At 70.0% G+C, this 57,671-nt stretch carries 47 protein-coding genes and 2 tRNA genes (1 of these 49 running past the window's edge); 6 read left to right on the forward strand and 43 right to left on the reverse strand.

What is annotated here, in order from left to right; genetic code table 11:
- Positions 1 to 103: 103 nt before the first annotated feature.
- Positions 104 to 176 (reverse strand) — tRNA-Ala (locus tag ABZ707_RS15710).
- 204 nt (positions 177 to 380) lie between these two features.
- On the opposite strand from ABZ707_RS15710, the gene ABZ707_RS15715 reads away from it, so the two are divergent.
- Positions 381 to 1,559, forward strand: coding sequence for a glycosyltransferase 87 family protein (locus tag ABZ707_RS15715; protein ID WP_360174893.1), 1,179 nt, complete (start codon positions 381 to 383; stop codon positions 1,557 to 1,559).
- On the opposite strand, the gene ABZ707_RS15720 is transcribed toward ABZ707_RS15715, so the two are convergent.
- Both ABZ707_RS15720 and ABZ707_RS15725 read right to left on the reverse strand, forming a co-directional pair.
- Positions 1,538 to 1,771 (reverse strand): hypothetical protein, encoded by a 234-nt coding sequence (locus ABZ707_RS15720; RefSeq protein ID WP_319678377.1) that lies wholly within the window; start codon positions 1,769 to 1,771, stop codon positions 1,538 to 1,540. The genes ABZ707_RS15715 and ABZ707_RS15720 overlap by 22 nt on opposite strands.
- 268 nt (positions 1,772 to 2,039) lie before the next feature.
- Positions 2,040 to 3,422, reverse strand: a complete 1,383-nt coding sequence (locus ABZ707_RS15725) for an MFS transporter (RefSeq protein ID WP_360174896.1) — start codon at positions 3,420 to 3,422, stop codon at positions 2,040 to 2,042.
- Positions 3,423 to 3,597: 175 nt separating this feature from the next.
- Between ABZ707_RS15725 and ABZ707_RS15730 the strand changes: the two genes are divergently transcribed.
- Entirely contained in the window at positions 3,598 to 4,470 is an 873-nt protein-coding gene (locus ABZ707_RS15730) for a helix-turn-helix transcriptional regulator (protein ID WP_360173926.1), read from the forward strand.
- Between the two features lie 158 nt (positions 4,471 to 4,628).
- Here the strand turns inward: ABZ707_RS15730 and ABZ707_RS15735 are convergent.
- From ABZ707_RS15735 to ABZ707_RS15765, 7 genes are all read right to left on the reverse strand, one after another.
- Positions 4,629 to 4,701 (reverse strand) — tRNA-Ala (locus ABZ707_RS15735).
- Positions 4,702 to 4,795: 94 nt separating this feature from the next.
- A complete protein-coding gene (locus ABZ707_RS15740; RefSeq protein ID WP_360174899.1) occupies positions 4,796 to 5,449 on the reverse strand; it encodes a histidine phosphatase family protein in 654 nt (217 codons plus the stop codon).
- The gene (gene rsfS, locus ABZ707_RS15745) at positions 5,446 to 5,877 is read right to left on the reverse strand and encodes a ribosome silencing factor (RefSeq protein ID WP_360174902.1); all 432 of its coding nucleotides are present in this window, start codon (positions 5,875 to 5,877) and stop codon (positions 5,446 to 5,448) included. The genes ABZ707_RS15740 and rsfS overlap by 4 nt, the downstream gene beginning before the upstream one ends.
- A 102-nt stretch (positions 5,878 to 5,979) precedes the next feature.
- The gene (locus ABZ707_RS15750; protein WP_360173929.1) at positions 5,980 to 7,848 is read right to left on the reverse strand and encodes an LCP family protein; all 1,869 of its coding nucleotides are present in this window, start codon (positions 7,846 to 7,848) and stop codon (positions 5,980 to 5,982) included.
- Positions 7,849 to 7,867: 19 nt separating this feature from the next.
- A complete protein-coding gene (gene nadD, locus ABZ707_RS15755; RefSeq protein WP_360173932.1) occupies positions 7,868 to 8,503 on the reverse strand; it encodes a nicotinate-nucleotide adenylyltransferase in 636 nt (211 codons plus the stop codon).
- A gap of 36 nt (positions 8,504 to 8,539) precedes the next feature.
- Entirely contained in the window at positions 8,540 to 8,698 is a 159-nt protein-coding gene (locus ABZ707_RS15760) for a hypothetical protein (protein WP_360173935.1), read from the reverse strand.
- Between the two features lie 84 nt (positions 8,699 to 8,782).
- Positions 8,783 to 8,935: a hypothetical protein gene (locus ABZ707_RS15765; RefSeq protein WP_360173938.1), complete on the reverse strand. Its 153-nt coding sequence runs from the start codon at positions 8,933 to 8,935 to the stop codon at positions 8,783 to 8,785.
- Positions 8,936 to 9,085: 150 nt separating this feature from the next.
- On the opposite strand from ABZ707_RS15765, the gene ABZ707_RS15770 reads away from it, so the two are divergent.
- On the forward strand, positions 9,086 to 10,177 hold the full coding sequence (locus tag ABZ707_RS15770) for a M48 family metallopeptidase (protein WP_360173941.1): 1,092 nt from the start codon (positions 9,086 to 9,088) through the stop codon (positions 10,175 to 10,177).
- A 55-nt stretch (positions 10,178 to 10,232) separates the two neighbouring features.
- On the opposite strand, the gene ABZ707_RS15775 is transcribed toward ABZ707_RS15770, so the two are convergent.
- The 5 genes from ABZ707_RS15775 to proB all read right to left on the reverse strand — a co-directional run bounded on the left by ABZ707_RS15775 (position 10,233) and on the right by proB (position 15,334).
- On the reverse strand, positions 10,233 to 11,336 hold the full coding sequence (locus ABZ707_RS15775) for a hypothetical protein (protein ID WP_360173944.1): 1,104 nt from the start codon (positions 11,334 to 11,336) through the stop codon (positions 10,233 to 10,235).
- A 109-nt stretch (positions 11,337 to 11,445) separates the two neighbouring features.
- The gene (locus ABZ707_RS15780) at positions 11,446 to 12,033 is read right to left on the reverse strand and encodes a hypothetical protein (protein ID WP_360173947.1); all 588 of its coding nucleotides are present in this window, start codon (positions 12,031 to 12,033) and stop codon (positions 11,446 to 11,448) included.
- Between the two features lie 110 nt (positions 12,034 to 12,143).
- Positions 12,144 to 13,427 (reverse strand): glutamate-5-semialdehyde dehydrogenase, encoded by a 1,284-nt coding sequence (locus ABZ707_RS15785; protein ID WP_360173950.1) that lies wholly within the window; start codon positions 13,425 to 13,427, stop codon positions 12,144 to 12,146.
- Positions 13,428 to 13,565: 138 nt separating this feature from the next.
- Positions 13,566 to 14,078: a hypothetical protein gene (locus tag ABZ707_RS15790; RefSeq protein WP_360173953.1), complete on the reverse strand. Its 513-nt coding sequence runs from the start codon at positions 14,076 to 14,078 to the stop codon at positions 13,566 to 13,568.
- Positions 14,079 to 14,221: 143 nt separating this feature from the next.
- A complete protein-coding gene (gene proB, locus ABZ707_RS15795; protein WP_360174905.1) occupies positions 14,222 to 15,334 on the reverse strand; it encodes a glutamate 5-kinase in 1,113 nt (370 codons plus the stop codon).
- A gap of 380 nt (positions 15,335 to 15,714) precedes the next feature.
- On the opposite strand from proB, the gene ABZ707_RS15800 reads away from it, so the two are divergent.
- Together ABZ707_RS15800 and rfbC are read left to right on the forward strand one after the other, a co-directional pair.
- Positions 15,715 to 17,730, forward strand: a complete 2,016-nt coding sequence (locus ABZ707_RS15800) for a glycosyltransferase family 2 protein (protein ID WP_360173956.1) — start codon at positions 15,715 to 15,717, stop codon at positions 17,728 to 17,730.
- Between the two features lie 104 nt (positions 17,731 to 17,834).
- Positions 17,835 to 18,434 (forward strand): dTDP-4-dehydrorhamnose 3,5-epimerase, encoded by a 600-nt coding sequence (gene rfbC, locus ABZ707_RS15805; protein ID WP_360173959.1) that lies wholly within the window; start codon positions 17,835 to 17,837, stop codon positions 18,432 to 18,434.
- A gap of 89 nt (positions 18,435 to 18,523) precedes the next feature.
- On the opposite strand, the gene ABZ707_RS15810 is transcribed toward rfbC, so the two are convergent.
- The 24 genes from ABZ707_RS15810 to ABZ707_RS15925 form a co-directional block, all read right to left on the reverse strand.
- A complete protein-coding gene (locus tag ABZ707_RS15810; RefSeq protein ID WP_360173962.1) occupies positions 18,524 to 19,318 on the reverse strand; it encodes a class I SAM-dependent methyltransferase in 795 nt (264 codons plus the stop codon).
- Between the two features lie 83 nt (positions 19,319 to 19,401).
- Positions 19,402 to 20,301, reverse strand: a complete 900-nt coding sequence (gene rfbD / locus ABZ707_RS15815) for a dTDP-4-dehydrorhamnose reductase (protein ID WP_360173965.1) — start codon at positions 20,299 to 20,301, stop codon at positions 19,402 to 19,404.
- The gene (rfbB, locus tag ABZ707_RS15820) at positions 20,298 to 21,308 is read right to left on the reverse strand and encodes a dTDP-glucose 4,6-dehydratase (RefSeq protein WP_360173968.1); all 1,011 of its coding nucleotides are present in this window, start codon (positions 21,306 to 21,308) and stop codon (positions 20,298 to 20,300) included. Before rfbB ends, rfbD begins: the two co-directional genes overlap by 4 nt.
- Positions 21,305 to 22,372, reverse strand: a complete 1,068-nt coding sequence (locus ABZ707_RS15825; RefSeq protein WP_360173971.1) for a glucose-1-phosphate thymidylyltransferase — start codon at positions 22,370 to 22,372, stop codon at positions 21,305 to 21,307. Before ABZ707_RS15825 ends, rfbB begins: the two co-directional genes overlap by 4 nt.
- Before the next feature lie 227 nt (positions 22,373 to 22,599).
- Positions 22,600 to 23,847: a glycosyltransferase family 2 protein gene (locus tag ABZ707_RS15830; RefSeq protein WP_360173974.1), complete on the reverse strand. Its 1,248-nt coding sequence runs from the start codon at positions 23,845 to 23,847 to the stop codon at positions 22,600 to 22,602.
- 164 nt (positions 23,848 to 24,011) lie between these two features.
- Positions 24,012 to 26,171 carry a hypothetical protein gene (locus ABZ707_RS15835; protein WP_360173977.1) on the reverse strand — a complete coding sequence of 720 codons (2,160 nt, stop codon included), beginning with the start codon at positions 26,169 to 26,171 and terminating at the stop codon, positions 24,012 to 24,014.
- A gap of 134 nt (positions 26,172 to 26,305) precedes the next feature.
- Positions 26,306 to 27,811 (reverse strand): bifunctional cytidylyltransferase/SDR family oxidoreductase, encoded by a 1,506-nt coding sequence (locus ABZ707_RS15840; RefSeq protein WP_360173980.1) that lies wholly within the window; start codon positions 27,809 to 27,811, stop codon positions 26,306 to 26,308.
- Positions 27,812 to 28,131: 320 nt separating this feature from the next.
- On the reverse strand, positions 28,132 to 29,568 hold the full coding sequence (gene obgE / locus ABZ707_RS15845) for a GTPase ObgE (protein WP_360173983.1): 1,437 nt from the start codon (positions 29,566 to 29,568) through the stop codon (positions 28,132 to 28,134).
- Between the two features lie 120 nt (positions 29,569 to 29,688).
- On the reverse strand, positions 29,689 to 29,943 hold the full coding sequence (rpmA, locus tag ABZ707_RS15850; protein ID WP_030352365.1) for a 50S ribosomal protein L27: 255 nt from the start codon (positions 29,941 to 29,943) through the stop codon (positions 29,689 to 29,691).
- Positions 29,944 to 29,957: 14 nt separating this feature from the next.
- A complete protein-coding gene (rplU, locus tag ABZ707_RS15855; protein ID WP_097869286.1) occupies positions 29,958 to 30,278 on the reverse strand; it encodes a 50S ribosomal protein L21 in 321 nt (106 codons plus the stop codon).
- A 269-nt stretch (positions 30,279 to 30,547) separates the two neighbouring features.
- The gene (locus tag ABZ707_RS15860) at positions 30,548 to 34,543 is read right to left on the reverse strand and encodes an Rne/Rng family ribonuclease (protein WP_360173988.1); all 3,996 of its coding nucleotides are present in this window, start codon (positions 34,541 to 34,543) and stop codon (positions 30,548 to 30,550) included.
- A 231-nt stretch (positions 34,544 to 34,774) separates the two neighbouring features.
- Positions 34,775 to 35,599, reverse strand: a complete 825-nt coding sequence (locus ABZ707_RS15865; protein WP_360173991.1) for a TIGR03936 family radical SAM-associated protein — start codon at positions 35,597 to 35,599, stop codon at positions 34,775 to 34,777.
- A gap of 399 nt (positions 35,600 to 35,998) precedes the next feature.
- On the reverse strand, positions 35,999 to 36,532 hold the full coding sequence (locus ABZ707_RS15870; protein WP_360173994.1) for a GNAT family N-acetyltransferase: 534 nt from the start codon (positions 36,530 to 36,532) through the stop codon (positions 35,999 to 36,001).
- A 71-nt stretch (positions 36,533 to 36,603) separates the two neighbouring features.
- The gene (locus tag ABZ707_RS15875) at positions 36,604 to 38,526 is read right to left on the reverse strand and encodes a TIGR03960 family B12-binding radical SAM protein (RefSeq protein WP_360173997.1); all 1,923 of its coding nucleotides are present in this window, start codon (positions 38,524 to 38,526) and stop codon (positions 36,604 to 36,606) included.
- A 52-nt stretch (positions 38,527 to 38,578) separates the two neighbouring features.
- A complete protein-coding gene (locus ABZ707_RS15880; protein ID WP_360174000.1) occupies positions 38,579 to 40,177 on the reverse strand; it encodes a CYTH and CHAD domain-containing protein in 1,599 nt (532 codons plus the stop codon).
- An 87-nt stretch (positions 40,178 to 40,264) separates the two neighbouring features.
- Complete coding sequence (rodA, locus tag ABZ707_RS15885; protein ID WP_360174003.1) at positions 40,265 to 41,464, reverse strand: rod shape-determining protein RodA; 1,200 nt, start codon at positions 41,462 to 41,464, stop codon at positions 40,265 to 40,267.
- 3 nt (positions 41,465 to 41,467) lie between these two features.
- A complete protein-coding gene (gene mrdA / locus ABZ707_RS15890) occupies positions 41,468 to 43,627 on the reverse strand; it encodes a penicillin-binding protein 2 (RefSeq protein ID WP_360174006.1) in 2,160 nt (719 codons plus the stop codon).
- 85 nt (positions 43,628 to 43,712) lie between these two features.
- A complete protein-coding gene (gene mreD / locus ABZ707_RS15895) occupies positions 43,713 to 44,381 on the reverse strand; it encodes a rod shape-determining protein MreD (RefSeq protein WP_360174009.1) in 669 nt (222 codons plus the stop codon).
- A gap of 11 nt (positions 44,382 to 44,392) precedes the next feature.
- Entirely contained in the window at positions 44,393 to 45,388 is a 996-nt protein-coding gene (mreC, locus tag ABZ707_RS15900; protein WP_360174012.1) for a rod shape-determining protein MreC, read from the reverse strand.
- Between the two features lie 184 nt (positions 45,389 to 45,572).
- The gene (locus tag ABZ707_RS15905) at positions 45,573 to 46,592 is read right to left on the reverse strand and encodes a rod shape-determining protein (RefSeq protein ID WP_319678510.1); all 1,020 of its coding nucleotides are present in this window, start codon (positions 46,590 to 46,592) and stop codon (positions 45,573 to 45,575) included.
- Positions 46,593 to 46,845: 253 nt separating this feature from the next.
- Positions 46,846 to 47,259 (reverse strand): nucleoside-diphosphate kinase, encoded by a 414-nt coding sequence (gene ndk / locus ABZ707_RS15910; RefSeq protein ID WP_360174015.1) that lies wholly within the window; start codon positions 47,257 to 47,259, stop codon positions 46,846 to 46,848.
- A 151-nt stretch (positions 47,260 to 47,410) separates the two neighbouring features.
- A complete protein-coding gene (locus ABZ707_RS15915; protein WP_360174017.1) occupies positions 47,411 to 47,752 on the reverse strand; it encodes a DUF4233 domain-containing protein in 342 nt (113 codons plus the stop codon).
- A gap of 4 nt (positions 47,753 to 47,756) precedes the next feature.
- The gene (locus ABZ707_RS15920; protein WP_360174020.1) at positions 47,757 to 49,271 is read right to left on the reverse strand and encodes a folylpolyglutamate synthase/dihydrofolate synthase family protein; all 1,515 of its coding nucleotides are present in this window, start codon (positions 49,269 to 49,271) and stop codon (positions 47,757 to 47,759) included.
- Positions 49,272 to 49,486: 215 nt separating this feature from the next.
- On the reverse strand, positions 49,487 to 52,108 hold the full coding sequence (locus ABZ707_RS15925) for a valine--tRNA ligase (RefSeq protein ID WP_360174023.1): 2,622 nt from the start codon (positions 52,106 to 52,108) through the stop codon (positions 49,487 to 49,489).
- Positions 52,109 to 52,244: 136 nt separating this feature from the next.
- On the opposite strand from ABZ707_RS15925, the gene ABZ707_RS15930 reads away from it, so the two are divergent.
- Positions 52,245 to 53,294 (forward strand): hypothetical protein, encoded by a 1,050-nt coding sequence (locus tag ABZ707_RS15930; protein WP_360174026.1) that lies wholly within the window; start codon positions 52,245 to 52,247, stop codon positions 53,292 to 53,294.
- 117 nt (positions 53,295 to 53,411) lie between these two features.
- On the opposite strand, the gene clpX is transcribed toward ABZ707_RS15930, so the two are convergent.
- From clpX to tig, 4 genes are all read right to left on the reverse strand, one after another.
- Complete coding sequence (clpX, locus tag ABZ707_RS15935) at positions 53,412 to 54,704, reverse strand: ATP-dependent Clp protease ATP-binding subunit ClpX (RefSeq protein ID WP_319678339.1); 1,293 nt, start codon at positions 54,702 to 54,704, stop codon at positions 53,412 to 53,414.
- A gap of 144 nt (positions 54,705 to 54,848) precedes the next feature.
- The gene (locus ABZ707_RS15940; RefSeq protein WP_360174029.1) at positions 54,849 to 55,523 is read right to left on the reverse strand and encodes an ATP-dependent Clp protease proteolytic subunit; all 675 of its coding nucleotides are present in this window, start codon (positions 55,521 to 55,523) and stop codon (positions 54,849 to 54,851) included.
- A gap of 54 nt (positions 55,524 to 55,577) precedes the next feature.
- Positions 55,578 to 56,183 carry an ATP-dependent Clp protease proteolytic subunit gene (locus tag ABZ707_RS15945; RefSeq protein WP_319678509.1) on the reverse strand — a complete coding sequence of 202 codons (606 nt, stop codon included), beginning with the start codon at positions 56,181 to 56,183 and terminating at the stop codon, positions 55,578 to 55,580.
- 318 nt (positions 56,184 to 56,501) lie between these two features.
- Positions 56,502 to 57,671 carry the 3' portion of a trigger factor gene (gene tig / locus ABZ707_RS15950; RefSeq protein ID WP_360174032.1) on the reverse strand. It continues 279 nt past the right edge of the window, so the window shows 1,170 of its 1,449 coding nt (coding positions 280-1,449); its start codon lies beyond the right edge, outside the window — the gene reads right to left on this strand; its stop codon occupies positions 56,502 to 56,504.

Raw genomic sequence — 57,671 nt, forward strand, 5'->3', positions numbered from 1 at the left:
ACCACCCCTCACCTCGCGCGGCTCCACCACACCACCCCCCCCCCACCCCCCCCCCCCCCCCCGCTTCTCTTACATCTCCGAATCCCGGTCCGGGATTCCACTGTGGAGCTAAGGAGAATTGAACTCCTGACCTCCTGCATGCCATGCAGGCGCTCTACCAACTGAGCTATAGCCCCGTGCGATGTGCCGACTCCCGGGCTCTCCCCTCGGCGGCGTCGCCAACATTACACGGTCCCTCCGGCCCACCACCACATCGATTCCGATCCGCACCGATACGCCCGGTACTGTCGCCTTTCGTGACCGTCCCCGCACTCACTCGGAGCACCACCCGAGGCGCGCCCGCACGGCGTTCCCTCCTGCTCGCGGCGTCAGTCTGTCTGATGTCCTTCGCGGCGTTCTGGACGGCGCAGCGCGCCGCCGGGGTCTCGATGATCGACCTGATGGTCTACCGCGCCGAGGGCCGGGCGGTCCTCACCGGCCAGGACCTCTACGCGATGCGGGCGACCGTCGCGCGGCTCCCCACGACCTACCCGCCGTTCGCCGCCCTGCTGTTCACCCCGCTCACCCTGCCCGGCGTTCCCGGGCTGCGTACGCTCGCCACCGCCGGGAATCTGCTGCTCCTTGTGGTGTTCGTACGATTCTCCCTGCGGCTGACGCTCCGCGGCACCGGCCGGTGTCCGGCCGGAACCGCCCTCTGGGCCGCCGCGTTGTGGGTGGCCTCGGTGGTCGTCTGGTGCGAGCCGGTCTGGACGACACTGCGCTACGGGCAGATCAATCTGCTGCTCGCGACGGGGGTGCTGTGGGATCTCTCGCGCCGGGACGGGCACCGCTGGGCCGGGGTGGGCATCGGCCTGGCCGCCGCGGTCAAGCTCACTCCCGCCCTCTTCGCCGTGCTGCCGCTTCTTGTTGGGTTGCTACAGGCCCGGCGCTCGGGCGTGCGCTGGAACCCCTGGCTGCGGCAGACCTCGACGGCGGCCGCGGTCTTCGGCGCCGCGACCCTCACGGCCGTCGTGATCCTGCCGCGCGACTCGCTCCGCTTCTGGACCGGGGCGCTCTTCGACGCGAGCCGGGTGGGCCGGGCCGAGAGCACCGCCAACCAGTCCCTGCGCGGAGTGCTGGCCCGGCTGCTGGGCACCGGCGATCCGGCGCTCTGGTGGGCCGCTTCGGCGGCCGTGGTGGCGGTGGCCGGACTGACGGTCGCGGTCGGGGCGGAGCTGCGCGGGGAGCACGCCGGGGCGGTGGCGGCGTGTGCGGCCACGGCGCTGCTGATCAGTCCGGTCTCCTGGTCGCACCACTGGGTGTGGTGTGTCCCGATGGTGCTGTTCGTGGGCGGGCGGGCGCGGGCCCGGTGGGCGGTGGCGGCCGGGCTGGTCTTCTGCTCGTACGCCCTCTGGTGGGTGCCGCACGGCCCCGGCGGACCCGAACTCGCCCAGTCCGGTGGGGAGATGGTGCTTTCCGCGCTGTATCCGCTGACGGCTCTGGCCCTGCTCGGGCTGGTGGCCTTCCGGGTGTACGCGCCTGTGTCGCGCCGGAACGGTCAGGCGGTGGCGAACGAGTAGAACCGCTTGAGCGTGCAGTGCTCGTCGAGGAGACGTCCGTAGATCGGCTCCCCCTCCAGCTCCCGGTAGGTCTCGATGGGGTCACCCTTGATGATCAGCGCCCGCGCGCACTCCTCGCACCAGTACTGGAAATCGGGATTGAGCGGGTCCATGTCCCGGACGATCGGCGTACCACTGCCACACCAGTCGCATTTACGCCTGTGTGCACCCATCACTCAGCTCCAGCTATGGCCGCAGGCCGTGCACACGTAGGAAATTCCGCCATTGTCACCGAGCACCTGGGCCACCTGGGACGAACCGCACGACAGACAGTTTAGGCAGGTGAACACCTCCGCCGGGACAAGCAGACCATCGGACTCCTCGATGCTGCTGGCGGACAATACGCTCTCCCTCCCGGCCCGGTCCTTCGTCCCCTCCGGCCGTCCGATTCTGCCACGCCCGCGCAAGAGGGTCAGCCCGAAATCGCCCACCGGTGACGGCTCACACCGGACGCCGGCGGCCGACCGGTCCCCGCACCGCGCCGGCCGCCCCCGCCACCGCGCCGAGGACCGCCGCGCCGGCGAGCGCGAGCGCGCAGACCCACATCGTGTCGGTGGACCGGCCGGGACCCCAGACCTCCAGCCGGTTCAGGAAGAGTGTCCCGAATGTCGCCACCCCGATGAGCTGTCCGAGCTGGGTGACGGTCACCAGCAGCCCGCTGGCGTCCGCGGCGTCCTCCGGCCGTACGGTCGCCAGCGCGCCGGTCAGCGTGGGACTGAACCCGAGGGACATGCCCGCGCCGAAACCGATCAGGGCGAGATACATCGGGATCCCGCCGTCACCGAGGTCACGCAGCACCCAGCCCACCGCGACACTGGAGACCGCCGTCAGCGCGAACCCGCCCGGGATCAGAGCCCTTTGGAGCCGCCTCGGCCAGCGCCGCCAGGTCAGTCCGACCAGTCCGAAGAAGACCGCGGTCGGCGCGAAGGTCAGTCCTGCGCGCAGCGGGCTGTAGCCGAGCACGCCCTGGACATAGAGGGTGAGGGTGAAGAGGAAGCCCGCGTTCACCGCCATCACCAGCAGAATCCGCAGGGCCGCCAGGCCCATCCCCGGGATGCGCAGCACACGCGGCGCGATCAGCGGCGCGCCACCGCGCCGGGCGAGCCGGGACTCGAAGACGAGGAAGCAGCCGAAGAACACGCCCGCGGCGGCCAGCGAGACCCAGGACCAGACCGGCCAGTCCTCCTCCTGGCCGAGGACCAGCGGGACGGTGAAGAGCGAGACGGCCGCGGCCAGCAGCACCAGGCCCGGCAGATCCAGACCGCGGGTCCGCTCCGGCTCGCCGCCCCGGTCCTTCGGCAGCACCCGGGCGCCCACGACCAGCAGGGCCAGACCGATCGGCACATTCACCAGGAAGACCGGCCGCCAGCTCGTCCCGAAGAGATCGGCGCTGACCAGCACACCGCCGGCGACCTGCCCGGCCGCGGCCCCGGTGGCGAGCACGGCGGCGTAGGCGCCGAGCGCGCGTCCCCGTCCCTCACCGGTGAAGTTCCGCTGGATCAGGCTGAGCACCTGCGGGATCATCAGCGCCGCACCGGCGCCCTGGGCCAGCCGGAAGGCGGTCAACTCCCCGGTGCCCGAGGCCAGTCCGCAGGCGAGCGAGGCGGCGGTGAAGACCGCGAGACCACCGAGGTACGCCCGGCGGTGGCCCAGCAGATCGCCGAGCCTGGCGCCGGTGATCAGGAGTACGGCGTACGAGATGGTGTATCCGGCGATCACCATCTGCAGCCCGGCGCCGGAGGCATGGAGCTCCGTGCGGATCGTGGGGGCCGCCACATTGACGATGAAGACGTCGAGCAGCGCCATGAACTGGGCCGCGAGCACCACCGCGAGCAGCAGGCCGGGCCCTCTGTCGGTGCGGTCGTCTTTACTGAGGAGAGGGGCTTCCGATGAGGTCGTCGTCATGGCACCGAGCCTGAGGGCGTCCCGGTACGGGTAACGAGAGTCCGCTGATGCTGGTACTGGCAGCACCTGGCAAGCACCGGCCCGCGGGCGCACGATGAGGAGCGTGACCACGATGACCTCGCAGCGGACGGCGAGCCGGCGCCGCAGACCCGAGCTGGCGGCGTTTCTGCGCAGCCGCCGGGCACGAGTGACACCGGCCGATGTGGGCATGCCCCCGGGGCTGCGCCGACGCACGCCGGGGCTGCGCCGCGAGGAGGTCGCCCAGCTCTCGGGGGTCGGTGTGACCTGGTACACCTGGCTGGAGCAGGGCCGCCCGATCAACGCGTCGGCCCAGGTGCTCGACGCGGTGGCGCGCACCCTGCGGCTCGACGGGACCGAGCGGGAGCATCTCTACCATCTCGCGGAGGTGCCGCACGAACCGGATCCGGGGGCGGACGCGGAGGCCGTGAGCCCGGAGATCCAGGGCATCATCGACGCGCTGGATCCGCATCCGGCGGTGGTGTACAACGCGCGTTACGACGTCCTGGCGGCCAACAGCGCCTATGGCGATCTCTTCGACCTCCGGACGATGCCGGACTCCGCCACCCCCAATGTGCTGTGGGTGCTGTTCACCGTGCCGGACGTGAGCTGTCCGCTGCTCTACCGGGACCGGGAGCTGCCCGTGATGGTGGCGACGGTCCGCGCGGCGTACGGACGCCATGTGGGCGAGCCCGTGTGGGAGTCGTTCGTGCGCCGGCTCTCGGCGGCCAGTCCGCACTTCGCCGAGCTGTGGCGCGGCGGGGACGTGGCGCCGCCGGGCCCCCGGGTGAAGACCTTCCAGCAGGCCGACGTCGGTGAGATACGGATGACGTCGGTCTCGCTGTCGGTCAACGGTATGCCGGAGTGCCGGATCGTGGTCTACACACCGGCCGACGAGGAGAGCCGGCTGCGGACGGACACGCTGCGGGCCGCCCGGAGCCCGGTCTGAGCGCCCGCGCGCCACGCGTCGGCGGCCAGGGGTGTCAAGGCCGTACGGTCCGGATCCGGACAGCCGGAATCCGACCCCGGAAACACCCCGGGGACCGCGCCCGGGAAACAGAAATCCCGTCCCTTGGGGGGACGGGATCCGGATGGTGAAGCCGATTGTGGAGCTAAGGAGAATTGAACTCCTGACCTCCTGCATGCCATGCAGGCGCTCTACCAACTGAGCTATAGCCCCTCGTGTTCTCCGCGCTCCGCGCTGCGAACAAGAAGAACTTTAGCCTGCGACCTGCCGGAAAGTGAAATCCGGGCCGGTCGCCGGGCCGGGCCGCTCAGTCGTCGTCGCCGAGGACCGGCTCCGGCAGGGTCCCCGCGTTGTGCTCCAGCAGCCGCCAACCGCGCGCGCCCTCACCGAGGACCGACCAGGAGCAGTTGGAGAGCCCCCCGAGCCCTTCCCAGTGGTGCGCCTCCAGCCCCAGCAGACGGCCGATCGTGGTGCGGATCGTGCCGCCGTGGCTGACCACCACGAGCGTGCCGTTGTCGGGCAGCTTCTCGGCGTGGTGGAGCACCACGGGCGCGGCCCGGTCGGCGACCTCGGTCTCCAGCTCACCGCCGCCGCGCCGCACGGGCTCGCCGCGCTTCCACGCCGCGTACTGCTCGCCGTACTGCCCCACGATCTCCTCATGGGTCAGCCCCTGCCAGGCGCCCGCGAAGGTCTCGCGGAGCCCGGAGTCGTACGAGATGTCGAGCCCGGTGATCGCGGCCAGCTCCCCGGCCGTGGACATGGCCCGGCGCAGATCGGAGGCGACGATCGCGTCCGGTTTCAGCGGGGCCAGCAGCCGGGCGGCTCTGCGGGCCTGGGCGACACCCTCGGCGGTCAGCTCGATGTCCGTGCTGCCCTGGAAGCGGCGCTCCAGATTCCAGGCCGTCTGGCCGTGCCGCCACAGGACGATGCGGCGGCCTCTGCCGCCTCCGCTGCCGTTCAGCTCAGCTCACCGTCCGCGTCACCGACGATCCCCGCGTGCTCCTCGGCCTTGCCACGGGTCTTGACGGCGTCCTCGGGCAGCGCCAGCTCGGGGCAGTCCTTCCACAGCCGCTCCAGGGCGTAGAAGACACGCTCCTCGCTGTGCTGCACGTGCACGACGATGTCCACGTAGTCGAGGAGGATCCAGCGGGCGTCGCGGTCGCCCTCACGGCGGACCGGCTTGACGCCGAGCTCCTTCTGGAGCCGCTCCTCGATCTCGTCGACGATCGACTTGACCTGGCGGTCGTTGGGCGCGGAGGCGAGCAGGAAGGCATCGGTGATCGACAGCACATCGCTGACGTCGTACGCGATGATGTCGTGCGCGAGCCGGTCCGCGGCCGCCTGGGCGGCGGCGTTGACGAGCTCGATGGAACGATCAGTAGCGGTCACAAGCAGGCTTTCGTCGGCGGTCGTGGAGATACCAAGGATCTCACGGACCGCCGACAGCGGGCGCAGCCGACCGCCAAGGGCCGGTTCCACGCCGTACACGCCCTAATTGACCTGGTAGTCCTGCCCCAGGACGACGGAGACATCGGCGTTCGGAGCGGCCTTGTCCTTCGTCACGGCGCCGGCCGGCAGGCCGAGCGTCTTGGCGACCTCCTCCGCGTCCCCCTTCTTCGCCGCGTCACCATAGGTGACCCGCGAGGACGTCACCGCGGGGCCCGTCCCCGCGTCCACGAAGCCGTAGCCGCCGTTGACCAGGGACACCCGGGCGGACTCCGCCGCGTCCTGGTCGCCGCTGGCGTTCTTCACACCGACCCGCACGGCCGCGCCGGGATCGGGCGCGCTGACCGAGCCGCCCAGGATGTCCTTGACCACTGTCTCGGCGTCCTGCTCGCTGAGGGTGCCGTCCGGCCCGACGGGCAGCACGGTCGTCCTGTAGTCGCCCACCTTGGCGTGCCCGGCGAGCTTGGCGAGGGCGGCGCCGAGGTCCGCCTCGGTCAGGGACGGGTCGAGGATCTGCGCCAGCGTCTGGACGGTGAGGGTCGTGGTCTTGGGGTCGTCCGAGAGCTTGCGCAGGACGCCCTGGAGCACCTGGCCGAAGCGCTGGAGCTGCTTGGACTCGGGCTCACCGGGCGCGCGGTAGGTGGCGTACGCGACGGCCATCCGCCCGCTGAGTGTCTGATTCTCGCCCTTCCTGACGACCGGCTGCTCGCCCTTCTTGGCGGCGGGCACCTCGACGTCGGTGGTCAGGTCGATGGTGCCGACCTGCTCGACGAGATTGTCCAGATAGGGGGTGTCGAGCCGCCAGGTGCCGGAGATCTTGGTGCCGAGGAGAGTGCCGATGGCCTCGCGGGTGCCGTCCGAGCCGTCGTCGTCGACGGACTTGCCGAGGGTGGTGGAGACACCGTCGTCATCGGCGACGGAGAGGGAGTTGGGCAGCAGGACGGTGGTGCCCTGGCCGGTCGTGGCGTTGTTGACCAGCAGCGCCGTGGAGGTGCCCTTCGCCTTGGTGTTGTGCAGATGGACCACGATCACATCGCGCTTCTGCGGTCCCGCGGCGACGCTCTTCTTCTCACTCGCGGTGGATGTGCCCGGCAGCTTGCCCGCGTACCAGAGATAACCGACGCCTCCCACGACCACCAGCGCCAGCACGACGACGAGGGCCACGACGCGGCTGCGGCCGCGGCGCCTGGCCTCCTCGCGCCGCTCGGAGCGGCTCTCGGTGAATTTGAGCCAGTCGATGACGTCCTCGGAGTCCTCGTCGGGCTCCTCGATGAAGGCGAACTGCTCGTCGCCGTCGCGGTCCTCGCCGGCGGGACGCCGCTGCCCGGGTACGGCGGCCGGTCCGGACGCCGGCTCCTCGGCCGGGTCCGGCGCGGGCTGCTGCTGCCGCGCCGACTGCTGTTGCTGTTGCTGTTGCTGTTGCTGTTGCTGTTGCTGTTGCTGTTGCTGTTGCTGTTGCTGTTGCTGTTGCTGCGGGATGTTCCACTGCTGGGTGGTGTCGACGGCGACGGGCTGCTGCCGGCCGGTGTCGTACGCGGCCTGTTCGCCCGTGTCGTGGCCGTACCCGTCGTACCCGCCGTATCCGTCGTATCCGTAGCCCTGCTGTCCCTGCTGCGGGGCCCCGTGCCGCTGGGATCCCTGCTGCCGGCCGTACGGGTCGTACGACTGCTGAGGCTGCTGAGGCTGCTGAGGCTGCTGCGGGTGGCCCGGCTGCTGGGGCTCGGCGTACGGGTCGTATCCGTACCCCTGCTGCTGTCCCTGCTGGTGCTGCGGCTGCCCGTAGGCGTCGGTGTCGTACTGCTGCTGTGGCTGAGGCTGCTGGTACACCGGCTGCCCGTAGGCGTCGTAGCCGACGATCGCCGGCTGCGTGTAATACGGGTCGTACGGATCGTACGGCTGCTGCTGGTCGTTCACCGGTGCCCCTCTCCCTGGCTCACTGGCCGCGGTACAACTGCCGTTTGTCGATGTAGCGCACGACACCGTCCGGCACGAGGTACCAGACCGGATCGCCCTTCGCGACCCTCCCCCGGCAGTCGGTCGACGAGATCGCCAGCGCGGGCACCTCCACCAGGGAGACCCCGCCCTTGGGCAGCCCGTCGTCCGTCAGATCGTGCCCCGGCCGGGTCACTCCGATGAAATGGGCGAGCGAGAACAGCTCTTCGTGGTCCCGCCAGGTCAGAATCTGCGAGAGCGCGTCGGCTCCGGTGATGAAGAAGAGATCGGCGTCGGCGTGAACGGCCCTCAGATCCCGCAGCGTATCGATCGTGTAGGTCGGGCCGCCGCGGTCGATGTCGCTGCGGCTGACCGAGAACTGCGGATTGGACGCCGTGGCGATGACCGTCATCAGATAACGGTCCTCGGCCGGGGAGACATGCTGCTGGCTCTTCTGCCACGGCTGCCCGGTCGGCATGAACACCACCTCGTCGAGGTGGAAATGGGCGGCCACTTCACTGGCCGCCACCAGGTGTCCATGATGGATCGGGTCGAATGTCCCGCCCATCACGCCGATTCGGCGTTTGCCGCGACCGGTTCCGGGACGGGGACCGGTGGGCGATTGCTGCTCTCCCATGCGTGGAGCCTACTGGCACGAGGTGAAGGCCCCGCCTCAGCGGTCGCGGTTGAAGCGGGTGGTGATCCACAGCAGCAGGAGCAGCGCGAACAGCGCCCCGCCGCCGGTGAGGTACGGGCTGAGGCTTTCGTGGTTGCCGCCCTCGCCGCCCTCGGCGAGCGTGATCAGGTTGGCGGCGGTGCCGGTGAGGCTCATCTTCAGCAGGCCCTATCGATCGGGAGTCGGAGCGGAGACTTCGCGCACATCGTATGCGGGCGTCCCGGGCGCGCTCACGCCGACTCAGTCCTTGTGGTCGTTGTCGCGGTATCCGCGCAGCAGGAACCAGGCGAGCAGGGCGGCCCCGACGATCGAGACGAGCAGCACGATCCGCAGCGTATCGCCCGGTCCCTGCTGGTCCGATGCGGCGGCGAGCAGTGTGACGGCTTCCTGCATATCGGGTGTGCTCCTCGGTCTTTTCCGGCCGGCGCCCGGGGTCGTCTCCCGGGAACACGGCCACAGGCCCCCGCCACACGGTAGCCCCAGCACCTACGCTGGGATCCGTCAGGGGGACGAGCCTTGGACTCGTAGGAACAGGGGACATCCATGACCGAAGACAGCCACGGGGCAGCGGCGCACGAGAACACACCGAGCAGACGGCGCAGGCTCTTCCCGGGCATTTCCTCCCGGGCGTACGAACATCCCGCGGACCGTTCCGCGCTGGTCGCGCTGCGCAGGCTCAGCGGCTTCGACACGGTGTTCAAGGCGCTGAGCGCGCTGCTGCCGGAGCGGAGCCTGCGGCTGCTGTTCCTCTCCGACTCGGTCCGGGTCGGCGAGGCCCAGTTCGCCCATCTGCACGCCATGCTGCTGGACGCCTGCCAGGTCCTGGACCTGGAGAAGGTCCCGCTGATGTACGTGACGCAGGATCCGCGGCCCAACGCGATGTGCGTCGGGCTGGACGAGCCGATCATCGTGGTCACCACCGGGCTGGTCGAGCTGCTGGACGAGGAGGAGATGCGGGCGGTCGTCGGCCATGAGGTGGGCCATGCCCTCTCCGGTCACTCCGTCTACCGCACGGTCCTGCTCTTCCTCACCGGTCTCGCGGTCAAGGTCGCGTGGATCCCGCTGGGCAATGTCGCGATCATGGCGATCGTGACCGCGCTGCGGGAGTGGTTCCGCACGTCGGAGCTGTCGGCGGACCGGGCGGGGCTGCTGGTCGGACAGGACCCCCGGGCGTCGATGCGCGGGCTGATGAAGATCGCCGGCGGCAACCATCTGCACGAGATGAACGTCGACGCGTTCCTGGAGCAGGCCGCCGAGTACGAGGCGGCCGGCGATCTGCGCGACTCCGTGCTCAAGATCCTCAATGTGCTGCCGCGCACGCACCCCTTCACCACGGTGCGTGCCGCCGAGCTGAAGAAGTGGTCCGAGAGCCGCGACTACCAGCGGATCATGGACGGCCACTACCCGCGCCGCGACGAGGACAAGGACACCTCGGTGTCGGACTCCTTCCGGGACTCCGCCGCGCACTACGCCGACACGGTGCGCGGCAGCAAGGATCCGCTGATGAAGCTGGTCGGTGACCTCGCCGGAGGCGCGGGCGACCTGGGCGGCAGGCTGCGCGACCGGTTCACCGGCGGTGGCGGTACGGCCGGCGGGAACGGCGGCGCTCCCCGGGACGGCGACGACCGGGGCTGACCGCGCCGGACGTCCCGGCGGTTCCGGCGGCTCGGGCCCGGCCCGCCCGGCTCGCTCAGGCGGCCGGGCTCGGCTGGGCCTTCCGGGACAGCGCGCCGCAGAGGGCGACACCGGCCGGGCCCGTCAGGTACGGGTCGGTGCCGGCCGGGTCGCCGGGTGTGGCCCGCTCCCCCGCCAGCAGCGGGCGCAGCGTCCTCGGCGCCTGCGCGGAGCAGGACTGGGGGCCCGCCTGGACCTCACTGAGCAGCAGCTCCACCCGGTGCGTCTGGAGGGCGTCCCGGTCGAAGCGGAGCCGCAGCCCGCGCCGGACGGTGAAGAGCGAGGCGTCCCCGACGGGCAGTGCCGTGGCCCCGGCCGGCCGCAGCGCGTAGACGAACACATGGTCCGAGAACACCTCCAGCGTGCCGGACGTCGTCTCCTGATAGCGCAGCGTGCCCTGGACGCGCACCCCGCTGCCGGCCTGCGCCACCCGGCCCGCGTCGAAGCGGACCAGCCAGCCCAGCGGGGAGTGCCTGCCGTCGTCGGCGGGCGCGGCGAAGCTCCGGTCGAACTGGGCGAGCTGCTGCTGGGCGAGGAGCAGCCGTACCGGCCGCACGGAACGGCCCGCGAGGACGTCCGGGTCCAGCGAGGAGGCGACGAGGTACTCCTTGGCGGTGGTCAGCGCGGCCAGCACCTGGCCCTGCGAGAAGTTCTCGGTGCTGCGGACCGCCGGCAGGGTGATCCCGGAGGCGCCCACCCGGAACTGCGCGGCCGGGCTGCGCTGGATGAGGTCGTCGGGGGCGCCGCCCGGCACCCGCCCCTCGGGCACCAGCGGGATGACGGTCATCCGGAGCTGGTCCACGGCCCGTCCGAGCTGCGGCCGGTAGGGGCTGCGCACGCCCAGGTAGATCGCGGTGCCGAAGGCCAGCACCACCACCAGGAAGAGCAGCAGGAGCTGGCGCGAGCCGTGCCGGATGCGTGCCGCGCGCCTTCTTGACGCGGCCGGCGGCACCCGGCGTACGGCGTGGGCGTGGTCCGCCATCCGCTCCCGCGCCGAGAGTTCCTGGAGGCGGGCAGCGCGGATGAACGATTCGTCGAAGACGACGGAACGGTACTCGTCGTCGCCTCCGCCGGGGAGCCCCTCAGGTTCCCCTTCGGGTGGGTCTCCGCGCCCTGCCATATCTTCAGAGTAGGTCGGCGGAGCGGAACGTAAACGCCGGGCGACCAGTCGGCTTCCGGTGGACGGGCGCTCCGCCGTTCGGGGTGGGACCCGGGATTCCGGGGGGAGTTCAGGGTGTCCGGGGCACGGCGGGGATGGACGGCGCGGTGTAGTCCACGGTGGCCGACGGGCCCACAGGACCGGGGGTGTCGATGCCGGTCCTGGCCGGATGCGGCACCTGGTCGTCGCGGCTGTCCGAGGCACCGCGGTAGACGGCCGTGAAGGCGAGCGCGACCATCCCGATCCCCATCAGCAGCGCGAGCAGCCAGGCAACCGGGCGGTGCCAGCGGGCGCTGCCGCGGTACGGGCGCAGCGCGCCGCCGTGGCGTCCGTACGGTCCCGCCTCCGCGTAGGGGTCGTCCGGGTCGTACTCGCCGTCGTAGACGCCGTCCCCGCCGTACGCGTCGCGGCCGTACAGCTCGTCGGGCAGCTCGTCCTCCGGCGGTCCGCCGCCGGAGCGGGCGCGGGCGGCCTCGGCCTCGGCCCGCGCTTGGGCGGCCGCCAACAGGCGTTCCACGGCGGAGGGTTCACGGATGGTGGCGGATCTGACGAAGTCCTCGTCGAACACCACGGAGGCGAAGTCCTCGTCCGCGCCTCCGCGGTCGTCGTCGGGCTCCCAGCCGTCCGGGAACGGCCTGCCCCCCACGTCGTCCGGCACATTCTCAGAGTAAACCGGGGATGTCGTTTTGGGCAGGCGGAGTCCGAACTCTCCCCGGTCCCTCCGCCGGGGGCCGGGCAGCCGCCACCGCACTCGCCAGCGCACCGGCGTTACCGGGTGTGACCGTCGCCGGTCACGATGTACTTCGTCGAGGTCAGTTCCGGCAGCCCCATCGGCCCTCGCGCGTGCAGCTTCTGCGTGGAGATTCCGATCTCGGCGCCGAAGCCGAACTGGCCACCGTCGGTGAACCGCGTGGACGCGTTGACAGCGACCGTCGTGGAATCCACCAACTGGGTGAAACGGCGGGCGGCGGCCTGCGAGGTGGTGACAATCGCCTCCGTGTGACCCGACGACCAGAGCCGGATGTGGGCGACGGCCGCGTCCAGCGAGTCGACGACGGCGGCGGCGATGTCGTACGAGAGGTATTCGGTCTCCCAGTCGTCGGGGGTGGCCGCCACGACCGTCGCCTTCGTCCCCTCGGCGTGGGCCAGTACGCGATCGTCGGCGTGGACCGTGACCCCGGCGCCGGCGAGCGCGTCCAGCGCGAGCGGCAGGAACTCGGCCGCGACGTCCTGGTGGACGAGGAGCGTCTCGGCCGCGTTGCAGACGCTGGGCCGCTGCGCCTTGGAGTTGATCAGGATGTCGACGGCCATGGCGAGATCGGTCTCGGCGTCCACATACACATGGCAGTTGCCGGTGCCGGTCTCGATGACGGGCACGGTGGACTCCTCCACGACCGAACGGATCAGGGAGGCGCCGCCGCGCGGGATGAGCACGTCGACGAGCCCCCGGGCCCGCATCAGCTCCCGCACGGACTCCCGGCCCTCACCGGGCACGAGCTGCACGGCGTCGGCGGGCAGCCCGGCCCCGCCCACGGCGTCGCGCACCACCCGCACCAGCGCGGTGTTGGAGGAGATCGCGGAGGAGGACCCGCGCAGCAGCACGGCGTTGCCCGACTTCAGGCAGAGCGCGGCGGCGTCCACGGTCACATTGGGCCGGGCCTCGTAGATGATCCCGACCACGCCGAGCGGCACCCGCACCTGCCGCAGGTCGATCCCGTTCGGCAGGGTCGAGCCGCGGACGACCTCACCGACCGGGTCGGGCAGCGCCGCCACGTCCCGTACGTCGGCGGCGATGGCCCGCACCCGCTCCGGCGTCAGGGTCAGCCGGTCGATGATCGCCTCGCCGGTGCCCGACTCCCGGGCCCGCGCGACGTCCTCGGCGTTGGCGGTGACGATCTCGTGCGTACGGACCTCCAGCGCGTCCGCGATCGCCAGCAGTGCGTCGTCCTTGGCCGCGCGCGGCAGTGGCGCGATGTCGGCAGCCGCGGCGCGGGACCGGTAGGCGGCCCTGGTCACCGGGGAGAGGTTGTCGTACGGCGAGAGCGAGGTCATGCCCGCAGGGTAGTGCGCGTCCTGGGGGCATTCCGCACGTATTCCGTACTCCGAGACGCTTCGCGAGACGGCACCGCCCCCTTCGGGACACCGCACGGCGGGGCCCGTCAGGTGGGAACGGCCACGCGCCGCTCGGCATCAGAAGGGATGGACGCCCACCGGTGCGGCCGGCGGCGGGCCGTAGCCCTCCGCGATGCGCTGGTGGTACGTCTCCCGGTCGATGACCTCCAGCCCCACGATCTCCCACGGCGGCAGTTTCGCGGACGACCGGTGCTCGCCCCAGAGCCGCAGCGCCACCGCGGCGGCGTCGTGCAGGTCCCGGGCCTCCTCCCAGTACCGGATCTCCGCGTGATCGTTGGCATACCGGCTGGTCAGCAGGAAGGGATGGTCATGAGCGAGCTGTTCGAGACCGCGCCGGACCTCCGTCAGCGGAGCCTCGGCGCCCGAGACGCTGAGCGTGATGTGCCAGAGCTTCGACACCAGGCGCCCCTCCCCCCGCGCGTCCGTCCCCGACCCGGGCTCCGGCTGCTGCTCCCCGCCGGCGTCCTCCCCCACTTCGACGCTGGTCAGGGTCCGTTTTTCCGCCATGGCCCGCCGGGCGTGGCCGGTGCCCCCCGTCCGGGGCACCGCCCCCGGGCGCGCTCGTCTCACCAGCGGCCTCCTGTTGTGCGTTGGTCGTGCGTACCCCGCCTGTACCCCTGGGACAAAGTTGACCAGTCCCGGGCAGGGCATGGGGCGGTTTTGGTGAAGGTCCCCGTTCAAAGGCCGGGGTTTCAGCCGATTCGGGCTCGCGGTCACGACTGCAGAATGACCAGATCGTCTCTGTGTACGACCTCGCGCTCATAGGCCGGGCCCAGCTCCCGGGCCAGTTCCCGGGTCGAGCGGCCGAGAAGCTGGGGGATCTCTTTCGCGTCGAAGTTGACCAGCCCCCTGGCGACGGCGCGGCCCGCCGTGTCCCGCAGCTCGACCGGGTCGCCGGCGCTGAACTCGCCTTCCACGGCGGCGATTCCGGCCGGCAGCAGCGAGGTGCGCCGCTCGACCACGGCCCGTACCGCGCCGTCGTCCAGGGTGAGGGCGCCCTGCGGCGTGGAGGCGTGGGCGAGCCACAGCAGCCGGTCGGCGGAGCGCCGTCCCGTGCTGTGGAAGTAGGTGCCGGTGTCCCGGCCCGCGAGACCGTCCGCGACCCGTCCCGCCGAGGTCAGCACCACCGGGACACCGGCGGCCGCGGCGATCCTGGCGGCCTCGACCTTGGTGACCATCCCGCCGGTGCCGAGTCCCGCCTTGCCGGCGCTGCCGATGGAGACGCCCAGCAGATCGGCGGGGCCGCGCACCTCGGCGATCCGGCTGGCGCCCGGCCTGCTCGGGTCGCCGTCGTAGAGCCCGTCGACGTCGGAGAGCAGGACCAGCAGATCGGCCCGTACGAGATGGGCGACCAGGGCCGCCAGCCGGTCGTTGTCGCCGAAGCGGATCTCGTCGGTGGCGACGGTGTCGTTCTCGTTGACGACGGGGACGGCACCCATGCCGAGGAGCTGGTCGAGGGTGCGGTAGGCGTTGCGGTAGCTGGCCCGGCGGCTGGTGTCGTCGGTGGTGAGGAGCACCTGGCCGACGCGTACGCCGTAGCGGGCGAAGGACGCGGTGTAGCGGGCGACCAGCAGCCCCTGCCCCACACTGGCCGCGGCCTGCTGGCGGGCCAGGTCCTTGGGGCGGCGGGCCAGACCGAGCGGCGCGAGACCGGCGGCGATGGCACCGCTGGACACGAGCACGATCTCCTTCTCGCCGCCTGCGGCGCGGCGGACGCCCGCGAGCACGTCGACCAGGGCGTCGACGCGATCGGCGTCCAGGCCCCCCGCGGCGGTGGTGAGCGAGGAGGAACCGACCTTCACGACGATCCTGCGGGCCTTCGCCACTACGTCCTGCCGTGCCGCTGCCACGTGCTCTGCCTCTGCTCTCACTGTCGGGCCGCCTCCCGGCCGGTCAGCGTACGCGAGGGGCGGCCGGTGACGGCGGGCCTTTCAGTGGGTGGGACGGAGGTCCACCACCCGGGACGGGGAACGGGCACCCGTCTTGTCGATCAAATCCGCGCCATCCGCACAACCGAATGGAGGTGACAACAGTCTGTCAGGTGTAAGACAAGCACAACAACGCATGGGAAACATTGCCGCCCGGAGCAGGGATAGGCTGGCCGCTTGCGGCGCCCCCGCGCTTCACCGCCGGCCGCGACCCCTTCCCCGCGCACAGAACCCCGGGCAACCACACACGAGATGGGCCTTCCGTAATGCCAGTAAAAGTGAGCGTCGTCATTCCGGTGTACAACCCGGGTAAGTACATCGATCCCTGCGTCGATTCACTGCTGGCCCAGACACTGCCGGCGGCGGAATTCGAGGTGCTTTTCGTCGACGACGGTTCGACGGACGAGAGCCCCGACCGGCTGGACAAGCTGGCGGCCGAGCACCCGCATTTCCGGGTGATTCACATCCCCAATTCGGGCTGGCCGGGCAAGCCCAGGAACATCGGCGTGTCCGAGGCGAAGGGCGAGTACGTCCAATTCGTCGACCAGGACGACCACCTCGCGTCCGACGCCCTGCGGCGGCTGTACGAGATGGGGCACCGCAATGGCTCCGACATCGTCATCGGCAAGGTCGCCTCCAATTTCCGCGGCGTCCCGCACGGCGTCTTCAGGGTGAACCGCGAGAAGTGTGATCTGAGCAACGCTCCGCTGTACGACAGCCTCACCCCGCACAAGATGTTCCGCACGGAGTTCCTCCGCGAGAACAGCATCGCGTACCCCGAGGGCAAGCGGCGCCTGGAGGACCAGCTCTACATGATGCAGGCGTACTTCCCCGCCAAGGTCGTCTCGATCCTGGGGAATTACACCTGCTACTACTACTCGAAGCGGGACGACGGGCAGAACGCCGGCTCGGCGAAGATCATTCCGTCCGGCTACTACGGCAACCTCCGCGAAGTCCTCCAGGTCGTCGTCGACAACACCGAGCCCGGCGAGTTCCGGGACCGGCTGCTGCGCCGTTTCTACCGGGTCGAAATGCTCGGCCGGCTGAGTGAACCCGGCGTACTCAAGTTCGATCCGGCGTATCTCGACGAGATGTGCGAGGCGATCCGCCCGCTCGCCGACGACTTCATGCACGACGGTGTGCACGACGGACTCGGCTCGCTGACCCGCCTGCGCTCCACCCTGCTGCGCGCCGACGACCGCCAGGGGCTCGTCCGGCTCGCGCGTTTCGCCGCCTCGGTGAAGGGCGCGGCCCGGCTGGAGGACTTCGACTGGCAGCCGGACGGCAAGACCTCGCTCTCCGTGACCGGCCGGCTGGTCCACGGCGACGACCAGCGGCCCCTGCGCCTCGTCCGCCGCGGCGGCCGGTACTTCCTGCACCCGGACATCACCGAGGGGCTGCTGCCCGACGGTGAACTCCTCGATGTCACCGACGACCTGGACGGCTTCAAGGGCGAGCTCTCGCTGCGCAACCGCGAGACCGCCGTCGAGTGGCCCTGCCCCGCCGAATTCACCACCAAGATCGAGAAGCTGGACGGCGACACCTACGAGGTCGTGCTGCACGGCTCCGGCCAGGTCTCCACCGAGGCGGTCAAGGGACGCGGCCGGGTCTCCCGCGGTTTCTGGGACGTCTGGGTGCCGCTGCGCGGCCTCGGGCTCGTACGCAAGGCACGGCTCGGCGCGGACCGCGCCCCGGAGGTGGACGCCAAGTGCCGTCCCGCGCTGCTCGGTTCGCCCGCCCGCCCGGTCATCCCGTACTTCACGGACCCGCACTCCAATCTCACCTTCGATGTCGCGGGCCGTGCCAAGAAGATGGCCGTTTACCTCACGGACCGCCCGGTGCTCCGGATGCCCGGCGGCCGGCTCGAACTGCGCCTCGACATCTTCACCGGTGCCAAGTCCGGCTCCCGCGCCGTCGAGGTGGTGTTCACCGCTCCCGACGGCACCACCCGGACCGTGCCGGGCACCCTGCGCCCCGATCACGCGCGGGCCCACCTCGCGCTGCCCGCGCGCGTACCGGACCTGCCCGCCGGCACGGCGCGGCTGTCGGTGCTGCTGGACGGCGCGAAGAGCCCCGGGCTCCCGCTCTGCGAGGTGACCGTGAACGGCGGCGGCCGGATCCGCCTGGACCACAGCGGTCTCGCCGCGGTCGACCCGCTGCTCGTCCGGCTGGTGACGGTGCGGCGCCGCAGAGCGGTGGTGCGCCGGGTGCTCCGCTCGGCGGGCGGCCCGATCGTGCGCCGTCTGCCCTCGTCGGCGCGGAAGAGGGTGCGCCGCCTCGCGGCCCGCTTCTGACCTTCCCCGTGCTCCGGAACGACAGAACGAACAGAACGACAGAACGAACAGAATCACAGCACGACACAGCGGATCAGAACACATCAGAACAAGGACGTGATCACATGCGACAGCTCTCCGTCGAAGGCGCCTGGGTGCATGAACCGAAGGTCTTTCCGGACAGCCGTGGCAGCTTCCACGAGTGGTTCAAGGCCTCCGACTTCACCGAGTCGGCCGGCCACCCGCTGAATCTCGCGCAGGCCAACTGCTCCGTGTCCAGCCGGGGCACACTGCGCGGTGTCCACTTCGCCGATGTGCCTCCCGGCCAGGCCAAGTACGTGAAGTGTGTGCGCGGCGCGGTGCTCGACGTCATCGTGGACATCCGGGTCGGCTCGCCGACGTACCGGCAGTGGGAGGCGGTACGCCTCGACGACGTGGACCACCACTCCGTCTATCTCGCGGAGGGACTCGGCCATGCCTTCATGGCACTGACCGACGACGCCACGGTGGTCTACCTCTGCTCCGAGGGCTACGCTCCCGGCCGCGAGCACGGCATCAACCCGATGGACCCGGCGCTCGGCATCGAGTGGCCCGAGGGCATCACCCCGCTGCTGTCCGACAAGGACGCGGCCGCCCCGTCCCTCGCGGAGGCCGAGGCCCAGGGCCTGCTCCCGTCGTACGAGGACTGCCGGGCCTACTACGCGCGACTGGCCGCCCGGGACTGACCCGGTCCAAGGCGCACACCCGCACGGGCAGCGGGAAGGGACCGGACAATCCCTGGATCGTCCGGTCCCTTCCCCATGTGCCGGGGCCGTCAGCCCAGGACCGTCTCGATCTGCTTGCGCAGCGGCGCGAAGGCCGACCGGGGGCGGCGCAGATTACGGGCGCGGATCAGGCCCGGCCAGAAACCGGCCCCGAGCAGCGCCTCGGGCCGCACCGCGTTCTTGCGGACCAGCACCTCGTCCGGCACCACCTGCGGGTCGGGCACGACATACTCTTCGATGATCTTGTCGTACGCGTTCTTCAGCACCGTGCTCTCCGGGTTGGCGCCGAAGATGGCCACCACTCCGGTCGGCTCGGTGTCGACGTCGACGACCAGCAGGTCGGGACGGAACCGCCGCAGCACGGCGGCCACCTTGTAGACGTCCCCGGCCCAGAACTTGGTGTGCCGGTCGCGCGCCGCCTCGTCGACGTCCCGCGGCAGCATGTCGTCCAGGACGATCACACTGGACCAGCGGGAGTGCTTCTCGACATTCATGAAGTCGCGCAGCGCGAACTCGAACAGGTGCATGCCGTCGATGAACGACAGCTCCAGCTTCGGGTCTCCGCCGAAGAGGTTGACCGGGTCCCGGCGGGCCAGCGCGCGGAACGGGTTGCGGCCGTTGCGCAGATGAATCAGCGGGTCTTTGCGGGCGAAGAAGTCGTCGCTGGTGGCCTTGACCAGGTGGACATCACAACTGATGTCCGTGACCACCCGGAAAGCCGGGTCGACAGCTACCGACGGAACACGGGACAGGGCCAGGCTGCGCCCGTCATTGACCCCGATCTCCAGATAGGTGCGGGGCTTGTACACACGGTGCAGTTGGCGCAGGAAGCCGTGGCGATCCACGTAAGGGGCCCTTCACTGAGAATCAACAACGAGGGAATTGATTCTCAGTGAACTTAGTAGGTACGCGTGCCACACGTAAACATCTACTGGCCAGTAACGCCCGTTTGGCGCTCAGTCTCGACCAATACCGGAAAGGCTTCGCCAAGTGCGGAACGCCAGTCACGGATCGGCTCGATCCCGGCCGTCTTCCACCTCTCGTGTCCCAGCACGCTGTACGCGGGCCGGGGCGCGGGACGCACAAAGGCCTCGCTGGTCGTCGGACGGACCCGCTCCGGATCCGCGCCGAGCAGCCGGAAGATCTCCCGGGTGAATCCGAACCAGGTCGTCTCGCCGCCGCTGGTGCCGTGGTAGACCCCGCTCCGGGCGGTCCCCGCCAGCGCCGCCCGGCCCAGCAGGACCAGCCGGTCCGCGAGGTCGCCGGTCCAGGTGGGCTGGCCACGCTGGTCGTCCACCACGTCCAGGGTGTCCTTGACGGCCTCCAGCCTGATCATCGTGCGGACGAAATTGCCGCCGCCCGCGCCGTACAGCCAGGCCGTGCGGACCACGTACCCGGTGTCGGGCAGGGTCTCCAGCACCGCGCGCTCCCCGGCCAGCTTGGTACGGCCGTAGGCACTGCGCGGCGCCGTGGGAGCGTCCTCCGCGTACGGCGTGTCCGCGTCCCCGGCGAAGACGTAGTCCGTGGAGACCTGGAGCAGGACCGCGCCCGACTCCCCGCACGCCTCGGCGAGGACCCGGGGTCCTGTGCCGTTGACCGCGAGCGCCTCGCTCTCCTTGGCCTCCGCGTCGTCAACCGCCGTCCAGGCCGCGCAGTTGACCACCACGTCCGGCGCGTGGGCCGCCAGCGCGGCGCGCACCGCGCCGGGGTCGGTGATGTCCAGCGCGGCCCGGTCAAGACCGGCCGCGTGCTCCCCGCCGGCCGCGAGCCGGGACAGCAGGTCCTGGCCGAGCATGCCGCCGGCCCCGGTGACGAGCCAGGTGCTCACAGTGCCGCACGCCCCTTCAGCGGCTCCCACCACGCGCGGTTGTCGCGGTACCACCGCACCGTCTCGGCGAGGCCCGTGGCGAAGTCCTTGCGGGGCTCGTATCCCAGCTCCGTGCGGATCTTGGTGCAGTCGACGGAGTAACGGCGGTCGTGGCCCTTGCGGTCGGTGACGTACTCGACGCTGGTGTCCCAGTCCGCCCCGCACGCCTCCAGCAGCAGGCCGGTCAGCTCCTTGTTGGACAGCTCCGTGCCCCCGCCGATGTTGTAGACCTCACCGGCCCGGCCCTTCGTACGGACCAGCTCGATGCCCTGCACATGGTCGTCGATGTGCAGCCAGTCACGGATGTTGCCGCCGTCGCCGTAGAGCGGGACCTTCCTGCCGTCCAGCAGGTTGGTGATGAACAGCGGGATGACCTTCTCGGGGAAGTGGTGGTGACCGTAGTTGTTGGAGCAGCGGGTCACCCGCACGTCGAGGCCGTGGGTGCGGTGGTACGAGAGCGCGATCAGATCGCTGGACGCCTTCGCCGAGGAATAGGGCGAGTTGGGCTCCAGCGGGTGGGTCTCCGGCCAGGAGCCCTCGTCGATCGAGCCGTAGACCTCGTCGGTGGAGATGTGCACGAAGGTCCTGACGCCGGCGCGGTGCGCGGCGTCGATCAGTGTGTGGGTGCCCACGACATTCGTACGGACGAACTCGGCGCCGCCGTCGATGGAGCGGTCCACATGCGACTCGGCGGCGAAGTGCACCACCTGGTCGTGCTCGGCCATCAGCTTGGCGACCAGCTCGGGGTCGCAGATGTCGCCCTCGACAAAGGCGAATCCGGGGTGGCCGCGCACCTCGTCGAGGTTGGCCGGGTTGCCCGCGTAGGTCAGCTTGTCGAGCACCGTCACCGCGACGTCGCCGGGGCCCTGGGGGCCCAGCACCGTACGGACGTAGTGCGAGCCGATGAAGCCGGCACCCCCGGTGACCAGGATTCTGGTGGTGCCGCTGGGAACGGCGGAAGTCGTCATGAGGAAATCTGCACCTTGCTGTGGTCGCCGAGGACGAGTCGGTGGGCGGACGGGTTACGGGGCGCGGGTGTGATCTCCACGTCGCGGCCGATCAGCGACGCCTCCACGCGGCGCACGCCGGTGAGGGAGGAGCCCCGCAGGACGATGGAGTACTCGATCTCGCTGTCCTCGATCCGGCATCCCTCGGAGACCGAGGTGAAGGGACCGATGTAGGCGTCGCTGACCACCGTGCCCTCACCGATGATCGCGGGGCCGACGATACGGCTGCCGGTCACCCGTGCGCCCTTCTCGATCCTGACCCGCCCTATGATCTCCGTGGCCTCGTCGACGCTGCCGTCGCGGCACGGCTCGACGGTCTCCAGCACCGAGCGGTTGACCTCCAGCATGTCGGTGACATTGCCGGTGTCCTTCCAGTACCCGGAGATGGTGGTGGAGCGGACGTCGCGCTTCTGGTCGATCAGCCACTGGATGGCATGGGTGATCTCCAGCTCACCGCGCCAGGACGGCTCGATGGACCGTACGGCCTCGTGGACGGCCGGGGTGAAGAGATAGACGCCGACGAGCGCGAGATCGCTCTTCGGCTCCTTCGGCTTCTCCTCCAGGGCCACCACCCGGCCGGTGGCGTCGAGTTCGGCCACGCCGAAGGACGTCGGGTTGGGGACCTTCGTCAGCAGGATCTGCGCGTCCGGCCGGTCCGCGCGGAAGCCGTCCACCAGACCGGCGATACCACCGACGATGAAGTTGTCGCCGAGGTACATCACGAAGTCGTCGTCGCCCAGGAAGTCCCGGGCGATGAGCACGGCGTGCGCCAGACCGAGCGGCGCCTCCTGCTGGAGGTAGGTGACCTTTATGCCGAACCGGGAGCCGTCCCCGACCGCCTCGCGGATCTCCTCCGCGGTGTCACCGACGATCACACCGACCTCGGTGATACCGGCCTCGGCGATGGCCTCCAGGCCGTAGAAGAGCACGGGCTTGTTCGCCACGGGGACAAGCTGTTTCGCGGAGGTGTGGGTGATCGGGCGTAGTCGGGTGCCCGCCCCACCGGACAGTACGAGAGCCTTCACAATGCCTTTCCCATGCTGCGATCCGATGCTGTCCGGGCCTCGCCCGACAGCATGATTTTACCTACGATTTCCGGTGTGGCCCGCTCATGGACACCTGGAACGGGTGGTCGAGCGCGTTCGGCGGTACGCGGGAGCGTGCCCCGGGGCCGCGCGCGGGCGGGCGCGGCGGCGGAGTGCCGCCCCGCGCGCCGGGACACGCCGGGACCGCCGCGGCTACGCCGGCAGGGCTAAGGAGCGTCCGGCGACACGCCCCGCGCCGGTGCGGTCAGCCCCCGGACCCGCGTACGCAGCCGCCGCGCCAGCCTGCGCGCCAGCGACTTGCGCCGGCGGACCGCCCTCGGAGCCTCGATGCGCTCCAGGCCCGGCCTCCCCACCCAGTCGGGCACGGTCACCTCGTACGACGCGTCCTTGAGTCCGGTGCCCTTCTCCCCGAAGTGCGGAAAGACGAGATACGGCGTGCGCGCGCGGCCCCGGTGCACTACCTCGGGCCTGGTCCCCGACGCGACGAAGTCCAGGATGTCCCGCAGCAGATCGAGCCGGCCCAGCGCGACGCACTCCAGCCGCAGCCGCTCGGAGACCTTGATACGTCCGGCCACGCCCGGGGTCCAGTAGCGGGCCATCAGCGGCGCCGCCAGCTCCATCTTGTGACGCCGCACCCGTTCCGGTTGCTTCATCAGTTGGGGTGAGAACTGCTGGATCACTCCGACCGTGAAGGGTCTGACCATCAGCCGGTCGCGCTTCGGGCCCGCCGGCACCAGTTCGGTGATGAGCCTCATCAGAGCCTCCGCCGACTCGAACCGCAGGGTGTAACCGCCGCTCTTGGTCACATGCTTGCCGTCGTCCCGCCCGACCAGGTAGTAGCAGGTGTAGTCGGAGATCACCGAGACGCCGTTGCCCCGTATGTACGCCTCCATCGTGAAGAGCGCGTCCTCGCCGGTCTTCAGGCCCTCGTCGAACCGCAGCCCCAGCCGGACGAGTAAGTCGCGGCGGAAGAGCTTCTGCGCGCTCAAGGTGAAGATCACCTGGGAGTTGTAGATGTCGACGCGCTCGGCCGTACGGCCCCACATCGACTTGGGTGCGCCCCTGTTGACCCCCTCCACCCTGCCGAGCACCACATCCGTACCGGCACGGTCGGCCATGGCGACCATGCGTTCCAGCGCTTCCTCGCCGAAATAGTCGTCGGCGTCCAGGAAGAAGACATAGCGCCCCCGGGCCAGCCCCAGACCCACATTGCGCGGCCCGCTGGGGCCACCCGAGTTGGCCTGGCGCACCACCGTGGTCGGGATGGACGCCGAGGCGGCGAACTCCTCCAGATACTCCCCCGTGCCGTCGGTCGAGCCGTCGTCGACCGCGACGATCTCGATGCGGTGGGCCCAGGTCTGGGCCTCCACCGATTCCAGGCAGCGGACCAGGTAGGGCATCGCTTCATATGCCCCGACGATCACACTCACATCAGGAACAGACATATCGTTCATCAGAATTCAAGACAAGCGATACCTGGTGTTGGTTGTCTTGTCACGATCGAGAGCCTGTGTGATGCCCGTCACCTCTGCTGCCCGCACCGGCCGCCCGGCGAAACGAAGAGGCCCGGCGGAACGCGAAAGCGCTCCGCCGGGCCCCGGGTACCGGCCGTGCGGTCTCAGCCCCGTACGGGTGAGTCCACGTCGTTGTTCTCCGGCTCCGTCCGCGCGTCGGTGGCCGTCTCCAGGCCCTCCTCGGCCCGGGGGTCGGCCGGCGCCGAGTCGTCCGGCGCCGCCGCCCCCTCGGGCTCCGAGAGCCGCTGCTCGACGCGCACATTGCGCGCCTCCGACTTCGCGGCCAGCGCGAGCGTCGCCGCGTTGAACTGCTCCATCGACGTCGGCTCGTCGGGCCCCAGCAGATACCGCTTGAGCTCGCGGCGGGCACTCGCCAGCCGGTCGGAGGACGGATCGGTGACCGCGCCGAGAAGCTGGTCCAGCTCCTTCGCGCTGTTGGTGAGGATCACGGCGGCCCGTACGGCGGTGTTCTGCCGCCTGAACTCCTCGGCGCCCAGCCCGGCGGAGTCGGTGACCGCGTACGGCTTGCCGCTCGCGATGAAGTCCGAGACCACGCTGGAGATGTCGGAGACCATGGCGTCCGACTCGTTGAAGCAGTCGTACAGGCGCGGCTCCGCGCCGGCGATGACCCGGTGCTCCCACCAGCCGAAGGAACTCCAGTACGCGCTGTTCCACTCGTCCCTGAGCCGTGTCAGCTCGGCCTGCCTGGCCGGGTCCGCCGTGGCGTCGCGGGACTCCTCGGCCTCGTCGCGGCTCGCGTCCGCGACCCCGGACAGCGCGGACAGCCGGGCCTCGATACGGGCCAGTTCGGCCCGCGCCGCGGCCTGCTCCTGGCGGAGCCCGGCGGACTCCTTCGCCCAGCGCGGGTCGTTGGCACGCTCGGCGGCGGCCTTCTGCACCAGCGCGGTGATGCGCTCGTGCACGGCCTTCGCCTTGGCGCTCCGGGTGCCGGTGAACGGGTGCGGCTTGTAGAGGACCCGGACCGGCGGCTCCGCCTTCAGCAGCCGCTTGACGATGTTCTCGCCGGCCAGCAGCAGTGAGGTGTTGCCGGGCGCGTCGTCCCAGCCCTCCCAGGTGGGCGCGTACAGCACGGTGGGCACGGAGTGCTTCGGCGCGCCCGTCGCCGGCTGGATCGGGGCGAGCTGCGGACGGCCCACCTCGACGATGTCCTCGTCCCGCACGCCGACATCGGCCAGCGCGTACCGGTCGCGGCCGGCCCGGCCCGCGGTCCACACCTCGTCGTACGCCTTGCTGTACGGGTTGACGCTCGCGATCTTGTCGCTGTCGCCGTGCCCGATGAAGACGTGCTTCATGGTCGGGACCCGCAGCATATGGATGTTCTTGCCGACATTGGCCGCGTACAGCGCGACCCGTACCGTCGACAGGTCCAGGTTCATCAGATGCACGCCGCCGGGGACGCAGACCACCGGCACGGCCGTCGGGCCGAGCTGCTGCGCGATCACCCGCTCGCGCAGGATGATCAGCGGCCGGCCTTCGAGCTGGTCCATCGTCTCCAGCCACATGTTGACCTGGTACGCGGACTCCTTGGAGCCGGAGAAGTACAGCATCACGGTCGGCTTGTACTCGGCCAGCCAGCCGTCCAGCGCCTTGAGCACCTTGTCGGCGGAGGGCACGAGCCGGCTCGGCCGCAGGTACGGCAGCAGCGCGAGGACATAACCGACGGCCAGGAACAGGCTGAGGGCCAGGCCCGCGTACCCGTAGATGTTGTCCCGGGTCTGCACCGTGACCAGCACGCCGGCCATGGCGAAGAGGTCCAGGTGGAGCATCTTCTCGGCGGAGCGGTTGAGCAGCCACCGCGGCGGCGCGTCCGGGATCCGGATGGCGCCGAGGTCGACATTGCGGGTGACCACGGGAAGCTTGCGGCGCAGCCGGAGCAGGGTGACGATCGCGCCGTGCGGTGCCTGGAGCGCGTAGAACACCAGCACCGCGACCACGGTCACATAGAAGATCCGGTCCTCACCGAACCCCAGCCGCGCGACGAGCAGCACCAGCAGCATCTGCCGGATCAGAAAGCGGATCGACAGACCGGCCCGTACTTTCGCGAGCCGGTTTACCAAATAGCTGCCGCGTTGATGCAGAAACGTATCCGCAAGATAGGTCACGGCTGCGGCCGCCGCGAAGAGCCAGAAATTGGGAATTATCGCGGCGAGCATGACGCACGGGAAACTCAGCCCCAGAAGAAGTGCGGCTGCCAGCTCTGATCCGCTGCCCACACGGGCCACGCGAATGGCTGTCGAAATCACGTAAAACCTGCTCCAGACAGTGCCTGTTGTTGACCTTGCAAGGAAAGTGTGAAGACGGAACTTCACGAACTCGGGCCTCCGTAGTTCGCACATCGGCGACGACAGAGGCCCGGATCAATAATTAGCGAGAATTATTACACATCTTCCTGACGATCCAGTACGGCGGCGAGCGCCTGCTCGAAATCGGACGCCTCGGAGGCGCCGCGCGTCGGGTCCTGCTGCCGTACATCGATGACATGCCCGGTCAGCTCGGAGAGCAGGACGTCGAGCGAGGTCTTGGCGACCGCCTCGGAGGAAAGCAGCGATCCCTCCGGCTCCTGGCCGAACGCCTTGGTGCGCATAGGAGTGGCGGTGCGCTCGGGATTCACACAGTTCACCCGGATGCCCTCGCCGGCCCATTCGTCGGAGAGCGCCTGGGTGAGGTTCACCATGGCCGCCTTCGTCGACGAGTAGAGGCTGTACTCGGCGCGCCCGCGCGTGTAGCTGCTGGAGGTGTAGAGCAGGAGCTGGCCCTTTGTCTCGACCAGGTACTTGTAGGAGGCGCGGGCGATCTGCACGGGCGCCAGATAGTTGACGTTCAACGCCTCCTGGATGGTGGTGTTGTCCGTCTCGGCCAGCTTGCCGATGCGCAGCACACCCGCGGTGTTGATGACGTAGTCGATCCGGCCGGTCTCGCCGTAGGCGCGGGACAGCGCGTCGTCGACATGCTCCGGATTCTCCACATGCGTGCCGGTGGTGGAGCGGCCCAGGGCGTAGACCTTGGCACCGAAGGACTCGGCGAGCTGGGCGATGTCCGCGCCGATGCCGTACGAACCGCCGAAGACGACCAGGGTCTTGCCGGTCAGCAGCTCACGGTAGGCGTCCTCGGAGGACTGCTGGGGGGCGGCGGCGGAGGCGAGCTGGAAGAGCTTGTCGGCGATGAAGACATCGACCGGCTGCGTCACCTTCATGTTGTACTCGTCGCCCGCGACCACATAGATCGGGACGTCCGGCAGGTACTTCAGCACCACCGAACAGTCGTCGGTGGCCTGGAAGTTGGGGTCGCCCGCGGCCACCTCGTAGGCCCTGCGGATGGTGGAGAGCTTGAACGCCTGCGGGGTCTGGCCGCGCCGCAGCCGGGACCGGTCCGGCACATCGGTGATGAACTCGCCGTCGCCGCCGTGCGTACGGGTCACGATGATCGTGTCCGCGGACGGAATGGCCACGTCCACGGCCTGGTAGCGGTCCAGCGCGTCCACGCAGTCCTTGATCACGCGCTGGGAGAGCAGCGGGCGCACGGCGTCATGGAACAGGACGTTCCGGTCTTCGCCTTCGGCCAGCCCCTCACCCAGCGCGGCGATGGCGCGCTCAGTGGTCTCGTTCCGCGTCGAACCGCCCTCGATGACCTTGCTGACCTTGCTCAGTCCGGCCTTGGTGACGATCTTCTCCACGTCGGGCACATAGCCCGGGGCCATCAGCACGATCACATCGTCGATCGAGTCGGCCTGCTCGAAGATCGACAGCGTGTGCTCGATGACCGCCTTCCCCGCGATCTTCAGCAGCTGCTTCGGGATCGACAGCCCCACCCGCTGACCGGTACCGCCCGCCAGGACGACGGCGGTGGTGCGGGGCTTCACGGGCGACGCGGGAGTTGCAGACACAGAACTGACCTACCTTGCGGGCTCAGAGGATGTAGCGATGGTCCCACCCGTGGCAATCCTCTCGCAAGGTGGACCACAACCGGGCGACACCGGCGCGCAACCCCTGATTCACCTGCGAAGACCAGTGCACCGATGGCGCGGGTCCGGGAGTCGTACGTGAAGGACACCACACAAGATTCACGTCGGAGCACCCGGGGCCCCAGATGAGAGGGTACGCAATGTCACGCATGGTCACCCACCGCCACAACGGCGACGGGCGGCCACGGCACGATGCCATGACCGCCCGCCGGCGGTACGGTGCCCGGGCCCCGGTCGGGCCCCTAGAACGCCTTGAACTCGTCGTACTCCCGCTGCGCCTCGTCGTGCTCGGCGTCCCGGTCCCTGCGGCGCTGCGCCGCCGGGCGCGGCGCCTCCAGGCGGTGGTCCTCGCCACGGCGTCCGAGCATCTCCGCGCCCGCCGTCATCGTGGGCTCCCAGTCGAAGACGACCGCGTCCTCCTCGGGACCGATGGCCACGCCGTCGCCGGACCTGGCACCGGCCTTCATCAACTGGTCCTCGACGCCGAGCCGGTTGAGCCGGTCCGCGAGATAGCCGACGGCCTCGTCGTTGCTGAAGTCGGTCTGCCGCACCCAGCGCTCCGGCTTCTCGCCGCGCACCCGGTAGATCCCGTCCTCCTCCAGGGTGACGGTGAAACCCGCGTCGTCGACGGCCTTGGGACGGATGACGATCCGGGTCGCCTCCTCCTGCGGCTTCTCCGCGCGGGCCTTCGCGATGATCTCCGCGAGCGCGAAGGACAGCTCCTTGAGCCCGAGATGGGCCACGGCCGAGACCTCGAAGACGCGATAGCCGCGCTCCTCCAGCTCGGGCCGGATCATCTCGGCGAGATCCTGGCCGTCGGGGATGTCGACCTTGTTGAGGACGACCACACGCGGACGGTCGTCGAGACCGCCGTACAGCGTGAGCTCCTCCTCGATCACATCGAGGTCCGAGACCGGGTCGCGGTCCGACTCCAGCGTGGCCGTGTCCAGGACATGCACAAGGACGGAGCAGCGCTCGACATGGCGCAGGAACTCCAGACCGAGGCCGCGGCCCTGGCTGGCGCCCGGGATCAGACCGGGGACGTCCGCGATGGTGTAGACGGTGGAACCGGCGGTGACCACGCCCAGGTTGGGGACCAGCGTGGTGAAGGGATAGTCCGCGATCTTCGGCTTGGCGGCGGAGAGCACGGAGATCAGCGAGGACTTCCCGGCGCTCGGGTAGCCCACCAGCGCCACATCGGCGACCGTCTTGAGCTCCAGGACGACATCGCCGCCGTCGCCGGGCTCACCGAGCAGCGCGAAGCCCGGCGCCTTGCGGCGGGCCGACGCCAGCGCGGCGTTGCCCAGCCCGCCCCGGCCGCCCTCCGCGGCGACATAGGTGGTGCCCTGACCGACCAGGTCGGCGAGGACATTGCCCCGCTTGTCGAGGACGACCGTGCCGTCCGGGACCGGCAGGACCAGGTCCTGGCCGTCCTTGCCCGAGCGGTTGCCGCCCTCGCCCGGCTTGCCGTTGGTGGCCTTGCGGTGCGGCGAGTGGTGATAGTCGAGCAGTGTGGTCACCGACTGCTCGACGACCAGGATCACATCGCCGCCACGGCCGCCGTTGCCGCCGTCGGGTCCGCCGAGCGGCTTGAACTTCTCCCGGTGTACGGAGGCGCAGCCGTGGCCTCCGCTACCCGCGGCGACATGCAGCTCGACGCGGTCCACGAAGGTGGTCATGGGGATTGCCTCCAGTACATACGGAAATGTCATACCTGCAACACGCGAAAGGCGGACCCGCTTCCCGTCACCGGGAAGTGAGGTCCGCCCTCGCGAAGAAAACGTTCTACGGCTGCCTGATCAGGCGACCGGAACGATGTTCACGACCTTGCGGCCACGGCTGGTGCCGAACTCCACCGCGCCGGCGTTCAGCGCGAACAGCGTGTCGTCGCCGCCACGGCCGACGCCCGAGCCCGGGTGGAAGTGGGTGCCGCGCTGGCGGACCAGGATCTCACCGGCGTTGACGACCTGACCGCCGAAGCGCTTCACGCCGAGCCGCTGAGCATTGGAATCGCGCCCGTTCCGAGTGGACGATGCGCCCTTCTTGTGTGCCATGTCTTCTCAGTCCCTTACTTCGCAGCCGCGGGGATACCGGTGACCTTGATCGCCGTGTACTGCTGGCGGTGACCCTGGCGACGGCGGTAGCCCGTCTTGTTCTTGTAGCGAAGGATGTCGATCTTCGCGCCCTTGTGATGGTCCACGATCTCGGCCGTGACCTTGATGCCGTCCAGCACCCACGGGTCGCTGGTGACGGCGTCGCCGTCGACCACGAGCAGGGTCGAGAGCTCGACCGTGTCGCCAACCTTGGCGGTGGGAATCTTGTCAACCTCAACGATGTCGCCGACAGCAACCTTGTGCTGGCGACCACCGCTGCGCACGATGGCGTACACGCGGATCTCACTCTCACTCGGAACGGAACTCCTGATGCCAGCCGCCCGCACGGGCCGGGGCCCGTGGCGATCCTGACAGGACGAGCGGCCTCCCCCGGAAGTCCGGGAGGTGGGTGCTCAGGAGTGGGCGCGCATTGGAACACGCCGAAGGTTTAGAGTACGGGGCCGCCGTCCAGGGGGTCAAACCAGGTCCCTGGTGGCGAACGGACCCGGCCCGCCGTCCGTGCCCGGAATCCCGGGTCCGGACGGCGGGCCGCCGTCGAAGGTGCTCAGTCCTCCGTGGAGGCCGTGACGCCGGAGGGCGCCTGCTGCTCGGCCGCCGCGGTCTTCTTCGCCGCCGACTTGGTCGTCTTCTTGGCCGTCGTCTTCTTCGCCGCGGTCTTCTTGGCCGTCGTCTTCTTGGCGGCCGTCTTCTTCGCGGTGGCGGCCTTCTTGGCGGTCTTGCGGACCGTCTTCTTGGCCGGCGCGGACGGCTCGTCCGGTACGGACGCCTCGGCGGACTCAGCGGATGCGTCTGATGCGTCTGATTCCGTGGGCTTGGCCGCCGCCACCACGACCACCGCCGCCTCCTCGGCGCCCGCGGGCGCTCCGGCCGGTGCGGTGACCTTGCGGGTGACCCGGCGACGGGCCCGCGGCGGAGCCACGGCCGGCGCCTCCTCGGCGACGGGCGCCTCGGTCACGACCGGCTCGGGCGCGACCGGCTCCGGTACGGCCTCGGGCTGTACGGGCAGGACCACCTCGGCGTCCGACGTCTCGACCGCCTTCGGCGAACCGGCCGGAGCCGTCGCCTTGCGGGTGGCCCGGCGGCGCGTACGGCCCCGGGGAGCCGCCTCGTCCGCCACGGGCGCCTCCGGCTCCGGCTCGGCGGCCGGTGCCTCGAAGGACGTCTCGGCCACGGGAGCCTCCGCGCCCGTCGTGGGCTCGGCACTCCTCGGCGCGCCGGCCGGGGCCGACGCCTTGCGCGAGGCCCGGCGGCGGGAGCGGCCGCGGACAGCCGCCTCGGCCTCCGCCACGCTGCTGAACAGCTCCTCGTCCGGGGCGAACTCCGGCTCGGGCAGCGCCAGCGGAGCCGCCGCCTCGGCCGCGACCTCGGCCTCGGACTCCGCCGCGATCGAGATGTATTCGTGGTCGTGATCGTGCTCGGTGCCGAGGTCCTGACCGCTGTCGGCCTCGTGCCCGTGGTCCGTCCCCGCGGAGCCGCCACGGCCGCGCTTCTTGGCGCGCTTGCCGTTGCCGCCGCCACCGGCCGCCGTGGGCTGCTCCATGTGGACGATCACACCGCGGCCGTTGCAGTGGACACAGGTCTCGGAGAACGACTCCAGCAGACCCTGGCCGACCCGCTTCCGGGTCATCTGCACCAGGCCCAGCGAGGTGACCTCGGCGACCTGGTGCTTCGTCCGGTCCCGGCCCAGGCACTCCAGCAGCCGCCGCAGCACCAGGTCCCGGTTGGACTCCAGCACCATGTCGATGAAGTCGATGACGACGATGCCGCCCAGGTCGCGCAGCCGGAGCTGGCGCACGATCTCCTCGGCCGCCTCCAGGTTGTTCCTGGTGACGGTCTCCTCCAGGTTTCCGCCCTGGCCGGTGAACTTCCCGGTGTTGACGTCGACCACGATCATGGCCTCGGTCTTGTCGATCACCAGCGAACCACCGCTCGGCAGCCAGACCTTGCGGTCCAGCGCCTTCATGAGCTGCTCGTCGATGCGGTAGGTCGCGAAGACGTCGACCTCGCTCGTCCACCGCTGGAGCCGGTCCGACAGATCCGGCGCGACGTGCGCGACATAGCCGTGGATGGTCCCCCACGCCTCGTCGCCGCTCACGATGACCTTGGAGAAGTCCTCGTTGAAGATGTCGCGGACGACCCGGACGGTCATGTCGGGCTCACCGTAGAGAAGAGTCGGGGCGTTGCCCGTCTTCGCCTTCTTCTTGATGTCCTCCCACTGCGACTGGAGCCGCTCGACGTCCCGCCGCAGCTCGTCCTCGCTGGCACCCTCCGCGGCCGTACGGACGATGACGCCCGCGTCCTCGGGGACGATCTTCTTGAGGATGGTCTTCAGCCGGGCCCGCTCGGTGTCGGGCAGCTTGCGGCTGATCCCGGTCATCGAGCCCTCGGGCACATAGACCAGATAGCGGCCCGGGAGGGACACCTGGCTGGTCAGACGCGCGCCCTTGTGGCCGATCGGGTCCTTCGTCACCTGGACGAGCACCGACTGGCCGGACTTGAGCGCGGTCTCGATCCGGCGCGGGCCGTTGGCCATGCCCAGCGCCTCGAAGTTGACCTCACCGGCGTACAGGACGGCGTTGCGTCCCTTGCCGATGTCGACGAAGGCGGCCTCCATGGACGGCAGTACGTTCTGCACCTTGCCCAGGTAGACATTGCCGACGTAGCTGGTGGCCTGCTCCTTGTTGACGTAGTGCTCGACGAGCACATTGTCCTCAAGCACGCCGATCTGGGTGCGCTCGCCGTGCTGGCGGACGACCATCACCCGCTCGACGGCCTCACGGCGGGCGAGGAACTCCGCCTCCGTGATGATCGGCACCCTGCGGCGGCCCTGCTCGCGCCCCTCGCGGCGGCGCTGCTTCTTGGCCTCCAGCCGGGTCGAGCCCTTGATCGACTGGACCTCGTCGACGCCGGTGCCGGGCTCAGTATCCCTGCCGTCCCTGCCGTCCCGGCCGTCCCTGCCGTCCCTGGTCTCCTTGGCCCGACGCTCGCGGGGCTCGCGCACCTTGACGACCGTACGCTCCGGGTCGTCCTGACCGGTCTCGGCCTCGGTCCCGCCGTCACCACTGCGGCGACGACGACGACGGCGACGACGGCTGCTGGAGGAACCCCCGCCCGAGGAAGCCTCGATGTCGTTGTGGTCGGCGTCTTCGGCGTCGTCGGCGTCGCCGGTGTCCTCCGCGTCCTCCGCGTCCGCTTCGTCGTCGGCGTGCCCGGCGGGCTCCTCCGACAGCTCATCGGTCGTGTCCTCCGCGTCCGCGGACTCGCCACGGCGGCGGCGCCGGCCACCACGGCGGCGGCGCCGTGAGGGACGGTCGTCGTACTCGGCGGCCTCGGCAGCCTCGTCCGACTCGTCGGCGTCACCGGGCTCGGCGGCCACGTCGGACTCGGCCTCGACGCCGGGCTCGGCGTCGTCCCCTCGCGGCGCCTCTTCGGCGGCCGGGGCGGCCTCGACGGGCTCTGCGTCGCCACGGCGGCGACGACGGCGACGGCCCACGGGCTCGGGTACCGCGGCGGGCTCGGCCGCTGCCGTGATCTCGGTCTCGTCCTCCGCGTCCTCGTCCGGGTCGGCGTCCCGGACATAACCGGCGGCAGCCGCGGCGGCGGCCGTCTCGGGCGTCTGGAACATCGGCTCGGTGAAGACCGGCGCCTGGAAGACGGCCAGGGCGGGCCGGGTCGCGCGGCGGCGCGAACGCTCCGGTGCCTCGGTCTCCTTCTCCCTGGCCTGCTCCGGCACGGACCGGGTCGCGGGCTCGGCGCTCTGCTCGGCGGTGGCCGCCCTGCGGCGCGTACGGCCACGCGTGGCGGCCTTCTCGGCCGCCTGGACCTCCGCCTCGTCGGCGGTGATCTGCGCGACGGAGTCCTGCGGCAGCCGCTCGCCCGCGGCGGACGCGATCTCGTCGGTCCCGGGCGCACCGGCGGGCGCGGTAGCCCTGCGGGTGGCGCGCCGGCGGGTACGGCCGGCCGGAGCCGGGGCCTCCTCGGCCGGGTCGGTCGCGACCGGCGGCGCGGTCGCGACCGGCGGCGCCACGGCGGCCTCGGCCGGCTCGGCGGTGACCTCGGGAGCGGCGACCTTACGGGTGGCGCGGCGGCGCGCACGCGGCGGCGCGGGCTCTTCCGTCACGGGGGTCTCGGCCGTCACCGACGACTCGTCGGTGCTCTCGCCGCTCGCCTCGGCCGCCGGTGCGGTGGCCTTACGGGTGGCGCGACGGCGGGTACGGGGAGCGGGCACGGCCTCCTCGGCCGGGCTCTCCTCGGCGGTGGACCCGACGGCCGCCGGCTGCTCGGCGGTCACCTCGGGGGCCGCGGTCTTGCGTGTCGCACGGCGGCGCGCACGCGGCGCCGGTACCTCTTCGGCAGCCGCCGCTTCCGCGGGCTCGGCCGTCACGGCGTCGTCGGCGTTCGCGCCGTCCGTGGCCCCGGCGGGCGGGCCCGCCGGACGGGACGCGGCGCGGCGCCTGCGGCGCGGTGGCAGCGTGTCGCTGGGTGTGTTGTTGTCTTCGTCGGTGGTCCCGGGTGTACCGGGTTCGGTGGGCTCAAGCATGCGGGCGGTTCTCCCGTCACGCTCCCGGGCGCCGCGCCTGATTCCGGTCCGGCCGCGGCCCGCGCAGTGCGCGAATGCCGCCGTCCGGGGCGCGGGCGCCGCACGGGAGCTGTTATGTCTGGCTCGCCGGTTCCCTACGCGATGTACGTACGGCCTGGCGAAAGTCTTCTGTCAGTGCGCTGCCCGACCCAGGTGGCTCCCGAGTGCCAGGGCTGCGCTACAACGACCGCCCTACGCGGTACCCGCACCTTCCGGCGCCTTCGCGGCGGCGGGTCCGGCACCCTTGAGGGCGGCCATGACTGCCTCGCGGTCGGGCGCGAGCGGGTCGGTCACCGTGCCGGACTCCTCGTCGAAGAGCCCCTGCGCCAGCCTGGTCACCGCAGCGGGGACCGGCGGCGCCAGGTCGGCCACAGCTCGGAGACCGGACAGGACGTCGTCGGGTCGGACGGCAGGTGTCACGTGCCGAACAACCAGCCGCAGTATCGCACAGGGGCCGTCCCCCGGCCTATTGACGGGGGCGGGGGCAGCCGCTCCGAGGGAGTCGGCGGCCTCGGCCGACCCCGGATCGACGATCCGCAGACCGGCCACGGCGCTCCGTGCGTCGAAGGTCCGCAGACCGTTCTTCGTACGGCGTTCGACCTCGACCGTCTCGGCGGCGAGGAAGGCGGCCACAGCGCGTGCGGCCTCTTCCGGATCGACGCCGTCCAGTCGCAGCTCCCAGACGGAAGCGGTCAGCCGGTCGGCGAGGCCGGATGTCCGGGCCTCGACGGCGTCGATGATGTCGAGACCGGCCGGCAGTGACGCGTCGAGCAGTTCACGCAGGGTGCCGGGATCGCGCGCCTCCGCCAGGGCGATCTCCAGGAATTCGGCCTCGCTGCCCGTGCCGGTGGGTGCGGCATTGGCGTACGACACCTTGGGATGCGGGGTGAACCCCGCCGAGTACGCCATGGGCACCTCGGCGCGGCGCAGCGCCCGCTCGAAGGCGCGCTGAAAATCACGGTGGCTGGTAAACCGGAGGCGGCCGCGCTTGGTGTAGCGCAGTCGGATGCGCTGCACCGCCGGTGCGGGCGGCGGGCCTTCGGGCTGTCGCTTGCCCAGTGGTTCTTCTCCTCGGTGCGGGGCGGTACGCGCTGACGCGCCGCCCTCGGACGTGCGGGCGACCCCGGTTCCCGGGTTCAGCCCCGCTTCTGCAAGGAGATCTCGGGTGCGGGCTCCGCACCGGGGACGATCGTTGTACTACCCAGAGTACGCGCCCGGCCCGTCATTGGTTCCACAGGCCGGGCACGCTGGGTGAGTCCACGGCCGCCGACAGCGTCCGCCGGTGGCCAACAGACCGATTCCCGCGCCGACGGCGCCAAAACCCGGTGTTGCGGACACACGTCGTTGTGCGCTGTGCGGTCCCACACGCGGGTCGGTTCGTCGCATTCCCGGCGGCCCGTCGGGCGGGCGGACCGCTCAGCGGCCCGTCCTTATCCAGAAGCGCAGCTTCCCGCCGCGTTCGTCCTCCAGGACACCGCCGGCCGCCTCTATCACCTTGCGCGAGGGTGTGTTGGTGGTGTCGCAGGTCACCAGGACCGCGTCGATCCCGAGGCCGCGGGCGACGGGCAGCGCCTCGGCGAGCATGGCCTTCGCGTGTCCCTGCCGGCGGGCGGTGGGGCGTACGGAGTAGCCGATGTGGCCGCCCAGTTCGTACAGGTAGGGGGTGAGCCGGTGGCGGACGGTGAGGCGGCCGAGGAAGGTGTCGCCCTCGACGTACCAGAGCGTGGTGCTGGGGACCCATCCGTCGACGCGCGGGGTCTCCTCGAAGGGTTCGGCGTTCAGCCGGGCCACATAGCCGGCGAAGACCTCGGGCCGGTGCCAGCCGGAGGCGTACTCCTCCATCTCGTGCACCAGCAGTGCCCGCTCGCCGTTGTCGTCTTCGACGTACTCCTTGATCGCGTCGAGGAAGGAGGCGTGGACCCGGACGTCCGGGGCGATGAGCTGCGGCATCACGCCATTGTGCCCCCGCGCGAGGGGGCCGGGCCAGGGCTTTCGGCCCTGGGCCGGCCCCCGGGGCGAGGTCACTTCACGGTGAGCGGAAGCAGCTTCTTGCCGGTCGGGCCGATCTGGATGGAGGTGTCGAGCTGCGGACACACACCGCAGTCAAAGCACGGCGTCCAGCGGCAGTCCTCGACCTCGGTCTCGTCGAGCGAGTCCTGCCAGTCGTCCCAGAGCCAGTCCTTGTCGAGGCCGGAGTCCAGGTGGTCCCAGGGCAGCACCTCTTCGTAGGTGCGCTCACGTGTCGTGTACCAGGCGACGTCCACACCGAAGTCCGGCAGTGTCTTCTCGGCGCAGGCCATCCACCGGTCGTACGAGAAGTGTTCACGCCAGCCGTCGAAGCGCCCGCCGTCCTCGTAGACCGCGCGGATGACCGCGCCGACGCGCCGGTCGCCGCGGGACAGCAGGCCCTCGATGATGCCGGGCCGGCCGTCGTGGTAGCGGAAGCCGATCGAGCGGCCGTACTTCTTGTCGCCGCGGATCTTGTCGCGCAGCTTCTCCAGGCGGGCGTCGGTCTCCTCCGCGCTGAGCTGCGGCGCCCACTGGAACGGCGTGTGCGGCTTGGGCACGAAGCCGCCGATGGACACCGTGCAGCGGATGTCGTTCTGTCCGGACACCTTGCGGCCCTCGGCGATGACCTTGACGGCCATGTCACCGATCTGGAGGACGTCCTCGTCGGTCTCGGTGGGCAGCCCGCACATGAAGTACAGCTTCACCTGCCGCCAGCCGTTGCCGTAGGCCGTGGAGACCGTACGGATCAGGTCCTCCTCCGAGACCATCTTGTTGATGACCTTGCGCATGCGCTCGGAGCCGCCCTCGGGGGCGAAGGTCAGACCGGAGCGGCGGCCGTTCCTGGTCAGCTCGTTGGCGAGATCGACGTTGAAGGCGTCGACCCGGGTGGACGGGAGGGACAGGCCCACCTTGTCCGCCTCGTACCGGTCGGCCAGCCCCTTGGCGATGTCGCCGATCTCGCTGTGGTCCGCCGAGGACAGCGAGAGCAGGCCGACCTCCTCGAAACCGGTGGCCTTCAGGCCCTTCTCGACCATCTCGCCGATGCCGGTGATGCTGCGCTCGCGCACCGGGCGGGTGATCATGCCGGCCTGGCAGAAGCGGCAGCCGCGGGTGCAGCCGCGGAAGATCTCCACGGACATCCGCTCGTGGACGGTCTCGGCGAGCGGCACGAGGGGCTGCTTCGGGTACGGCCACTCGTCGAGGTCCATCACGGTGTGCTTGGACACCCGCCACGGCACGCCGGACCGGTTGGGTACGACGCGGCCGATGCGGCCGTCCGGGAGGTACTCGACGTCGTAGAAGCCCGGCACATAGACGCCGCCGGTCCTGGCGAGGCGGAAGAGGACCTCCTCGCGCCCGCCGGGGCGGCCCTCGGCCTTCCAGGCGCGGATGATCTCAGTGATCTCCAGGACGGCCTGTTCGCCGTCGCCGATGACCGCGCAGTCGATGAAGTCCGCGACGGGCTCCGGGTTGAAGGCCGCGTGTCCGCCCGCGACCACGATCGGGTGGTCGACCGTCCGGTCGCGCGACTCCAGCGGGATGCCCGCCAGATCGAGCGCCGTGAGCATATTGGTGTAACCCAGCTCGGTCGAGAAGCTCAGACCGAATACGTCGAAGGCACCGACCGGCCGGTGCGAGTCGACGGTGAACTGCGGCACTTTGTGCTCGCGCATCAGCTCTTCGAGGTCCGGCCAGACGCTGTAGGTGCGCTCGGCGAGCACGCCCTCCCGTTCGTTCAGCACCTCGTAGAGGATCATGACGCCCTGGTTGGGCAGACCGACCTCGTACGCGTCGGGGTACATGAGCGCCCAGCGGACGTCGCAGCTCTCCCACGGCTTGACGGTGGAGTTGAGCTCACCGCCGACGTACTGGATCGGCTTCTGCACATGCGGGAGCAGGGCTTCGAGCTGCGGGAAGACCGAATCGGCAGGCATCACGGCGATCTTTCGTGGCTGACAGGGGTGACCATTCAGCCTACCCCGGTGGTCACCCGGTCAGCGCCGCCCGCCACTTCCCGGCGGCCACCCGCGCCCATACCTCCGGCAGCTCCCGCTCACGGCGCGCCCCGCGCGCCTCCTCCCGGCCGTAGAGCAGTCCCCAGGTGAAGGCGGACTCGCCGGCCGCGTGCGCCTTGACGGCGAGGGTCCGCAGGGTCTCGCGGGCCACCACGCTGTCCTGATGGTCACCGAGGACGTTCTGCACGGCCTTGGTCCGCTTGGCGAACCGCTTGGCGGGCTTGCCCAGGGCGGGCCTGGCCGCCTCGGCGGCGTACCGGACGCGCTTGGCGGCCTTGCGGGCGTCGTGCAGGGCGAGGTCCCGGTCCCGGCCCGGCGGCAGGCTCAGCGCGAGCTCGACCCGGGCCGCGAGGCGGTCGTAGTCCTTCAGGATCGCCTTGGGCAGCACCTTCGCGGCCGGTCCGCCGGCGGCGGGCCGCAGCGGCGGGTCGGCGAGCAGCGCGTCCAGTGTGTTCAGCAGGGCCAGATACCGCTCGCTGTCGAGGACGGCGAGGGTCCTGCTCCGCGCTTCGGCCCGCAGGGCGGCGTCCCAGATCTGGAGCCGGGCCCGCACCGGGCCGAGGAGCTCGGTCTCGGGGACCGCGTCGACCTCCCCGCGCAGCCGCCGGTTGAGGACCTCGTGGTCCCTGCTGACGCCCAGCTCCGACGCGAGCCACTTGAGTTCTTCGGCGATCGGGTCGGTGGCGGACCGGTCGAGGACCTTGCGGTACGTGCGGAAGGCCGAGCGCATCCGGCGGCAGGCGACCCGCATCTGGTGCACCGAATCCGGCAGGTCGCGGCGGACGGCGGGGTCCTGGGTGACGATCGCGTCGGCCTGGGCCCGCAGATAGGCCAGCACATGGTCCCCGGCGGTGGCCGGCTCCGCGCGCTTCGTGTTCGTGTTCTTCGTGTTCTTTGTGTTCTTCGTGTTCGGCTTCGGCTTCGTGTTCGGCTCCGCCCCGTCGGACCGGCCGGACGGCCGCGCGCCCAGGGCCCTGCCCAGCTTCGAGTCCCAGGACGCCGGGCGCAGTCCCGCCTTGCGGAGCTTCTTCTCCACCGCGTCCAGGAGCGCCGGGTCGGCGTCGTCGGCCAGTTCCACCTCCACTTCGGTCCAGGAGGTGGTGGCGGGGTCCGCGGTGAGGCGCTCCGCGCGGACGGTGTCGACGCTCACCTCGGCGAGCAGCGCGCCCTTGGCGTCGAGCAGCTCGCTGATGTCCCGGGAGGACATCAGGCGCACGACGGGGACCAGTTCGGCGTCGCGGATGTGGGAGCGCAGCAGGCCGGACAGCTCGTCCGGGACGGTGTCGGCGAGTGGCGCCTGGATCTCGTCGCGGATGCCGGTGGACACGGGGAACTTGAGATGCCAGCCCTCGTCGGCGCCGCCCTCTCTGCGGCGCAGCGCGAGGGAGCCGGCGGAGAGCCGCAGATCGGCGGTGTCGTAGTAGACGGCGTCGAGTTCCACCACGCCGCGCCCGGCGACGGCCGAGACTCCCTTGACGCCGTGGAGGTCCGGCAGTCCGGGCTGGTCGCCGCCCTTGGGACGCTCGGGGAGTTCGTACTTCCGCTCGATCTCTCGTTTGGTGTCCGCCATATAACGAACCTAACCGGATGGGCGAGGTCTAATCACCGCAACGCATCGCCGGACCGCCATGTGGCGGTCCGGCGACAGGGGGATTCATCAGGCCGACAGCGGTCGCTGCACCTTGATGGACTGGAGCAGTCCGACGGCGATCCAGACGGCGAACATCGATGTGCCGCCGTACGACACGAACGGCAGCGGCAGACCCGCCACCGGCATGATGCCGAGGGTCATGCCGACGTTCTCGAAGGACTGGAACGCGAACCAGGCGATGATTCCGGCCGCGACGATCGTGCCGTACAGCTCGGTCGTCTCCCGGGCGATCCGGCAGGCGCGCCACATGACGACACCGAGCAGCACCAGGATCAGACCTGCGCCGACGAAGCCCAGCTCCTCACCCGCGACCGTGAAGACGAAGTCGGTCTGCTGCTCGGGCACGAACTGCCCGGTGGTCTGGGAGCCGTGGAAGAGCCCGGTGCCGGTGAGGCCGCCGGAGCCGATCGCGATGCGCGCCTGGTTGGTGTTGTAGCCGACACCGGCCGGGTCCAGCTCCGGATTGGCGAAGGCCGCGAAGCGGTTGATCTGGTATTCGTCGAGTACGCCGAGCGCGGCGACCGTGACGGCTCCGATCGCACCGGCCAGGACCAGGCCGAAGACCCAGCGGTTGGAGGCGCCGGAGGCGAGCAGCACGCCGAGCACGATGACGACCATGACCATCACCGAGCCGAGGTCCGGCATCAGCATGACGATCACCATCGGAATGACCGCCACCAGCAGGGACTTGGCGACGGTCTTGTGGTCCGGATGGACCTGGTCCCCGGCGTCCACCCGGGCGGCCAGGATCATCGCCATGCCCAGGATGATCGTGACCTTCACGAACTCGGAGGGCTGGAGCGAGAAGCCGCCGCCGATGACGATCCAGGCGTGGGCGCCGTTGATGGTGGCGCCGAGCGGGGTGAGGACCAGCACGACCAGCAGTACGGAGAGTCCGTACAGCGCCGGCACAGCGCCGCGCAGGGTGCGGTGCCCGAGCCAGATCGCGCCGACCATCAGGGCGAAGCCGATACCGGTGTTGAGGAGATGACGGAGCAGGAAGTAGTACGGGTCGCCCTGGTTGAGCTGGGTGCGGTTCCTGGTCGCGGACCAGACCAGCAGGGAGCCGACGAGGGAGAGCGCCAGTGCCGAGAAGAGCAGCGGCCAGTCGAGTCGGCGCGCCAGGGAGTCGCGGGCCGCGAGCCGCGCCCACGCACTGCGCTGCGGACCGTATCCGGAGACGGTGAAGCCACCTGTGCCGGCCATCGTTCAGTCCCTCCGAGCGGGCGGGCCGGCGAGCACCTGGGGCTCTTCCGGGTTCTTCGGAGGCTCGTACGGCCTGATCGCCGGCGCCTCGATCTGTCCGTCGGGCTCGATCTTGGGCAGTGTCTTGCGCGGCTCGGGCATCAGGGCCTTCTTCAGGTCCTGGTTGCCCTTCTTGTCCAGGCCGTACATCGCCTCGTAGATATTGCGGACGGCGGGGCCCGACGCCCCGGAACCCGTACCACCCTGGGAGATCGTCATGACGATCGTGTAGTCCCTGGTGTACGAGGCGAACCAGGAGGTGGTCTGCTTGCCGTAGACCTCGGCGGTACCCGTCTTGGCGTGCATCGGGATCTTGTCCTGCGGCCAGCCGCCGAACCGCCAGGCGGCGGAGCCGCGGGTGGCCACCGCCGCGAGTGCCTCGTCGATCTGGTCGCGCGTCTTCGCGTTCATCGGCAGCCTGCCGTGCGACTTGGGCGCGATCTCTTCCACCTGCTTGCCGTCGGCGCTGATGATCGCCTTGCCGACGACCGGGTTGTAGAGGGTGCCGCCGTTGGAGATGGCGGAGTAGATCGTGGCCATCTGGATCGGGGTGACGAGTGTGTCGCCCTGGCCGATCGAGTAGTTCACGGAGTCACCGGCGCGCATCCGGTCGCCTTCGAGGCAGCCCTCGTAGGCGAGCCGCTGCACATAGGTGCCGCCCTTCTTGCCCTGCCTGCACCAGGAGTCCTTGTTGGCCGCCCAGAAGCTCTTCTTCCACTGGCGGTCCGGGATGCGCCCGGTGACCTCGTTGGGGAGGTCGATTCCGGTCTCCTTGCCGAGGCCGAACTGGTGGGCGGTCCGGTAGAACCAGTCCTTCGGGTGCTTGGGCTTCATACCACCGTCCTTCATCCACTCCTTGTGCGCGATGCCGTAGTAGACGGTGTCGCAGGAGACTTCGAGGGCCTTGCCGATGGTGATGCTGCCGTAGCCGCGGGACTCGAAGTTCTGGAAGACCTGGCCGCCGACGGAGTACGAACTGGGGCAGGGGTAGTTGCCGTTGAAGTCGTATCCGGCGTTGACCGCGGCGGTGGACGAGACGACCTTGAAGATGGAGCCGGGGGCCGCCTGGCCCTGGATGGCCCGGTTGAGCAGCGGGAAGTTGGACTTCTTGCCGGTGAGCCGGGCGTAGTCCTTGGCGGAGATGCCGCCGACCCAGGCGTTGGGGTCGTACGTCGGCTGGGAGGCCATCGCGACGACGCGGCCGGTCTTCGCCTCCATGACGACGACGGCGCCCGAGTCCGCCTTGTAGTGCGTGCCGGTGTTGCGGTCCATCTCCTTGCGGGCGGCCTTCATCGCCTCGTTGAGCTCGTACTCGGCGACGGCCTGGACACGTGCGTCTATCGAGGTGACGACATTGGCGCCGGGCTGGGCGTCGTCGCTGCGCGCCCGGCCGATGACCCGGCCGAGGTTGTCGACCTCGTAGCGGGTGACCCCGGCGTCGCCGCGGAGCTGCTTGTCGTAGGTGCGCTCAAGGCCCGACCTGCCGACCTGGTCGGAGCGCAGATACGGCGAGTCGGTGTCCTTGGCCTTGGTGATCTCCTCGTCGGTGACGGGTGAGAGATAGCCGAGGACCTGGGAGGTGTTGGCCAGTCCTGGCGCGGGATAGCGGCGTACGGCGGTGGGCTCCGCCGTGATGCCGGGGAAGTCCTCGGCGCGCTCGCGGATCTGGAGGGCCTGCTGGGTGGTGGCCTCGTCGGTGACGGGGATCGGCTGGAAAGGCGAACCGTTCCAGCAGGGCTGTGGCGTCTTCGAGTCGCAGAGCCGGACCTTGTCCATCACGTCTTTGGGCTTCATGTCGAGGACATCGGCCAGCCGGGCCATCACGGCCTTGCCGTCGTCGTCCATCTTCATCAGCTCGGTGCGGCTGGCGGAGACCACGAGCCGGGTCTCGTTGTCGGCCATGGGGACACCGCGCGAGTCGAGGATCGAGCCGCGCACGGCCGGCTGAACGACCTGCTGGACGTGGTTGTTCTTGGCCTCGTCCGTGTACTCCTGGCCGTTGCGGATCTGGAGGTACCAGAGCCGGCCGCCGAGGGTGAACAGCAGGGAGAAGACAAGGACCTGGATGACGACGAGCCGGATCTGGACCCGGGAGGTCCGCCCGGTCTCCGGGATGTTGCTCACTGCGCGCCCCCACGAGTGGTACGGCCGGAAAGTGGGCGGGCCGCACGCGGAGGCGTCTCCGCGCCGGCCGCCGGGTGCTGCGGACTCACAGTCGCTTGACCCCCTTGATACGTCCGGCCCGCGCCGCGCGGTTGCGGGCGGCCCTGATCCGCAGCGCGCCGCGCTGACCGCCGATCCGCAGCCCGGTGCCGCCGGCGAGCCAGCCGCCCGCGATGTCGGAACCGTTGCTGCTCTTCGGTTCGGCGAGGGGATCGTTGTCGGCCCGTCTCGCCAGCCACATGACCACCGGCACGGTGAACGGCGCGAGCAGCAGATCGTAGAGCGCGGCCGTGAACAGCAGGCTGAAGAGGCCGACATGGCGGGCGGCGGTGTCCCCGACGAGCGCGCCGACCAGCGCGTACAGCAGCGTCGTGCCGACCGCCGCGACAACGACCAGGATCATCGGCCGGAACGCCGATTTGAGCTGGCCCTTCTCGGGCCGGGAGACGCCCGCCAGATAGCCGATCACACAGAGCACCAGGGCGTACCGCCCGGCGGCGTGGTCGGCGGGCGGGGCCAGGTCGGTCAGCAGTCCGGCGCCGAAGCCGATGAGCGCGCCGCTCACGGGCCCGTACACAAAGGCCAGCGCGAGGACGACGAGCAGCATCAGATCGGGCACGGCGCCGGGGAGCTGAAGGCGGGAGAGAACGGACACCTGGATGACCAGGGCCACCACGACCAGCGTGGTCGAGAGCAGCAGCCGGTTGAAGCGCATGGGGATCAGCTCTACTCCAGATCGTCGTCTTGGTCGGTACCGGGGTCCGCGCCCGCGTCGTCCGCGTTGGCTTCGGCTTCGGTGTCGGCGCCGGCGTCCGGCGACGGAGTGACCGTGACGGTGACGGTGGGCGTGGGAACGGGCTTGGGCTTGGGCGGCAGGACCGTGTCGCGCGGGTCCTCGCGGGGTGCCACGACGACGACACCGACGAGGTCGAGCTTGGTGAAGCCGACGAAGGGGCGTACGTAGATGGTCCTGGTGAGGTCGCCGCCGGACGGGTCGACCCGGACGACCTCGCCGACCGGGACGCCGGGCACGAAGGGCTTGTCCCTGCTGGAGCCGAAGGTGACCAGCCGGTCGCCCTTCTTCACCTTGGACTTGCCGTTGAGGAGCTGGACGGAGAGCGGACGGTCGCCCTGCCCGGTGGCGAAGCCCAGTTCGTCGGACTTCTCCATCCGGGTGCCGACGGTGAAGTCCGGGTCGTTGGCCAGCAGTACGGTCGCGGTGTGCGGGCCGACGGTGGTGACGCGGCCGACCAGGCCCTCGCCGTTGAGGACGGTCATGTCGCGCTTGATGCCGTCGTTGGCGCCGATGTCGATGGTGACCGTCCAGGAGAAGCCCTGGGCCGCTCCTATGGCGATGACCTCGGCGCCCTTGATCCCGTACTGGCCGGCGCCCGCCTTCGCGAGCATGGCGTCGAGTTCGCGCACCCGGCTGCGGTTGCGGTCGTCGCTGCCGAGCCGCTGTTTGAGCGCGGCGTTCTCCTGCTGGAGCACGCTGATGCGGTCGTGCCGCGCACCGGAATCCCTTATGGCTCCGATGACATTGCCGACCGGATTGACCGCGGACGCGACACCGTCCTCCACCGGACCGAAAACCGTCGCGGCGGTCCGCCGCGCGCCTTCGACCGGGGATTCATCACCACCGCGGATATCCACCGTGATCAGTGCGAACGCGATGGCGATCAGCAGCACCAGGAGCAAACGGCTCTCTCGTGTGTCCCTCACGTGCGGCGGCCGTGCCTTCCTCGTAGGAATGATTCAGCTTGTATATCAACGTTCCGCCATACGGGGATTCATGGCCCCATACCGAAGGTCCCACCAGACCGGGGACTCCGGAAGTGTGGCAGAAGGCCCGCCCGGCCCCACGCGTGGGCCGGGCTCGGAAGGACAGCGGGCCGGTGCCATCGGGTCACCGCCGGGGCTGCGCGTCCAGCACCTGCTGAAGCGCCTCGAACTCCTCGACACACTTGCCGGATCCGAGCGCGACGGAGTCCAGCGGGTCCTCGGCGATGTGGATGGGCATACCGGTCTCCCGGCGCAGCCTCTCGTCGAGACCGCGGAGCAGTGCGCCACCGCCGGTGAGCACGATCCCACGGTCCATCACATCGCCGGACAGTTCCGGCGGGCACTTGTCGAGCGTCGTCTTCACGGCGTCGACGATCGCGTTGACCGGTTCCTCGATGGCCTTGCGCACCTCGGCCGCGGAGATGACCACGGTCTTCGGCAGGCCGGAGACCAGGTCCCGGCCGCGGATCTCGGTGTGCTCGTCATTGTCGAGGTCGTACGCCGAGCCGATGGTGATCTTGATGCTCTCGGCGGTCCGCTCACCGAGGAGGAGCGAGTACTCCTTCTTGATGTGCTGGATGATCGCGTTGTCCAGCTCGTCACCGGCGACCCGGATGGACTGTGCTGTGACGATTCCTCCGAGGGAGATCACGGCGACCTCGGTGGTACCGCCGCCGATGTCCACCACCATGTTGCCGGTGGCCTCGTGGACGGGGAGCCCGGCGCCGATCGCCGCCGCCATGGGCTCTTCGATGATGTGCACCTGGCGTGCGCCCGCCTGGGTGGACGCCTCAATGACGGCGCGGCGCTCGACACCCGTGATGCCCGAGGGCACACAGATGACGACCCGCGGACGGGCCAGATAGCGGCGCTTGTGGATCTTCAGGATGAAGTAACGCAGCATGCGCTCGGTGATCTCGAAGTCGGCGATCACGCCGTCCTTCAGTGGCCGGACGGCAACGATGTTGCCCGGTGTCCGGCCGATCATCTTCTTCGCTTCGGCGCCGACCGCGAGAATGCCGCCAGTGTTGGTGTTGATGGCGACCACGGACGGCTCGTTGAGTACGATCCCCCGGCCCCTGACGTACACCAGCGTGTTGGCGGTCCCGAGGTCGACAGCCATGTCACGGCCGATGAACGACATGTTGTTCCCCATGAGGATGCGTCTGGCCTTCCCAAATCGAGCGTTGACGGCTTTTCAGGATGGCGAAGTGGGTGCTTTGGCTTGGAGGCTTCCATCGTAGTGCCGCCTGCACGGCGGCGGCGCGGTGGCCCGCCTCAGTAAGGGTGACGATGCGTTGGACCGATGCGTTCCCGGAACAGGTCCGCATATGCCCAAAGGCGACCGAATTCCTTCGGTCGCCACAGGCGAACAGCGCCGTTCGGATGACTCTCGGTCAGGAAAGACCGGGAAAGAAAAGCTTGAGTTCCCGAATGGCGGACTCCTCGGAGTCCGAAGCGTGGATCAGGTTCTCCCGGACGATGGTGCCGAAGTCCCCCCGGATGGACCCGGGCGCTGCGGCGATCGGGTCAGTCGGGCCGGCGAGCGCGCGGACACCCTCGATGACCCGCTCGCCCTCGACGACGAGCGCGACGACCGGGCCCGAGGCCATGAACTCGACCAGCGGCTCGTAGAAGGGCTTGCCCTTGTGCTCGCCGTAGTGCTGCTCCAGCGTCTCCTGGTCGAGCGTGCGCAGCTCCAGCGCGCCGATCGTCCAGCCCGCCTTGCGCTCGATACGGCCGATGATCTCGCCCACGAGTCCGCGCCGGACGGCGTCCGGCTTCAGGAGGACAAGAGTGCGCTGGGTCATGGTGTGCGGCTCCTTGCAGGCAAAAAAGGTGCGGTGGGTGTGAGGCTACCGGCAGCCGCGGGGCCCTCGGCACCCGGACCACGGCTCACCGCCGGGGTGCGTCGGCCACCGTCGTACGAGCCGGGCGGCCGGAGCCCGGACACCGGGCCCCCTACCGCGCCTGCGCCTGGGCGGCCCAGCGCGCCTTCGCCTCGTCCACCTTGCGGCCGTAGTGCACCGAGGCCCACCACAGCCCCGCGAAGGCCGCGCCGAGGAAGAACATCACCGGCACCACGAAGCCGCTCGCGATCAGTGCGATCTGGAGCGCCCAGCCGAGCTGTACGCCACCGGGGCGGGTGATCACCCCGCAGAGCAGCAGGGACAGCAGCATGGCCACCCCGCAGACCGTCCAGACCGTGCCCATGGACAGGTCGTCCGACTTCATCGCGACGAGTCCGGCGAACCCGATGACGAAGAACTCGCCGAGAAGAGTGGAAGCGCAGAGCGTACGCATGGGGTCAGGACCTCCTCAGAAGCAGCCGGGCCTCGCCGACCGTGATCACCGAGCCGGTCACCAGCACTCCGGCGCCCGCGAACTCGGACTCCTCCTCGGCGAGCGTGATCGCCGCCTCCAGGGCGTCGTCAAGACGCGGCTCGACCTGGACCCGGTCGTCGCCGAAGACCTCGACGGCGATCGTGGCCAGCTCGTCGGCGTCCATCGCGCGATGGCTGGAGTTCTGCGTGACGACCAGCTCCGCGCAGATCGGCTCCAGCGCCTCCAGGACCCCCCGGACGTCCTTGTCGTCGCTGGCGCCGACCACCCCGATCAGCCGGCTGAAGCCGAACGACTCGGTGATGCCCTCGGCCGCCGCGCGGGCCCCGGCCGGATTGTGCGCCGCGTCCAGCACCACCGTCGGCGACCGCCGTACGACCTCCAGCCGGCCCGGCGAGGAGACCGAGGCGAACGCCTTGCGGACGGTGTCCATGTCCAGCGGACGGGCGTGCTGGGCGCCGATGCCGAAGAACGCCTCCACGGCGGCGAGCGCCACCGCCGCGTTGTGCGCCTGGTGCGCGCCGTACAGCGGGAGGAAGACCTGCTCGTACTGTCCGCCGAGGCCGCGCAGGGTCAGGAGCTGGCCGCCGACCGCGATCTCCCGGTCGACGACACCGAACTCCATGCCTTCGCGGGCGACCGTCGCGTCCACCTCGACGGCCCTCTTGAGCATCGCCTGGGCGGCGTCCACCGGCTGCTGCGCCAGGATCACCGTCGCCCCCGGCTTTATGATCCCGGCCTTCTCCACGGCGATCTCGCCGGTCGTGGAGCCCAGCCGGTCCACATGGTCCAGCGCGATGGGCGTGATGACCGCGACGGACCCGTCGATGACATTGGTCGCGTCCCAGCTTCCGCCCATGCCGACCTCGACGACGGCCGCGTCCACCGGCGCGTCCGCGAAGGCCGCGTACGCCATGCCGGTCAGCACCTCGAAGAAGGAGAGCCGGTGCTCCTGCGTGCCGTCCACCATCTCGACATACGCCTTGATGTCGTCGTACGTCTCGATGAACCGCTCGGCGGAGATCGGAGCGCCGTCCAGGCTGATCCGCTCGGTGACCGACTGGACATGGGGGCTGGTGTACCGGCCGGTGCGCAGCTCGAACGCTCCGAGCAGCGCCTCGATCATGCGCGCCGTGGACGTCTTGCCGTTGGTCCCCGTGATGTGGATCGAGGGATAGGCGCGCTGGGGATCACCCAGCACGTCCATCAGCGCCTGGATCCGCTCGATGGACGGGTCGAGCTTGGTCTCGCCCCAGCGTCCCGCGAGGTCCTGCTCGACGGCGCGCAGCGCCCTGTCCACCTCCGGATCCTCGGGACGGGCCGGAATGTCGTCGGCCGCCGCCGGGCCCGCCACGGCGCGCAGGGTACGGCTGCCGGCCTCGATCACCGCCAGGTCGGGATCACGGTCGGTCTCGGCGCCGACGATCTCATCGAAATCGTCGTACTCGCCGGGCTGGTCGGAAGGACGGTGCTCGCTCACGGGGCCAGTCTACGGAGCGGCGCCGACACCCCGGCCGCGCCGTCCTTCCCCCCCGCTTGTCCGGCGCGCGGACCGTGTCACCCGTACGGACGACACGGGCCGCGCCGGACACCGGGGAGGCCCCCCGACCGGCGTGGTCGGAGGGCCTCGGTGTCGCTGTCCCGCCCCTGCCGGGGTGGGCGGGTCTCAGCCGCTGTCAGCCGACCCAGTCGCTGTCAGCCGACCGGGAGCCCCGCGAGCTGGGCGTTGATGCGCTCGATGTCCGCCTCGGCCTTGGCGAGCCGGGTACGGATCTTCTCGACCACGTTGTCCGGTGCCTTCGCGAGGAACGCCTCGTTGCCGAGCTTCGCGACCGCCTGGGACTTCTCCTTCTCGGCGGCGCCGAGATCCTTGGTCAGCCGCTTGCGCTCCGCGTCCACGTCGATCGTCCCGGACAGGTCCAGCGCCACCGTGGCACCGGCGACCGGCAGGGTCGCGGTCGCGTGGAAGCCGTCGCCCTCGGGCTGAAGACGCAGAAGCTGGCGGATGGCCGCCTCGTGCGCGGCGAGCGGCGTACCCGACAGGTCCAGCCGGGCCGGGACCTTCTGGCCGGGCTGGAGACCCTGGTCGGACCGGAACCGGCGGACCTCGGTGATCACCTGCTGGAGGTGCTCGATCTCCTGCTCGGCGGCCGGGTCGCGGAAGCCGCTGTCGGCCGGCCAGTCGGCGATGACCACCGACTCCTTGCCGGTGAGCGTGGTCCACAGCGTCTCGGTGACAAAGGGGACCACCGGATGCAGCAGCCGCAGGGTGACGTCGAGGACCTCGCCGAGGACCCGTCCGGAGATCTTCGCGGGCTCGCCGCCCTCGAAGAACGTCGTCTTGGACAGCTCGACATACCAGTCGAAGACCTCGTCCCACGCGAAGTGGAAGAGGGAGTCGGACAACTTCGCGAACTGGTAGTCGTCGTAGTACGCGTCGACCTCGGAGACCACGGCGTTGAGCCGGGACAGGATCCACCGGTCGGTGGCGGACAGCTCGGCCGCGTCGGGCAGCTCGCCCTCGACGGTCGCGCCGTTCATCATCGCGAAGCGCGTGGCGTTCCAGATCTTGTTGGCGAAGTTCCGGGAGCCCTGCACCCAGTCCTCGCCGATCGGCACGTCGACGCCCGGGTTGGCACCGCGCGCGAGGGTGAAGCGGACCGCGTCCGAGCCGTACTTGTCCATCCAGTCCAGCGGGTTGACCGCGTTGCCGAAGGACTTCGACATCTTCTTGCCGAACTGGTCCCGGACCATGCCGTGCAGCGCGATGGTGTGGAACGGCGGAGTGCCGTCCATCGCGTACAGGCCGAACATCATCATCCTGGCGACCCAGAAGAAGAGGATGTCGTAGCCCGTGACAAGGACCGCGTTGGGATAGAACTTCTCGACGCTCGGCGTCTGTTCGGGCCAGCCCAGGGTGGAGAACGGCCAGAGGGCGGAGGAAAACCAGGTGTCCAGGACGTCCATGTCCTGGGTCCAGCCCTCGCCCGTCGGAGCCTCGTCGTCGGGTCCGACACAGACGGTCTCGCCGTTCGGCCCGTACCAGACGGGGATGCGGTGGCCCCACCACAACTGCCGTGAGATGCACCAGTCGTGGAGGTTGTCGACCCAGCCGAAGTAGCGGGATTCCATCTCCTTCGGGTGGATCCTGACCTGTCCGTCGCGGACGGCGTCACCGGCGGCCTTCGCGAGCGGCCCGACCTTGACCCACCACTGCATCGACAGCCGCGGCTCGATGGTCGTCTTGCAGCGCGAGCAGTGCCCCACGGAGTGCGTGTACGGCCGCTTCTCGGCGACGATACGGCCATCGGCCCGCAGGGCGGCGACGATGGCGCTGCGCGCCTCCATCCGGTCGAGCCCCTCGAAGGGCCCCGGGACGGTGATCACGGCGCGCTCGTTCATCACCGCGATGTTCGGCAGGTTGTGCCGCCGGCCGATCTCGAAGTCGTTCGGGTCGTGGGCCGGGGTCACCTTGACCGCGCCCGTGCCGAACTCCGGGTCGACATGGCTGTCCGCGACGACCGGGATGGTGCGGTTGGTGAGCGGCAGCTTGATCTGCTTGCCGACGAGGTGCGCGTACCGCTCGTCGTCCGGGTGGACGGCGACGGCCGTGTCACCGAGCATCGTCTCGGCGCGGGTGGTGGCGACGACGACGGTGTCCTCACCGTCGCCGTACTTCAGCGAGACCAGCTCGCCCTCGTCGTCCTGGTACTCGACCTCGATGTCCGAGATGGCCGTCAGACAGCGCGGACACCAGTTGATGATGCGCTCGGCGCGGTAGATCAGCTCGTCGTCGTAGAGCCTCTTGAAGATCGTCTGGACGGCCTTGGACAGGCCCTCGTCCATGGTGAAGCGCTCACGGGACCAGGCCACGCCGTCCCCGAGCCGCCGCATCTGCCCGGAGATCTGGCCGCCGGACTCTTCCTTCCACTGCCAGACCCGCTCGACGAACGCCGCGCGCCCGAGGTCCTGACGCGACTTGCCGTCCTTGGCCAGCTCACGCTCGACGACGTTCTGTGTGGCGATACCGGCGTGGTCCATACCCGGCTGCCACAGCGTCTCGTAGCCCTGCATCCGCTTGCGTCGGGTCAGCGCGTCAATGATCGTGTGTTCGAAGGCATGCCCGAGGTGCAGGCTTCCGGTGACGTTCGGCGGCGGGATGACGATGGTGTAGGGCGGTTTGTCGCTCTTCTCGTCCGCCTCGAAGTAACCGCGTGCTACCCAGCGCTCATACAGCTTCCCCTCCACCTCGGCCGGCGCGTACTGGGTCGGCAGTTCGGGGGTGCTGGCTGGCTGCTGCTGAGTGTTCTCGGTCACCGGGCCAGTTTAGAGGTGTCACCGCCCCGTACTGAAATGGGATAGATGGGTAACGGTGCGACCCCGGCCGCCCCGCCGGAGCGGCTCTTCCGACAGGATGTTCGGAACGCATAAGCATCTGGAGGGGACAGCGTCCATGAGCCACAACCAGCCGGGACCGTATGACGGTCCGCCGCCGCCTGGACCCTACGGCCGGCCCCAGCCCAACCCCTACGGCGGGCAGCCGCCCCAGGGACCGCCCGGCCCCGGCTACGGTTACCCTCAGCAGCCGCCGGCGGGCGGCCCGCCGCAGGGCCCTCCTCCCCCGCCGGGATACGGCTATCCGCAGCAGCCGCCCGGCCAGCCGGGTCCTTACGGCCAGCCGGGGCAGCCCGGACCTTACGGCCAGCCGGGCCAGCCCGGGCCCTACGGCCAGCCCGGGCCCTACGGTCAGCCGCCGCAGCAACCTCCCTACGGCGCCGGGCAGTTCCCGCCCCCTCCGGGCCCGGCCCCCAAGAAGAAGACGGGCCTGATCATCGGCGTGGGCGTGGTGGCGCTCGCGGTGATCGCGGCCGGCGCCTACTTCCTGACGTCCGGCGGCGGCAGCGGCTCCATAGCCGACGACGGCCCGCACAAGCTGACGGCGCCCGCGACGGTGCTGGGCGGCCAGTACAGGAAGAGTCAGGGCGGCAGCGGCAGCGGCGGTCTGACCGAGAGCGACCTCAAGGACGCCGAGAGCTGGGGCGTGAAGAACGCCAAGGACGTCGGCGCCGACTACGAGTCGGGCAGCGAGGACAATCCGCTGGAGGGCAAGGCCCTGAGCTTCGGCGGTGTCTACGGCGAGATCGACGACCCGGAGAAGGTCGTCGACGCGATGTTCGCCTATATGCGCAAGCAGGCGCTGGCGGACAAGGACACCCAGCAGGCCATCGAACTGGTGGGCAGCCCGCAGACGTACGAGCCGGCCGGCCTGGACAACGCGGTCATGAAGTGCCAGGACCTCAAGTTCAAGAACACCGACCCGTCCTCGACGGAGGCGGGCCCCAAGGAATTCAGCGTCCCGATGTGCATCTGGGGCGACCACAGCACGCTCGCCTTCACCACGGCGGTCGACATCGCGAGCGCGGTGACCGGGAAGAGCACCCCGCTCGAAGAGGCCGCCGCCACCGCGGCCAAGCTCCGCGGAGACGTCCGCGTCAAGCTCTGAGTCCGGGGTCCCGGGGCCACCGGGTCAACACACGGAGGCGCCCGGCCGGTTGACCCGGCCGGGCGCCTCCGCTGTACCTGTCAGCGCTGTACTTTGACGCGCGTACCTGTCCGCACCTCAGGCCGACTTCTCGTGGCGGCCGTCGTTCTTCACGATCCTCGGCTCGCGCGGGACCAGCGTCGGGTTCACATGCGAGTGGACCACGTCCTCCGTGATGACCACGCGGGCCACGTCCTTGCGCGACGGGACCTCGTACATCACCGACATCAGGACCTCTTCCATGATGGCCCGCAGACCACGCGCGCCGGTGCCGCGCAGGATCGCCTGGTCCGCGATGGCCTCCAGCGCCGGGCGGTCGAAGTCCAGCTCCACACCGTCGAGTTCGAAGAGGCGCTGATACTGCTTCACCAGCGCGTTGCGCGGCTCGACCAGGATCTGGAGCAGCGCCTCGCGGTCGAGGTTGTGCACGGAGGTGAGGACCGGGAGGCGGCCGATGAACTCCGGGATCATCCCGAACTTCACCAGGTCCTCCGGCATGACCTCCTGGAACTGGTCGCTCGCCTCGATCTCGCGCTTCGAGCGGATCGTCGCGCCGAAGCCGATGCCCTTCGCGCCCGCCCGCGACTCGATGATCTTCTCCAGGCCGGCGAACGCACCGCCGACGATGAAGAGCACATTCGTCGTGTCGATCTGGATGAACTCCTGGTGCGGGTGCTTCCGTCCGCCCTGCGGCGGGACCGAGGCCGTGGTGCCCTCCAGGATCTTCAGCAGCGCCTGCTGGACGCCCTCGCCCGAGACATCGCGGGTGATCGACGGATTCTCGCTCTTGCGCGCGACCTTGTCGATCTCGTCGATGTAGATGATCCCGGTCTCGGCCTTCTTGACGTCGTAGTCGGCCGCCTGGATCAGCTTCAGCAGGATGTTCTCGACGTCCTCGCCGACATAGCCGGCCTCCGTCAGCGCCGTCGCGTCCGCGATGGCGAACGGGACGTTCAGCATCCGCGCCAGTGTCTGCGCGAGCAGTGTCTTGCCGGAGCCGGTCGGCCCGAGCAGCAGGATGTTGGACTTCGCGAGCTCGATCGCGTCGTCCCGGCCCGCCCCGCCGCCGTTCTCGCCGGCCTGGACGCGCTTGTAGTGGTTGTAGACCGCTACCGAGAGGGCCTTCTTCGCGGGCTCCTGCCCCACGACATAGCCCTCAAGGAACTCGTAGATCTCGCGCGGCTTGGGCAGTTCCTCCCACCGCACCTCGGAGGTCTCAGCGAGCTCCTCCTCGATGATCTCGTTGCAGAGGTCGATGCACTCGTCGCAGATGTACACACCGGGACCTGCGATGAGCTTCTTCACCTGCTTCTGGCTCTTCCCGCAGAACGAGCACTTGAGCAGGTCGCCGCCATCACCGATGCGTGCCACGAGGTGCTTCCCCTTCGCCTGGGAGCAGCTTGGTTCAGCGGCTCCTGTGCCTCATATCCGACGGTACCTTGCCCGGGGCCCCGTTCGGGCCCCCCTTGGCGCGGTTCACATGCTCGTGGCACCGCGCCAAGGGCTCCGGGTACGTCAGGCGGCCGCTGCGGCCGTGGTCTTACGGGTCGACACGATCTGGTCGACCAGTCCGTACGCGAGCGCGTCCTCCGCCGTGAGGATCTTGTCGCGCTCGATGTCGTCGCGGACCTTCTCGATCGGCGTCGTGGAGTGCTTGGCCAGCATGTCCTCAAGCTGGGCACGCATCCGGAGGATCTCGTTGGCCGCGATCTCCAGGTCGGAGAGCTGCTCCCGGCCGGTCTGGCTGGACGGCTGGTGGATCAGCACACGCGCGTTCGGCAGGGCCAGTCGCTTGCCGGGCGTGCCGGCGGCGAGCAGCACGGCGGCGGCGGAGGCGGCCTGTCCCATGCACACGGTCTGGATGTCCGGCTTCACGAACTGCATCGTGTCGTAGATGGCGGTGAGCGCCGTCATCGAGCCGCCGGGGCTGTTGATGTAGATCGAGATGTCCCGGTCCGGGTCCATCGACTCCAGGCAGAGGAGCTGCGCCATGACGTCGTTGGCGGAGGCGTCGTCGATCTGCACACCGAGGAAGATCACGCGCTCCTCGAAGAGCTTCGCGTACGGGTCGTACTCACGCACGCCCTGCGAGGTGCGCTCCACGAAGCGCGGAACGACATAACGGTTGTCCACCTGCGGGCCGGTGTAGAGGCCGCTCGCGGAGTAGTTGTTCATGTGGGTGTTCACCATCCTGTGGCGTTCGCTGGCGGGGCTGGCTGGGTCGGCTGATCCGGGGCGGTGCGCTCAGGCCCCGGTGCCGCCGCCGCCGGGAACACCCGAAGCAGCGGAGATGATCTCGTCGATGATGCCGTAGGCCACGGCCTCCTCGGCGGTGAACCAGCGGTCGCGGTCACCGTCGCGGATGATCGTCTCCTCGGTCTGGCCCGTGTGACGCGCGGTGATCTCGGCCATGCGCTTCTTGGTGCGCAGGAGCTGCTCGGCCTGGATCTTGATGTCCGAGGCGGTGCCGCCGAGACCCGCGGAGCCCTGGTGCATGAGGATGTCGGTGTTCGGCAGCGCGAAGCGCTTGCCGGCCGTACCGCCGGTCAGCAGGAACTGGCCCATGGAGGCCGCCATGCCCATGCCGATGGTCACCACGTCGTTCGGGATGTACTGCATGGTGTCGTACACGGCCATGCCCGCCGTCACCGAGCCGCCGGGGCTGTTGATGTAAAGGTAGATGTCCTTCTCGGGCTCGGCCGCGAGGAGGAGGAGCTGCGCCGTGATCTTGTTGGCGATGTCGTCGTCGACCTGCTGGCCCAGGAAGATGATCCGCTCTCCGAGCAGTCGGCTGTAGACCTGGTCGCCGAGGCCACCACCGAGGGACGGCTCACCGGCGGCGTAAGGCATCAGATTCGTCACGTATCCACCTGCTCGTCTCTGACGGCTGCGGCCGTCTCAGCGTCTTCGTTCCGAGAGACGGGAAACTGCTCGTCCCTCGTATTCATGGACCCTAACGCGCTGGTCGGCGGGCGCCATCCCGCTTCCCTGACTGTTCGCTGGGAGCGCAAGGTAGTTGAGGCTCCCTACGGGCCGCTGCGGGCCTCCGGGCCCCGTTCCGGCCCCCGGGGCCACCGAGGGCTTCCCGCGGGCTCTGCGGGGCGGACGGGGCGGGCCCCGGGCGCGTTTCGCGTCCGGGGCCCGTCCTGGCGATCAGAGCGAGGCCGCTCAGGCGTCGGCCTTGCCGCCCTTGTCCGTACCCTCGGCGGGGGCGTCGGCCGCCTCGGCGGGGGCGTCGGCGTCGGCAGTGTCAGAAGCGGCAGTGTCAGTGGCGTCGGCAGTGTCGGCACTGTCGGCAGCTTCTTCGTCGTCGTCCAGCACAACCGGCTGGCCATTGGTGTCCGTGACCTTCGCGGACTCCACGACCACCGCGAGCGCCTTGCCGCGGGCGACCTCGCCGACGAGCATCGGCACCTGGCCGCCTTCGACGACGGCCTGGGCGAACTGGTCGGGGGACATGCCGGAGGACTGAGCGCGCCGCATGAGGTGCTCGGTGAGCTCCTCCTGGTTCACGTTCAGCTTCTCCTTGTTCACCAGCTCGTCGAGGATGAACTGGGTCTTGATGCCCTTGACCGCCTGCTCCTCGGTCTCGGCCTCGAACTCTTCCTCGGTCTTGCCCTGGATCTCCAGGTACTTCGCGAGGTCGAGACCCATCTGACCGAGCTGGTGGTGCTCAAGGTTGTGCTTGCGGGTGTTGATCTCGTCCGCGAGGAGCTTCTCGGGGATCGGCACCTCGGCCAGCTTCAGCAGCTCGTCGAGGACGCGCTCCTGGGCCTGGGTGGCCTGGTCGTACTGCTTCATGCTCTCCAGCCGCTTGCGGCTGTCGGCCTTCAGCTCGTCGAGGGTGTCGAACTCGCTCGCCATCTGCGCGAACTCGTCGTCCAGCGCGGGAAGCTCGCGGGCGGCGACCCGGATGACCTTGACGGTGACCTCGGCGGCCTTGCCCTCGGCCGTGCCGCCCTTCAGCTCGGAGGTGAAGGTGGCCTCGCCGCCGGCCTCCAGGCCGGTGACGGCCTCGTCGATGCCGTCGAGCAGCTCGCCGGAGCCGATGGTGTACTCCACCTCGCTGGCGACGCCGTCGGGCAGCACCTCTCCGTCGACCTTGGCCTCCAGGTCGATCGTCACGACATCGCCTTCGGCGGCGGCGCGCTCGACCGGGCTGGTGGAGGCGAAGCGGTCGCGGAGCTGCTCGACCGACTTCTCGACGTCCTCGTCGGTGACCTCGACGGAGTCGACGACGACCTCGATGCCGGAGTAGTCCGGGATCTCGATCGTCGGGCGGATGTCCACCTCGGCGGTGAAGGCCAGCAGTTCGCCGTCCTTCAGCTCGGTGATGTC

It is taken from the genome of Streptomyces sp. NPDC006923 (genome assembly GCF_040635655.1).
Taxonomy (GTDB): domain Bacteria; phylum Actinomycetota; class Actinomycetes; order Streptomycetales; family Streptomycetaceae; genus Streptomyces.

Bases quoted from the DNA above. Each gene is read 5' to 3' on its own strand.
- ABZ707_RS15715 (WP_360174893.1), top strand. From the start codon at position 381: ATGTCCTTCGCGGCGTTCTGGACGGCGCAGCGCGCCGCCGGGGTCTCG.
- ABZ707_RS15720 (WP_319678377.1), bottom strand. From the start codon at position 1,771: ATGGGTGCACACAGGCGTAAATGCGACTGGTGTGGCAGTGGTACGCCG.
- ABZ707_RS15730 (WP_360173926.1), top strand. From the start codon at position 3,598: ATGAGGAGCGTGACCACGATGACCTCGCAGCGGACGGCGAGCCGGCGC.
- nadD (WP_360173932.1), bottom strand. From the start codon at position 8,503: ATGGGAGAGCAGCAATCGCCCACCGGTCCCCGTCCCGGAACCGGTCGC.
- ABZ707_RS15760 (WP_360173935.1), bottom strand. From the start codon at position 8,698: ATGAGCCTCACCGGCACCGCCGCCAACCTGATCACGCTCGCCGAGGGC.
- ABZ707_RS15765 (WP_360173938.1), bottom strand. From the start codon at position 8,935: ATGCAGGAAGCCGTCACACTGCTCGCCGCCGCATCGGACCAGCAGGGA.
- ABZ707_RS15770 (WP_360173941.1), top strand. From the start codon at position 9,086: ATGACCGAAGACAGCCACGGGGCAGCGGCGCACGAGAACACACCGAGC.
- ABZ707_RS15775 (WP_360173944.1), bottom strand. From the start codon at position 11,336: ATGGCAGGGCGCGGAGACCCACCCGAAGGGGAACCTGAGGGGCTCCCC.
- ABZ707_RS15785 (WP_360173950.1), bottom strand. From the start codon at position 13,427: ATGACCTCGCTCTCGCCGTACGACAACCTCTCCCCGGTGACCAGGGCC.
- rfbC (WP_360173959.1), top strand. From the start codon at position 17,835: ATGCGACAGCTCTCCGTCGAAGGCGCCTGGGTGCATGAACCGAAGGTC.
- rfbB (WP_360173968.1), bottom strand. From the start codon at position 21,308: ATGACGACTTCCGCCGTTCCCAGCGGCACCACCAGAATCCTGGTCACC.
- ABZ707_RS15830 (WP_360173974.1), bottom strand. From the start codon at position 23,847: ATGAACGATATGTCTGTTCCTGATGTGAGTGTGATCGTCGGGGCATAT.
- obgE (WP_360173983.1), bottom strand. From the start codon at position 29,568: ATGACCACCTTCGTGGACCGCGTCGAGCTGCATGTCGCCGCGGGTAGC.
- rpmA (WP_030352365.1), bottom strand. From the start codon at position 29,943: ATGGCACACAAGAAGGGCGCATCGTCCACTCGGAACGGGCGCGATTCC.
- ABZ707_RS15860 (WP_360173988.1), bottom strand. From the start codon at position 34,543: ATGCTTGAGCCCACCGAACCCGGTACACCCGGGACCACCGACGAAGAC.
- ABZ707_RS15870 (WP_360173994.1), bottom strand. From the start codon at position 36,532: ATGCCGCAGCTCATCGCCCCGGACGTCCGGGTCCACGCCTCCTTCCTC.
- ABZ707_RS15875 (WP_360173997.1), bottom strand. From the start codon at position 38,526: ATGCCTGCCGATTCGGTCTTCCCGCAGCTCGAAGCCCTGCTCCCGCAT.
- ABZ707_RS15880 (WP_360174000.1), bottom strand. From the start codon at position 40,177: ATGGCGGACACCAAACGAGAGATCGAGCGGAAGTACGAACTCCCCGAG.
- rodA (WP_360174003.1), bottom strand. From the start codon at position 41,464: ATGGCCGGCACAGGTGGCTTCACCGTCTCCGGATACGGTCCGCAGCGC.
- mreD (WP_360174009.1), bottom strand. From the start codon at position 44,381: ATGCGCTTCAACCGGCTGCTGCTCTCGACCACGCTGGTCGTGGTGGCC.
- ABZ707_RS15905 (WP_319678510.1), bottom strand. From the start codon at position 46,592: ATGTCGTTCATCGGCCGTGACATGGCTGTCGACCTCGGGACCGCCAAC.
- ndk (WP_360174015.1), bottom strand. From the start codon at position 47,259: ATGACCCAGCGCACTCTTGTCCTCCTGAAGCCGGACGCCGTCCGGCGC.
- ABZ707_RS15915 (WP_360174017.1), bottom strand. From the start codon at position 47,752: ATGCGTACGCTCTGCGCTTCCACTCTTCTCGGCGAGTTCTTCGTCATC.
- ABZ707_RS15930 (WP_360174026.1), top strand. From the start codon at position 52,245: ATGAGCCACAACCAGCCGGGACCGTATGACGGTCCGCCGCCGCCTGGA.
- ABZ707_RS15940 (WP_360174029.1), bottom strand. From the start codon at position 55,523: ATGGTGAACACCCACATGAACAACTACTCCGCGAGCGGCCTCTACACC.
- ABZ707_RS15945 (WP_319678509.1), bottom strand. From the start codon at position 56,183: ATGCCTTACGCCGCCGGTGAGCCGTCCCTCGGTGGTGGCCTCGGCGAC.